At 70.3% G+C, this 57671-nt stretch carries 45 protein-coding genes, 9 tRNA genes, 1 pseudogene and 1 riboswitch (1 of these 56 only partly in view); of the genes and pseudogenes, 27 read left to right on the top strand and 28 right to left on the bottom strand.

Going from position 1 to position 57671, the window contains the following annotated elements; genetic code table 11:
* On the top strand, window positions 1–580 hold the end of the coding sequence (locus tag FE633_RS35520; RefSeq protein ID WP_138049286.1) for a sigma-70 family RNA polymerase sigma factor. The gene continues 1259 nt to the left of window position 1, outside the view; only the last 580 of its 1839 coding nucleotides appear in the window; the start codon falls outside the window, past its left edge; it ends in the stop codon at window positions 578–580.
* A 40-nt stretch (window positions 581–620) separates the two neighbouring features.
* On the opposite strand, the gene FE633_RS35515 is transcribed toward FE633_RS35520, so the two are convergent.
* On the bottom strand, window positions 621–2717 hold the full coding sequence (locus FE633_RS35515) for an asparagine synthase-related protein (RefSeq protein ID WP_138049285.1): 2097 nt from the start codon (window positions 2715–2717) through the stop codon (window positions 621–623).
* 661 nt (window positions 2718–3378) lie between these two features.
* Between FE633_RS35515 and FE633_RS35510 the strand changes: the two genes are divergently transcribed.
* From FE633_RS35510 to FE633_RS35495, 4 genes are all read left to right on the top strand, one after another.
* On the top strand, window positions 3379–4803 hold the full coding sequence (locus tag FE633_RS35510) for an NsdA family TPR-like regulatory protein (RefSeq protein WP_138049284.1): 1425 nt from the start codon (window positions 3379–3381) through the stop codon (window positions 4801–4803).
* A gap of 149 nt (window positions 4804–4952) precedes the next feature.
* The gene (lhgO, locus tag FE633_RS35505) at window positions 4953–6164 is read left to right on the top strand and encodes an L-2-hydroxyglutarate oxidase (protein WP_138049283.1); all 1212 of its coding nucleotides are present in this window, start codon (window positions 4953–4955) and stop codon (window positions 6162–6164) included.
* 206 nt (window positions 6165–6370) lie between these two features.
* Window positions 6371–7150, top strand: a complete 780-nt coding sequence (gene trmB, locus FE633_RS35500; RefSeq protein WP_138049282.1) for a tRNA (guanosine(46)-N7)-methyltransferase TrmB — start codon at window positions 6371–6373, stop codon at window positions 7148–7150.
* 128 nt (window positions 7151–7278) lie between these two features.
* Window positions 7279–8775 (top strand): PrsW family intramembrane metalloprotease, encoded by a 1497-nt coding sequence (locus tag FE633_RS35495; protein ID WP_138049281.1) that lies wholly within the window; start codon window positions 7279–7281, stop codon window positions 8773–8775.
* 7 nt (window positions 8776–8782) lie between these two features.
* Here the strand turns inward: FE633_RS35495 and FE633_RS35490 are convergent, their stop codons facing one another.
* The 4 genes from FE633_RS35490 to FE633_RS35475 form a co-directional block, all read right to left on the bottom strand.
* Entirely contained in the window at window positions 8783–9733 is a 951-nt protein-coding gene (locus FE633_RS35490) for an aldo/keto reductase (protein ID WP_138049280.1), read from the bottom strand.
* A gap of 135 nt (window positions 9734–9868) precedes the next feature.
* Entirely contained in the window at window positions 9869–10894 is a 1026-nt protein-coding gene (locus FE633_RS35485) for a M23 family metallopeptidase (RefSeq protein WP_138049279.1), read from the bottom strand.
* Window positions 10895–10905: 11 nt separating this feature from the next.
* A riboswitch (cyclic di-AMP (ydaO/yuaA leader) is annotated at window positions 10906–11063 on the bottom strand.
* Window positions 11064–11518: 455 nt separating this feature from the next.
* Window positions 11519–11592, bottom strand: a tRNA-Met gene (locus FE633_RS35480).
* Between the two features lie 47 nt (window positions 11593–11639).
* Window positions 11640–12812 (bottom strand): dihydrofolate reductase family protein, encoded by a 1173-nt coding sequence (locus tag FE633_RS35475; protein WP_138049278.1) that lies wholly within the window; start codon window positions 12810–12812, stop codon window positions 11640–11642.
* Window positions 12813–12911: 99 nt separating this feature from the next.
* On the opposite strand from FE633_RS35475, the gene FE633_RS35470 reads away from it, so the two are divergent.
* Together FE633_RS35470 and FE633_RS35465 are read left to right on the top strand one after the other, a co-directional pair.
* Window positions 12912–13427, top strand: a complete 516-nt coding sequence (locus FE633_RS35470; RefSeq protein WP_138049277.1) for a MarR family winged helix-turn-helix transcriptional regulator — start codon at window positions 12912–12914, stop codon at window positions 13425–13427.
* A 116-nt stretch (window positions 13428–13543) separates the two neighbouring features.
* Window positions 13544–14170 (top strand): GTP cyclohydrolase II, encoded by a 627-nt coding sequence (locus FE633_RS35465; RefSeq protein ID WP_138049276.1) that lies wholly within the window; start codon window positions 13544–13546, stop codon window positions 14168–14170.
* A gap of 95 nt (window positions 14171–14265) precedes the next feature.
* Here FE633_RS35465 and FE633_RS35460 read toward each other — a convergent pair whose 3' ends face one another.
* The gene (locus tag FE633_RS35460) at window positions 14266–14658 is read right to left on the bottom strand and encodes an STAS domain-containing protein (RefSeq protein WP_171060250.1); all 393 of its coding nucleotides are present in this window, start codon (window positions 14656–14658) and stop codon (window positions 14266–14268) included.
* Window positions 14659–14861: 203 nt separating this feature from the next.
* On the opposite strand from FE633_RS35460, the gene grpE reads away from it, so the two are divergent.
* A complete protein-coding gene (gene grpE / locus FE633_RS35455; protein WP_138049274.1) occupies window positions 14862–15341 on the top strand; it encodes a nucleotide exchange factor GrpE in 480 nt (159 codons plus the stop codon).
* A 135-nt stretch (window positions 15342–15476) separates the two neighbouring features.
* Here the strand turns inward: grpE and FE633_RS35450 are convergent.
* From FE633_RS35450 to FE633_RS35420, 7 genes are all read right to left on the bottom strand, one after another.
* A tRNA-Lys gene (locus FE633_RS35450) sits at window positions 15477–15549 on the bottom strand.
* 98 nt (window positions 15550–15647) lie between these two features.
* A complete protein-coding gene (locus FE633_RS35445; RefSeq protein WP_138049273.1) occupies window positions 15648–17207 on the bottom strand; it encodes an amino acid permease in 1560 nt (519 codons plus the stop codon).
* Between the two features lie 152 nt (window positions 17208–17359).
* Window positions 17360–19795 (bottom strand): FlgD immunoglobulin-like domain containing protein, encoded by a 2436-nt coding sequence (locus FE633_RS35440; RefSeq protein ID WP_138049272.1) that lies wholly within the window; start codon window positions 19793–19795, stop codon window positions 17360–17362.
* Window positions 19796–20014: 219 nt separating this feature from the next.
* Entirely contained in the window at window positions 20015–22306 is a 2292-nt protein-coding gene (locus FE633_RS35435) for a DEAD/DEAH box helicase (protein ID WP_138049271.1), read from the bottom strand.
* Window positions 22307–22514: 208 nt separating this feature from the next.
* Window positions 22515–22697 carry a hypothetical protein gene (locus FE633_RS35430; protein ID WP_138049270.1) on the bottom strand — a complete coding sequence of 61 codons (183 nt, stop codon included), beginning with the start codon at window positions 22695–22697 and terminating at the stop codon, window positions 22515–22517.
* Between the two features lie 305 nt (window positions 22698–23002).
* Window positions 23003–23506, bottom strand: a complete 504-nt coding sequence (locus FE633_RS35425; protein ID WP_342791240.1) for a hypothetical protein — start codon at window positions 23504–23506, stop codon at window positions 23003–23005.
* A gap of 133 nt (window positions 23507–23639) precedes the next feature.
* Window positions 23640–23990, bottom strand: coding sequence for a metallopeptidase family protein (locus tag FE633_RS35420; RefSeq protein WP_212747320.1), 351 nt, complete (start codon window positions 23988–23990; stop codon window positions 23640–23642).
* A gap of 105 nt (window positions 23991–24095) precedes the next feature.
* On the opposite strand from FE633_RS35420, the gene FE633_RS35415 reads away from it, so the two are divergent.
* The 4 genes from FE633_RS35415 to FE633_RS35400 all read left to right on the top strand — a co-directional run bounded on the left by FE633_RS35415 (window position 24096) and on the right by FE633_RS35400 (window position 28453).
* Window positions 24096–25721 (top strand): metallophosphoesterase family protein, encoded by a 1626-nt coding sequence (locus FE633_RS35415; protein ID WP_171060249.1) that lies wholly within the window; start codon window positions 24096–24098, stop codon window positions 25719–25721.
* 80 nt (window positions 25722–25801) lie between these two features.
* Window positions 25802–25874 (top strand) — tRNA-Glu (locus FE633_RS35410).
* Window positions 25875–25979: 105 nt separating this feature from the next.
* The gene (locus FE633_RS35405; RefSeq protein ID WP_138049268.1) at window positions 25980–27335 is read left to right on the top strand and encodes an ATP-binding protein; all 1356 of its coding nucleotides are present in this window, start codon (window positions 25980–25982) and stop codon (window positions 27333–27335) included.
* Entirely contained in the window at window positions 27332–28453 is a 1122-nt protein-coding gene (locus tag FE633_RS35400) for a tetratricopeptide repeat protein (RefSeq protein ID WP_246113978.1), read from the top strand. Before FE633_RS35405 ends, FE633_RS35400 begins: the two co-directional genes overlap by 4 nt.
* A gap of 50 nt (window positions 28454–28503) precedes the next feature.
* On the opposite strand, the gene FE633_RS35395 is transcribed toward FE633_RS35400, so the two are convergent.
* A complete protein-coding gene (locus FE633_RS35395) occupies window positions 28504–28872 on the bottom strand; it encodes a hypothetical protein (protein ID WP_138049266.1) in 369 nt (122 codons plus the stop codon).
* Between the two features lie 330 nt (window positions 28873–29202).
* Here FE633_RS35395 and FE633_RS35390 point away from each other — a divergent pair.
* The 5 genes from FE633_RS35390 to FE633_RS35370 all read left to right on the top strand — a co-directional run bounded on the left by FE633_RS35390 (window position 29203) and on the right by FE633_RS35370 (window position 33986).
* A tRNA-Asp gene (locus FE633_RS35390) sits at window positions 29203–29277 on the top strand.
* A 24-nt stretch (window positions 29278–29301) separates the two neighbouring features.
* Window positions 29302–29375: transfer RNA gene (locus tag FE633_RS35385), tRNA-Phe, on the top strand.
* Window positions 29376–29482: 107 nt separating this feature from the next.
* Window positions 29483–33448 carry an ATP-dependent RNA helicase HrpA gene (gene hrpA, locus FE633_RS35380; RefSeq protein ID WP_138049265.1) on the top strand — a complete coding sequence of 1322 codons (3966 nt, stop codon included), beginning with the start codon at window positions 29483–29485 and terminating at the stop codon, window positions 33446–33448.
* Between the two features lie 94 nt (window positions 33449–33542).
* Window positions 33543–33617: transfer RNA gene (locus FE633_RS35375), tRNA-Asp, on the top strand.
* A gap of 177 nt (window positions 33618–33794) precedes the next feature.
* Entirely contained in the window at window positions 33795–33986 is a 192-nt protein-coding gene (locus tag FE633_RS35370; RefSeq protein ID WP_138049264.1) for a DUF6274 family protein, read from the top strand.
* 587 nt (window positions 33987–34573) lie between these two features.
* On the opposite strand, the gene bldC is transcribed toward FE633_RS35370, so the two are convergent.
* Both bldC and FE633_RS35360 read right to left on the bottom strand, forming a co-directional pair.
* Complete coding sequence (gene bldC / locus FE633_RS35365; RefSeq protein ID WP_119101261.1) at window positions 34574–34780, bottom strand: developmental transcriptional regulator BldC; 207 nt, start codon at window positions 34778–34780, stop codon at window positions 34574–34576.
* 468 nt (window positions 34781–35248) lie between these two features.
* Window positions 35249–36091 (bottom strand): DUF8083 family protein, encoded by an 843-nt coding sequence (locus FE633_RS35360; RefSeq protein ID WP_138049263.1) that lies wholly within the window; start codon window positions 36089–36091, stop codon window positions 35249–35251.
* Between the two features lie 232 nt (window positions 36092–36323).
* On the opposite strand from FE633_RS35360, the gene FE633_RS35355 reads away from it, so the two are divergent.
* A complete protein-coding gene (locus FE633_RS35355; protein ID WP_138049262.1) occupies window positions 36324–37409 on the top strand; it encodes a Leu/Phe/Val dehydrogenase in 1086 nt (361 codons plus the stop codon).
* 287 nt (window positions 37410–37696) lie between these two features.
* Window positions 37697–37957 carry a DUF3073 domain-containing protein gene (locus FE633_RS35350; protein WP_138049261.1) on the top strand — a complete coding sequence of 87 codons (261 nt, stop codon included), beginning with the start codon at window positions 37697–37699 and terminating at the stop codon, window positions 37955–37957.
* Window positions 37958–38085: 128 nt separating this feature from the next.
* Here the strand turns inward: FE633_RS35350 and purM are convergent, their stop codons facing one another.
* The 7 genes from purM to purS all read right to left on the bottom strand — a co-directional run bounded on the left by purM (window position 38086) and on the right by purS (window position 45843).
* A complete protein-coding gene (gene purM, locus FE633_RS35345; protein ID WP_138049260.1) occupies window positions 38086–39153 on the bottom strand; it encodes a phosphoribosylformylglycinamidine cyclo-ligase in 1068 nt (355 codons plus the stop codon).
* Between the two features lie 64 nt (window positions 39154–39217).
* Window positions 39218–40744 (bottom strand): amidophosphoribosyltransferase, encoded by a 1527-nt coding sequence (purF, locus tag FE633_RS35340; protein WP_138049259.1) that lies wholly within the window; start codon window positions 40742–40744, stop codon window positions 39218–39220.
* A 72-nt stretch (window positions 40745–40816) separates the two neighbouring features.
* A complete protein-coding gene (locus tag FE633_RS35335) occupies window positions 40817–41635 on the bottom strand; it encodes an META domain-containing protein (protein WP_138049258.1) in 819 nt (272 codons plus the stop codon).
* Between the two features lie 79 nt (window positions 41636–41714).
* On the bottom strand, window positions 41715–42512 hold the full coding sequence (locus tag FE633_RS35330; RefSeq protein WP_138049257.1) for a maleylpyruvate isomerase family mycothiol-dependent enzyme: 798 nt from the start codon (window positions 42510–42512) through the stop codon (window positions 41715–41717).
* 132 nt (window positions 42513–42644) lie between these two features.
* Complete coding sequence (purL, locus tag FE633_RS35325) at window positions 42645–44903, bottom strand: phosphoribosylformylglycinamidine synthase subunit PurL (RefSeq protein ID WP_138049256.1); 2259 nt, start codon at window positions 44901–44903, stop codon at window positions 42645–42647.
* The gene (gene purQ / locus FE633_RS35320; RefSeq protein WP_138049255.1) at window positions 44900–45580 is read right to left on the bottom strand and encodes a phosphoribosylformylglycinamidine synthase subunit PurQ; all 681 of its coding nucleotides are present in this window, start codon (window positions 45578–45580) and stop codon (window positions 44900–44902) included. Before purQ ends, purL begins: the two co-directional genes overlap by 4 nt.
* Window positions 45577–45843 carry a phosphoribosylformylglycinamidine synthase subunit PurS gene (gene purS / locus FE633_RS35315; RefSeq protein WP_033321423.1) on the bottom strand — a complete coding sequence of 89 codons (267 nt, stop codon included), beginning with the start codon at window positions 45841–45843 and terminating at the stop codon, window positions 45577–45579. Before purS ends, purQ begins: the two co-directional genes overlap by 4 nt.
* Window positions 45844–46191: 348 nt before the next feature.
* On the opposite strand from purS, the gene FE633_RS35310 reads away from it, so the two are divergent.
* The 8 genes from FE633_RS35310 (at window position 46192) to FE633_RS35275 (ending at window position 50884) form a co-directional block, all read left to right on the top strand.
* Entirely contained in the window at window positions 46192–46509 is a 318-nt protein-coding gene (locus tag FE633_RS35310; RefSeq protein WP_119101271.1) for a histone-like nucleoid-structuring protein Lsr2, read from the top strand.
* A 134-nt stretch (window positions 46510–46643) separates the two neighbouring features.
* Window positions 46644–46715 (top strand) — tRNA-Gly (locus tag FE633_RS35305).
* Between the two features lie 79 nt (window positions 46716–46794).
* Window positions 46795–46870 (top strand) — tRNA-Gly (locus FE633_RS35300).
* Window positions 46871–47044: 174 nt separating this feature from the next.
* Window positions 47045–48022, top strand: coding sequence for an ABC transporter ATP-binding protein (locus tag FE633_RS35295; RefSeq protein WP_138049254.1), 978 nt, complete (start codon window positions 47045–47047; stop codon window positions 48020–48022).
* The gene (locus tag FE633_RS35290; RefSeq protein ID WP_138049253.1) at window positions 48019–48837 is read left to right on the top strand and encodes an ABC transporter permease; all 819 of its coding nucleotides are present in this window, start codon (window positions 48019–48021) and stop codon (window positions 48835–48837) included. Before FE633_RS35295 ends, FE633_RS35290 begins: the two co-directional genes overlap by 4 nt.
* Window positions 48838–48863: 26 nt before the next feature.
* Window positions 48864–50171 carry a sensor histidine kinase gene (locus FE633_RS35285; RefSeq protein ID WP_138049252.1) on the top strand — a complete coding sequence of 436 codons (1308 nt, stop codon included), beginning with the start codon at window positions 48864–48866 and terminating at the stop codon, window positions 50169–50171.
* A complete protein-coding gene (locus FE633_RS35280; protein ID WP_138049251.1) occupies window positions 50168–50788 on the top strand; it encodes a response regulator transcription factor in 621 nt (206 codons plus the stop codon). Before FE633_RS35285 ends, FE633_RS35280 begins: the two co-directional genes overlap by 4 nt.
* 23 nt (window positions 50789–50811) lie before the next feature.
* Window positions 50812–50884 (top strand) — tRNA-Gly (locus FE633_RS35275).
* Window positions 50885–50929: 45 nt separating this feature from the next.
* On the opposite strand, the gene FE633_RS35270 is transcribed toward FE633_RS35275, so the two are convergent.
* From FE633_RS35270 to FE633_RS48840, 5 genes and pseudogenes are all read right to left on the bottom strand, one after another.
* A complete protein-coding gene (locus tag FE633_RS35270) occupies window positions 50930–51829 on the bottom strand; it encodes a phosphoribosylaminoimidazolesuccinocarboxamide synthase (protein WP_138049250.1) in 900 nt (299 codons plus the stop codon).
* 207 nt (window positions 51830–52036) lie between these two features.
* Window positions 52037–53590 carry a N,N-dimethylformamidase beta subunit family domain-containing protein gene (locus tag FE633_RS35265; protein WP_138049249.1) on the bottom strand — a complete coding sequence of 518 codons (1554 nt, stop codon included), beginning with the start codon at window positions 53588–53590 and terminating at the stop codon, window positions 52037–52039.
* 225 nt (window positions 53591–53815) lie between these two features.
* Window positions 53816–55831, bottom strand: a complete 2016-nt coding sequence (locus tag FE633_RS35260; protein ID WP_425473269.1) for a hypothetical protein — start codon at window positions 55829–55831, stop codon at window positions 53816–53818.
* 273 nt (window positions 55832–56104) lie between these two features.
* Window positions 56105–57358 (bottom strand): phosphoribosylamine--glycine ligase, encoded by a 1254-nt coding sequence (gene purD / locus FE633_RS35255; protein WP_138049247.1) that lies wholly within the window; start codon window positions 57356–57358, stop codon window positions 56105–56107.
* Between the two features lie 139 nt (window positions 57359–57497).
* Window positions 57498–57671, bottom strand: a pseudogene (locus tag FE633_RS48840) (DNA polymerase III subunit gamma/tau); the annotation flags it as partial.

The raw sequence follows: 57671 nt of genomic DNA, 5'->3' as shown, positions 1-57671 counted from the left end.
CGGACCGGACCTCGAACCGGACAACGGACCGAGCGCGCAGTCGTCGTCCCCGAAGTCGCAGAGGTCGCAGAAGTCGCAGAAGTCGCAGAAGTCGCCGAACCCGCAGAAGCAGGCGTCGGAACCGAAGCACAAGTCGCAGCCGAAGCAGGCGTCGGAGCCGAAGCCGCCGGGTCCGGCGGCCGCCCCTTCACCGACGCAGCGGCAGACGCCGGCACCGACACCGACGCGCACACCGACACCGGAGCCGAATCCGACACCGAGCCCCACCAGCCCCACCCCGAAAGCCGCACCCTCACCGGCTTCTACAGCGACACCGGCTCCCACGCCGGAGCCCAACCGCGCACCGGACCCGACGCCGACGCCGACTCCCACACCGCCCGCGACCCCGGCGGACCAGCAGTCGAGCGAGTGGGAGTGCGGCGTCACCGTGTACGGCGAGGCCACGTTCACCATCGATCTCCGCCGCGCGTGCGCCGCGTACGAGGGGCTGGTCGGGGCCCAGAGAGGCGAGTCGGCGGTTCCCCCGCACCTGACCCTGACCGGGAAGGACACGGTCGGCCTGGTCGTCGAGTTGCGCTGAGGCCTGAGGTCTGAGGTCTGAGATCTGAGGTCCTGCCCCTCTACCCCTGCCGAGCCGCCCCCGCCCCCAAGGCACCCCGCTGCGGCACGATCCCGCCAGGTACCGCCCGCTGGCGCGCGGGCGTGCCCGTCCAGCACGTTCCCCGGCGGTCCAGCAAGCGGCCGAGCCACAGTTCGAGGGAGACAAGGTCGGCGAGGCCCTCCAGGGGGAGGGGTTCGCCGTCGGCCGCTGCCCGGAGGGCCTTGCGGACGACGCGGGCCTCGACCAGGCCCGCCTGGGCGAGGAGGGGCGTGTCGAAGAGGTCGACCAGGTCGTCGACGGCGGCGCGCAGGCCCGTGCGGGCGGCGGCCGCGGAGGAGGCGTGGGAGGGTGCGCCCCAGCCGGGCGGGAGGTCGGCGACGCCGGCGCCCTCCAGGACCGTACGGAGGATCGCGGCACGCGCGCCCGGCTGGACGCGCAGGGCCTCGGGCAGGGCGCGGCAGGCGCGGACGACCTGGTTGTCGAGGAAGGGCGCGTGCAGCCGCTGGAAGCGGACCTCGGCGGCCTGCTCCAGGATGCGCAGGTCGGCGGCGTGCCGGGCGAGCGCCGCACGCGCGCGGTGGTCGCCGGGCCGCTGGCCGGGGCCGACACCGGCGCGGCTCGTCGCACCCGTCAGGCGAACCGATACTTCAGCGAGTGCCTCACCCGTCAGCCAGCGCGCCGCGGGCCCGGGTCTGGCCCAGGTGAGCGCGGCGAGCGACGCCCCCACAGCACCTCCCGGCTCCTCGAACCGCCTGTGCAGCAGCCGGTCGGCGAGTCCCTGGACGCCGACGAGGTAGGGCGTACGGGCGAGCTTGCGCGCCGCGCTGTACACGCGCGCGGGGACCATGACGGAGCCGTCGGCCCTGGCCAACGCCGCCACGGGGCGCACCAGGTGACGTCGTTTGCGGTCCATCAGCAGGTCGGCGAGGCGCGCCGGGTGTGCGTCCAGGACCTGCCGGGCACCGTACCCGGTGAAGTGGTCGGCGCTGCCCGAGGCGAGCCTCGCGCGGTGGCGGGCCGCCGTGACGAGCGAAGGGCTCGGTTCGTCGGTGAGCGGGCCGTCCAACTCGGCGTACGGAAGCACCTCTTCGCCGCCCGCGACCACCACGTGGTGCAGCCGGGGGTTGGCGGCCAGCGTCCCGGCGCGCTCCAGTTCGGCCTCGCGGCCCCGCACGGCCAGGTCGTTGAACGTGACCGCGAGGAGACGCTCACCAGCGCCGGTGCCGTGCCCCAGGACGGTGCCCGGCATGCCGGGGAGGCCGGCGGCCAGGAGGGCGAGCGTTCCCGAGGCGGGTCCTCCGGAGAGGTCGGCCCCGATGCCGGGCACGGGCATGCCGCGCGCCGCGCGCCGTTCGGCGGGTCCCATCCCGGGGACGGGACCGGGGTCCACATCGGCGCCGGGGACATGCCGGGGGGCCGCCAGACGTGCGCGTACGGCCTCGACCAGGGCGTCGCGTACGGCGTCCACGGCGCTGTCCGGGTCGGCGGAGGGTGCCGCGACCGCGAGGGAGGCCACCGGTTCGTAACCGGCGATCTCGCGTGCGCCCGCGCGCAGGATCAGCGCGTGCCCCGGGGGAATGCGCTGCACGCCCAGGTAGGGCGTGGAGTCGTGCAGGGCCGCGGGGACGTCGGGCGCGGCGAGCAGCGCCGCGAGGTGCCCGAAGTCGAGGTTGGCCTCGATGAGGTCGGCGAGGGGCAGTGCTGCCGTGGCGTACGCCGTGCCGCCCGCCCAGGGGGTGTAGAACACCGGCCGTGCGCCGGCCAGATCGCCGCTCACGGTCACCCGGCGACCGACCTGGACGATGGCCGTGTAGCTGCCGGACCAGGCCGTCAGATGGCGAAGTGCCCCGCCGCGCGCGGCGAACAGGCCCACGCGCAGCTCTTCGTCGGAGGCGCCGCAGGTGCCGAGCACCGCGATCCGGGTCTGTGCGTCGGCCTTCACGACGCGCACCTCGTCGGGGCGCCAGTCGCCGACGGCCCAGAGCGGATCGGGGTCGCCCCACAGGAGTTGGGACCCCACGGGGTGCACCGTCTCGCCGTTGTTGCCGGTAGCGCCCGCCGAGCCGATCTCGGAGACACCAGCGGTGGTACTGCTCCACCCCACCAACCACCGCATCGCCGCCTCCACAGGCTGTGGACAACCAGTGCACCGCACGAACTGGGCACCATGCTGCCACGAAGAAAGCGCGACGGAGGCTCCCCGCCCCCGCTTGCACTCCCCGGAGTGCGCCCCTGAGGAGATGCCCGCGATGAGGCGAACGCACGCACGAGACAAGGAGGTGACGACGTGAATGCGCCCCCGGTACGCTCCCCAAAAACGCCTAACGCGCCCTCAAGTCCCATGGTGGGAGGGGGTATTCCGCACCCGCAAGCGTGGTCGATTTTCAGCCAAATCGGCGATGGGCAGCCAGGCTTGCACACGCTCTGTGCATGCTCAGCGCAACGCACAGTCCGGGAGGCGGGGTTCGCCTCCCGGACCGGTCCGCCGCCCGCGGGGATGAAGGCGGCGGTGTCCCCCAGCCCGCTGGATCCAGTACAGCGGGCCGACCCACGCAGGTTCCATGGAAACGCTTCCGCGATGGCCGGAGAAGAGCGCACGGCCGGGCGCACAGCCACACAGCGGGAGCACACCGCGACGCTGCGTACTTGCGTGCGGACCACAATCCCGCCATCCGGAATTATGCCTCTTAACGCTTGGGATGCGGCGAACTACGCTGGGTTTACGAATGCCGCGTGGTTATGCCAGCGCGGCAGCCGTCTGTGTCGAGGGGTGGCGCATGTCCAGGGAGCAACGCGGGCCGAACGAAAAACTCGGCGCCGTTCTCGCCCTCGCGGGAATCAGCAACGCAGGACTCGCACGACGCGTCAACGACCTTGGCGCCCAACGCGGGTTGACTCTTCGCTACGACAAGACGTCGGTGGCGCGCTGGGTGTCGAAGGGGATGGTGCCGCAGGGTGCGGCGCCGCACCTCATCGCCGCGGCCATCGGCCAGAAGCTCGGCCGCCCCGTCCCGCTCCACGAGATCGGTCTGGCGGACGCGGATCCCGCACCGGAAGTGGGCCTCGCCTTCCCCCGTGACATAGGACAGGCGGTGAAGTCGGCGACCGAGCTGTACCGGCTCGACCTCGCCGGACGCCGGGCCGGCTCCGGCGGCATCTGGCAGTCGCTCGCCGGATCGTTCGCGGTGAGCGCGTACGCGACTCCCGCATCGCGGTGGCTGATAACCCCGGCCGACAGTTCGGTGGCGCGCGACGCGAGCCCGGTGGAAGGCTCCGGGGCACCGATGAAAGTCGGCCACAGCGACGTACTGAAGCTGCGGGAGGCCGCCGAGGACGCCAGGCGCTGGGACTCCAAGTACGGAGGCGGCGACTGGCGTTCGTCGATGGTGCCGGAGTGCCTGAGGGTGGAGGCGGCGCCGCTGCTGCTCGGCGCGTACTCGGACGAGGTGGGCCGCGCCCTGTTCGGAGCCAGCGCGGAACTCACCCGCCTCGCCGGCTGGATGGCCTTCGACACCGGTCAGCAGGAGGCCGCCCAGCGCTACTACATCCAGGCGCTGCGCCTCGCGCGCGCGGCCGCGGACGTACCGCTCGGCGGCTATGTCCTGGCATCGATGTCGCTGCAGGCCACCTACCGTGGCTTCGGCGACGAGGGCGTCGACCTCGCGCAGGCGGCGCTGGAGCGGAACCGGGGCCTGGCCACGGCCCGCACGATGAGCTTCTTCCGCCTGGTCGAGGCACGCGCCCACGCGCGCGCCGGTGACGCCCAGGCGGCCGGCGGGGCCCTGCGGGCCGCCGAGGGCTGGCTGGAGCGGGCCCGCGACGGCGACCAGGACCCGTCCTGGCTGGGCTTCTACTCGTACGACCGTTTCGCCGCCGACGCCGCCGAGTGCTACCGCGACCTCAAGGCACCCCGCCAGGTCCGCCGCTTCACGGAGCAGGCACTGTCGAAACCGACGGAGGAGTTCGTACGCTCCCACGGCCTGCGCCTCGTGGTGTCCGCGGTCGCCGAGCTGGAGTCGGGCAACCTGGACGCGGCATGCGAGCAGGGCGTGCGAGCGGTGGAGGTCGCGGGGCGCATCTCCTCGGCCCGCACCACCGAGTATGTGAAGGACCTGCTCCACCGGCTGGAGCCGTACGGCGACGAGCCGCGCGTGGTGGAGTTGCGGGAGCGGGCGCGGCCGCTGTTGGTTGCACCGGCCTGACCCGGTTCCGAAGCGTCTGCCTGCTTTGTGCGATCTTGGGGCTACCGGTTGTGTGTGGCTGGTCGCGCAGTTCCCCGCGCCCCTTCGGGGCGCGGGTTTGAGCACGTTGTCAGTGGCGCAGGGCACTATCTAGGTGGGAGGTGGGATAGGTGCGTCGGGAGATCCCCTACGACTGTGACGTGCTCGTGATCGGCGGTGGGATCGTCGGGCTGTCGACGGCGTACGCGATCACGCGTGCCGCGCCGGGCACGCGGGTGATCGTGCTGGAGAAGGAGCCCGGCCCGGCCCGCCACCAGACGGGGCGCAACAGCGGTGTCATCCACAGCGGCATCTACTACCGCCCCGGCTCCCTCAAGGCGCGGTACGCGGTGCGGGGCGCCGCCGAGATGGTCAAGTTCTGCGCCGAGTACGGCATCGCGCACGCCGTCACCGGCAAGCTGATCGTCGCCACGGACCGCGACGAGCTGCCCCGGCTGCACGCACTGGTGCAGCGCGGCAGGGAGAACGGCATTCCGGTCCGCGAGCTCGGTCCGACCCAGATCGCCGAGTACGAACCGGAGGTCCGGGGCCTCGCCGCGATCCACGTCGCCACGACGGGCGTGTGCGACTTCGTGGGCGTCGCACGGCAGCTCGCGGAGGCCTCCGGGGCGGAGATCCGGTACGGGACGAAGGTCACGTACATCGATCGCCGACCCGACCTCGGGGTCGCGGTCCGTACGGGAGAGGGCACGATCGTACGCGCGCGGGTGATGGTCAACTGCGCGGGCCTCCACTGCGACGAGATCGCCCGCCTCGCCGGGGACGAGCCCGGGATGCGGATCGTGCCCTTCCGGGGCGAGTACTACTCGCTGGTGCGGCCCTCGCTGGTCAAGGGCCTCGTGTATCCGGTCCCGGACCCCGCGTTCCCCTTCCTCGGAGTGCACCTCACCCGGGGCATCGACGGAGGCGTCCACATCGGCCCGAACGCCGTGCCGGCCCTGGCCCGCGAGGGCTACGGCTGGACGACGGTCCGGATGCGTGAGCTGGGCGCCACGCTCGCCTGGCCCGGCTCCTGGCGGATAGCGCGGCGGCACTGGCGGTACGGCGGCGGTGAGCTGCGGCGCTCGGTGTCCAAGGCGGCGTTCACGGATGCGGTGCGGCGTCTGCTGCCCGCCGTGACTCCGGACGACCTGGTCCCGTCGGCCGCGGGCGTCCGCGCCCAGGCCGTGCTGCGTGACGGCACCCTGGTGGACGACTTCCTGATCCGCGAGGGGGCCCGCACGGTGCATGTCCTCAACGCCCCCTCCCCCGCGGCCACGGCTTCACTGCCGATCGGGCGCGAGGTGGGCCGACGGGTCCTGGGGGCCCTGGGCCGGGCGTGAGCGGGTGCGGGGGCCTGGGGGCGGGGCCCTCTGGGTGCGGGTGCGTGGGTGCGGGTGCGTGGGGCCGGGTGCATGGGTGCCGGTGCGTGGGTGCGGGTGCGTGGGGCCGGGTGCATGGGTGCCGGTGCGTGGGTGCGGCTGCGTGGGTGGGAGGCTTGGAGCAGGGCCGCTGCGCCCACCTCCCGCCTTCGTAGAATCAAAGCACTGTGTCTGAGTCCCGAAACACTTCCGAAGAGCCCCGCCACCGCGTCAAGGGCGAACCCCGCTTTCCCGACGGGCCCCGGGCCGACCCTGCCGGGTCCCACTTCGAGCGGCGGATCCGTAGCTTCCAACCGCGCCGGAGCCGGGTCACGCATGGGCAGGCGGACGCGTTGCAGCGGTTGTGGCCCAAGTGGGGGCTGGACATCGACGGCCGGCGGAAGCTCGACCTCGCGGAGCTGTTCGGGAACGACCGGCCCGCCGTGCTGGAGATCGGGTTCGGTATGGGCGAGGCCACCGCGCGGATGGCCGCGGCCGACCCCGACACCAACGTCCTCGCCGTCGACGTGCACACCCCCGGACAGGGCAACCTCCTCAACCTCGCGGACCGAAGCGGCCTGTCCAACGTCAGGGTCGGCAACGGCGACGCGATCATCCTGCTCCGCGAGATGCTGCCCCCGGACTCGCTGGACGGCCTGCGGGTCTATTTCCCGGACCCCTGGCCGAAGAAGCGCCACCACAAACGCCGCCTGATCCAGCCGGAGTTCCTCACCCTCGCCGCGTCCCGCCTCAAGCCGGGCGCGCTGGTGCACTGCGCGACGGACTGGGAGCCGTACGCCGAGGTGATGCTCGAAGTGCTCACCGCGCACCCGGACTTCGAGAACACCCAGCCGAACGGCGGTTACGCGCCCCGTCCCGACTTCCGGCCACTCACCCGTTTCGAGAGCCAGGGCCTGGACAAGGGACATGTGGTGCACGATCTGCTGTTCCGCCGCTGCGCCCCGTAAGAGGCGCGGGGAGCTGCGCGAGCAACCCACCACAATCCGCACGTCACACGCCCGCACGTCGTCCAGAGCCCGGCGGGGCGCAAAGTCACTGTCGCGAGCCCAGCCCGTCCCTCGTTAGGGTCATTGCTATGGCCGCCAGCCCCCAACCCCCCACGTTCCCCGGCATCCCCGCCGGAGGCGCACGGCGGCATGCGCACTGGTGGCAGCGCAGGTGGGTGCGCTACGGCGCGCTGAGCACCCTGCTCGCCCTCTCCGGCCTCGTGATCCTGGCCATGGTCCGCGAACAGACCGGCACGGAAGGCTTCTTGGTGGGCCTGGGCCTGGCCGTGCTGCCCGTCCCGCTGCTCATAGCCGCCTTCCGCTGGCTGGACCGGGTCGAGCCCGGGCCCTGGCGGAACCTGACGTTCGCCTTCGCCTGGGGCGCCTGTGCGGCGGCGCTGATAGCGATCGTCGCCAACAGCTTCGCGACCCAGTGGATAGCGACGGCCACCGCGGACCCGTCGAGCGCCGACACACTCGGTGCGACGGTCATAGCGCCGATCGTCGAGGAGTCGGCGAAGGCGGCGGCGGTGTTATTGGTCTTCCTGTTCCGCAGACGGGACTTCACCGGGATCGTCGACGGCGTGGTCATAGCCGGAGTCACCGCGACCGGCTTCGCGTTCACCGAGAACGTCCTCTACCTCGGCACCGCCTTCGGCACCGACCAGCTGAACGGCCACGGCGGCCTCGCCTCCGTCACCGCCGCCACCTTCTTCGTACGCGTGATCATGTCGCCCTTCGCGCACCCGCTGTTCACCGTGCTCACCGGCATCGGCTTCGGCATCGCCGCGCTGTCGGCGGACCGCCACCAGGTGCGACGCGTGCTGCTCCCGCTCATCGGCCTGCTGCTCGCGATGGGCATGCACGCCGTGTGGAACGGATCGTCGGCGTTCGGCGCGTACGGCTTCTTCGCGGTGTACGCGGCGTTCATGGTGCCCGCGTTCGGGCTGCTCACCTGGCTGGTCATCTGGACCCGCCAGCGCGAACTCGGCACGGTGCGCACCGAACTCCCCGCGTACGCGATGGCGGGCTGGCTCACCGTGCCCGAGCCGTTCGCGCTCGGCTCCATGCGGGCGCGGCGCATGGCGCGGGAGTACGCCGCCCACCACGGCGGGCGCACGGCGGGGCGGGCCGTCGCGGAGTACGAGGCGTACGCGACGTCTCTCGCGTTCCTGCGCCACCGGGGGCGCCGCGGCCGCGCGAGCGCCGACTTCGTCGTACGCGAACGGGAACTGCTGTGGGAGCTGTGGGCCCGGCGCGACGTCGCCAGGCCCGCGCTGGCGTACGCGGCCAGGGCGATGGCTCCGGCTCCTGTTCCGGTTTCTGTTCCTGCTTCGGTCCCGCCACCGTGGCCGGGGCCGGGGCCGGGGCCGGGGTCAGAGCCAGGTCCAGGGCCGTGGTCGGGGCCGGGTCCAGGGCCGTGGTCGGGTGCGGGGCCTGGGCCGGGCTACGGGTACCCGCAGGGGCAGCAGGCGCCCTACCCGGCGTACGGGTATCTGCACGGTCAGCCGGCGCCCTACTCGGCGTACGGGTATCCGCACGGGCAGCCGGCGCCCTACCCGGCGTACAACCCCTATCGCACGTGAGACGCCATCAGGCCGAAGCCCGCGTCAGCCGTGCCAGCTCGTCGTCCGTCAGCTCCAGGTCCGCCACCCTCAGCAGCGCCGGAAGCTGCTCCACCGTCCGGGCCGAGGCTATCGGTGCCGCGACGGTCGGGCGGGAGGCGAGCCAGGCCAGCGCCACCGTGGCGACCTCCGCGCCCCGTGCCCGCGCGACCTCGTCCAGCGCGGCCAGCACACGAGGCCCCCGCTCCGACTCCAGATGCGCGCCTGCCGCCCCGGCCCGCGCGCTGTCGACCTCGACGCCCGGCCGGTACTTGCCGGTGAGGAAGCCGGAGGCGAGGGCCCAGTAGGGCACGGCGGCCAGCCCGCTGCGGGACGCCACGTCCTGGAGCGGGCCCTCGTATGTGTCACGGGAGACGAGGTTGTAGTGGGGCTGCAGCGCGACGTACCGCGCGAGGCCCTCGCGGTCGGAGAAGTCGAGGGACTCCTGAAGTCGCGCTGCGGAGATGTTGGACGCGGCGATCGCGCGCACCTTGCCGGACCGCACCAGTTCGTCCAGCGCCGTGATGATCTCCTCGACCGGCACCGACGGGTCGTCGCGGTGCGTGTAGTAGAGGTCGATGTGGTCGGTCCGCAGTCGTCGCAGCGAAGCCTCGGCCGCGGCCTTGATGTTGGCCGCGGACAGTCCTGGGTACTGGGGATGGGAGCCGACCTTGGTCGCGACGACGACGTCGGCACGGTTGCCGCGCGCGGCCAGCCAGTCGCCGACGACCGTCTCCGACTCACCGCCCTCGTTGCCCGGAGCCCATGACGAGTAAGTGTCGGCCGTGTCCACGAAGTTGCCGCCCGCGGCGGCGTACGCGTCGAGTACGGCGAAGGACTGCGCGCGGTCGGCGGTCCAGCCGAAGACGTTGCCACCGAGAGCGAGCGGAAAGACCTCGAAGCCTGACGCGCCCAGCGTGCGAAGAGTGAGAGAAGGCATGGGGACGTCAACGGCCGTACCGGACGGCCGTATTCCATGCACGCCGCACGCCTGCACACCGCACGTACGCCCACCCTTTCGGACGTACGTGCTCAAAGTCCCCTGGCTGCTTGCGGGTTGCCGCTTACGGTCCGCTTACGGGTTGATGCCCTTGCTCCGCAGCCACGCCATCGGGTCGATCCCTTCCCCGCCGGCCGTGTGGACCTCCAGGTGGAGGTGCGCCCCGGTGACGTTGCCGGTCGCGCCCACGCGGCCGATGACGTCGCCCGTGTTGACCTTCTGCCCGACGCTGACGCTGATGGACGACTGGTGGGCGTACCAGAGCTCCGTGCCGTCGTCGAGGGTGATCACCGTGCGGTAGCCGTACGAACCGTTCCACCCGGCCTCGGTGATGGTGCCGCTGTGGATCGCCTTGAGCGGCGTACCCGTGGGAGCGGCGAAGTCCAGACCGGTGTGGTAGCCGGAGGACCACAGCGAGCCGGCCTGCCCGAAGGTCGAGGAGATGGTGTACGAGGAGGTGGGCAGCGAGTAGCTCTTCGCGAGTTCCGCGAGACGCTCCGCCTCGGCCTTGCGCTTGGCCTCCTCCTCCGCCTTCTTCTTGGCGGCGGCGGCCTTGGCCTCGGCCTCTTCCCTCTCCTTGGCGGCCGCCTCGGCGGCCTTCTTCGCGGCGGCGGTCTCCGCGGCCTCCTGGGCCTCGCGGTCCACCTGGTCCTGCTGCCGCTCGGCCTGCAGCATGATGCGGGCGCGCAGGGCCTCGCCCGCGTCCGAGTTGCCCTGTTCCGCGTCGGCGGTGGTCAGACCCACGCTGCTGAGCGACGTCGTGTCATCGGCTTCCGCGGAGTCGTCCGCGAACATCGAGCCCACGGACGGCAGATCGGGCATCGAGATGGAGACGGGCGGCTTGCCGGTCTGCGCGCTGGCCATGCCACCCGCGCTGACGGCCGCGATGACGCCGACGCCCAGAACCGTGGAGCTGCGGGCGAGACCTCCGCCACGCTGCTTACTGACGCGGTGCCGGCCCCGAACGGGTCGGAGGGAATCCTCGGTGGGGTTCCACTCCTCCCAGGTCTCCTCGTCCTTACGGATGCCGTAGCCGAAAGTGTCGGGATTGAACTCACTCGGCGCGGACGAGGTTTGCGGGGCAGGCCGGTTGGACGCCACGTAGGCGCACTCCTTTCCTTCCTTCTCGCCTACCGGGTTAGCTGACGGGTTCGGAGCAGGAAGGTCTCCTACGCGCGTCAATCATGGTGTCGCACACCATGAACAACGCCCGATTCACCCCAAGTTGGTGGTTCCCCGGTTCCCTTTCGAGATTCGGCACGTGCGCACGGAGCCGCCTCTTGTGACGGCTGGGACGACCGCGCTGCGTTATCGAACGTTAATAGAGGCAGGCACTGGATTCCAAGCTGTTCTGGATGATCGTTAACGTTTTTGGCCTGGACTTACGGGTCAAGAGGGGAGTAAATCGGGCGAGTTGATTGACTCTCGACCCAGTGGCCTTTGATGACGAAGTGTCAGATGTTACGCGGAGTGGGGTCGTTCGACTACCGAGGGTCACGTGAGGGGCTCGGCTTCACCGATGCCACAGGGAAGACGACGAAGAACTCCACGAGGCTTTGGAGAACTCCACGAGGTGCCAAAGAACTACAAGAACGCACCGAAGAAGTCCAAAAAGCGCTGAAGACGTACAGAAAGCACCGGACAGGACCGAAGACACCCGGAAACACTCAGGGCCGGAAAACACTCAGGGCCGGAATCCATAGGATTCCGGCCCTGAGCCTTCAGTAGCGGGGACAGGATTTGAACCTGCGACCTCTGGGTTATGAGCCCAGCGAGCTACCGAGCTGCTCCACCCCGCGTCGTTAAGATCAGTGTACGCCATCGGCGGGGCCCTCAGCACACGGCTTTACGTCCCCTGCCCGTCCTGCCCGCCGGCCGCCCGGAGGAGGTGGCGGTTGGGCTCGGCGGCCCGCTCCTCGAATTCCGGGAGCACGACGACGTCGGCGCCCTCCGCGGCCAGCAGCCCGCCCCCGTCAGCGGACGCCACGAACGTGTCGGGCTCGCGCCAGGCGGTGACCACGCGGCGCACTCCCGCGTCGATGATCAGCCGCGCGCAGGGGGTCGGCCGGGAGGCGCGGCGGGCACAGGGTTCCAGGCTGCTGTAGACGGTGGCGGTGGCAAGGCGCGGGTCGGCCGGGTCGAGTTTGGCGAGCGCGGCCTCCTCGGCGTGCGACACCGCGTCGGACTCACGGGAGTACCCGCGGGCCAGCTCCGTGCCGTCGGCCGCGACGACGACCGCGCCGACGCTGAAGGCGGTTCGCGAGGGCGGACACTGGGCGGCGAGGTCACACGCGGTCTCCAGCCAGTGCCGGTCTGCGGCGGAGGCGAGCTCTCCGACGCCGGGCGCCGTGGGCACGTACCGCATGAGCACCACATCGCCCACCGGCCGCGTCTCCACCAGCCGCATCCGGTTGCGCACCCCGCCCGGGTAGCCGCCCGGCCCGAACAGCCGCGGCGCGTCCGGCTCCCCGACGACGAGCGGCGCGAGGGCGAGCTGCAACTCGTCCGCGAGCCCCTGCTGGAGCAGCTGGGTGTGCACCAGCCCGCCCCCTTCGACCATGAGCCGCCGCACGCCCCGTACGTCATGAAGGTGCTCGAGTACGGCCTGCCAGTCGAGCGCGGGCCCGACGGGAACGACATCGACGCCCAGCCCGCGCAGGGCCGCTGTGGCCTTCGCCACACCCAGGTCCGTCGTGTAGACGACCTTCTCCCCGCCCGTGGACCAGAAGTTGAGAGCCGGGTCGAGGTCCCCGCTGCCGCTGACGGTGACCTTCAGCGGATACTCCGGGCGGCCGGTGGCGGCTCGGGCCGCCCGGCGCTCGGCGGAGTTGACCAGGAGACGGGGGTTGTCCGCGCGCAGCGTTCCCGCGCCGACCAGGATCGCGTCGGACGCCGCCCGCACCTCGTCGACCCGGTCGAAGTCGGCAGGTCCGGAGAGGACGAGCCGTTCGGGGCCGGTGTCGTCCAGGCAGCCGTCGAGGGAGACGGCTGCGGACAGCAGGACGTAGGGGCGGGGCATCGGCGCACTCCCTCTCGGAGACCTGGCACTCATCAGGGCATCAGGGCGTCAGGATCTCGCAGGTTGATTCAACTTTTAAACAGTACCTACACTGGCGGCATGACGACCCGCTGGCTCACCCCCGAGGAGCAGCGCGCCTGGCGCGCGTACATCGCGGCCTCCCAGCTTCTGGAGGACGCGATCGACCGGCAGCTCCAGCAGGAGGCCGGCATGCCACACCTCTACTACTCCATCCTGGCCGCCCTTTCCGAGGCACCCCACCACTGTCTGCGCATGACCGACCTCGCCGAGCGGCTGAAGATCACCCGCAGCCGGCTGACCTACGCCGTGACGCGCCTGGAGAAGGACGGCTCGGTACGCCGCGAAGGATGCCGCATGGACAAGCGGGGCAGTCTGGCGTTCCTGACCGACGAGGGGATGGCCCTCCTGGAACGTACGGCGCCCGGCCATGTCGAGACGGTCCGCGCCTCCCTCTTCGAGCACCTCACCGAGCAGCAGGTGGGGCAGCTGGAGGAGATCTGTACGGAGGTCGCGCGGGCTCTCCAGGGAGACGGGGCGCAGTCGGCGCCCGACGACCTGCCCTGGCGGCGCCGCTCCTCCACCCCTTGCACGTGAGCTGAGCCACCACCTGCCTCCGCACCGTTGCTTAAACTTTAAAGCATGAGCTAGGGTCTCGATCCGAGGAACTGCTTCAAATCTGAAGCAGACCACGATTGGACCGGAGAACCCGCATGCCCGACTTCCCCGCCGCCACCCCGCGCGCACGCGTCCGGGTACCGCTGCGCTTTGACGACGGCTACAGCGTCGACGCCGAACTGGTCACGTTCCACGGGCTGAGCGACGGCCAGGAACACGTGGCGATCGTCCTCGGACCCCCTTCGGCGACCCCTCTGGTCCGCCTCCACTCCGAGTGCCTGACGGGCGACGTCTTCGGCTCGGCCCGCTGCGACTGCGGCCCCCAGCTCCGCGAGGCCGTCGAACAGATCGCCACGCGTGGCGGCGTACTCCTCTACCTCCGCCAGGAGGGACGGGGCATCGGCCTCTACAACAAGCTCGACGCGTACGCCCTCCAGGACCAGGGCCTCGACACGTACGCCGCGAACACGGCCCTCGGCCTGCCGGAGGACGCCCGCGACTACACGGCGGCGGCCCAGATGCTGGCGGCGCTCGGCGTCACGGAACTGGATCTGCTCTCCAACAACCCCGACAAGGCGGAGCAGCTCCGCGCCCTGGACATCGATGTGCAGCGGCGCGTCCCGACGGGCGTCTTCACGACGGACCACAACGTCCGGTACCTGCGGGCGAAGGTCCTGCAGACCCAGCACACGCTGCCGCTGGCGGAGCTGACGGCGAGCTGACGCCCGGCGCCTCCCTGTCCAGTGGCCGACCTGATCAGGGGCCGACCTGTTCAGTGGCGGACCTGATCAGTGGCCGACCGGCGGTGGTCCGGTGATCACCGCACGGCGCCTCGTGTCCGGTCGGCACCGGCCGTGCGTGTCACGGCGAGGGCGGCGCCAAGAGTGGGGTAGACGGGCACGGCGTGGGCCAGGCGGCTGATCTGCAGGATGCGCAGGACCCGTCCCTCGGGGCAGACGAGGCGCAGTTCGCCCTTCCCCTCGCGCAGCAGGGTGCGGACGGCCATGAGGGTGCTCAGCCCGTCCACGTCGGTGTAGGACAGCTCGGACAGGTCCACGATCAGACGCAGCGGGTGCCGGCCCTCCTTGATCACGGATGCCACGCTGTCGCGCAGCTCCGGGGCCGTGCCGGTGTCGAGGATCCCCCTGACCTCCATCACGGCCCAGCCGTTCTTCTCCCAGTGCGACGCCAGGAACAGGGTCATGGCCATGGCGGCCTCCTGTGCTTCTGGTTCCTTGATTCGCCTGAGTGCGATGCCCGTCCGGGCTCCGGAGCCCGGATTGCCTTCGAACCGCCTTCGACTGTTCCTGTACCCCGTTCCGCTCATCTCATCTTGACCGGACAGCGCTCAAGTTTTATCCAGGTGAGTGGGGAGGTTGGACCCACACCCGCAGCCCGGAGGGTCGGCTGACAATGAACGGGACCCGGCCGCGGAACACCCGGTCGCAGCGCCTGCTGGAGGAACGCACCGCCGATCTCCAGCGGGTGAAGGCCGAGTACGACAACTACCGCAAGCGGGTGCGCCGCGACCGTATGGCGGTCCGCGAGATCGCGGTGGCCAACGTGCTGCGCGCTCTGCTGCCGGTGCTGGACGCCGTCGACCGTGCGGGCGAACACGAGCCCATGACGCGAGGCCTGAAGGACATCGCCGACACCCTGGAGACCCAGCTCGGCTCGCTGGGCCTGCAGGCGTTCGGTGAGGAGGGCGAACCCTTCGACCCCACCCGCCACGACGCCGTCACGCACCACATTTCCCCGGACGCCGACCGCCTGACCTGCACGGAGATCCTGCGCCCCGGCTACCGGCTCGGAGACCACCTGCTGCGTCCGGCCCACGTGGAGGTCACCGGTCCACCCCCGCACGACGGAAACCCGGACCGGACGCGGCCTTGAGTCCCACGACAGCCTTGAGTCCCGGTCCGCCGCCTCCACGCATCGCCCCCGAAAACGAGACAGCGCCCAAGCCGACCGAAGCCGACCTGGACGCTGCGTAGCAGGTCAGAGGCAATATCCCCCGCCCGCCACCGGTAGGCCCTGTGGGACTCGAACCCACAACCAATGGATTAAAAGTCCACTGCTCTGCCAATTGAGCTAAGGGCCCTGGCGATGTTGCTCCCCCGAGCATAGCCGGACGTGGCCGGGTCGCCGATCGGGTATCGGTGAGCCGGCCACGATGAGCGGTCGGAACCGGGCGGAACGTCAGGGATCGACCGGATCCGGAGCGCCCGTGCGGGCCGCCTGACGGGCGAGGGTGCGTTTGTGGTCCGGGTTGAGGAACCAGTGGCGGGCGGAGGCCAGCCACCAGGCGGCGGCGAAGCCGAGGACGACCAGGACCGCGATGGGGGCGTAGTTGAAGGTCTCCCAGGTGACCGGGGACACCTGGGGCAGCATGAAGAGGATCGTGATGACGGCCACCCAGGCCACGGAGATCACCCCTACGACGCGCGACCAGCGCCCCAGATGCCAAGGACCGCGTTCGAAGGAGTCGCCCTTGCGGAGGCGGAGCAACGTCGGGATGACGTACGCGATGTAGAGGCCGATCACGGCGATCGACGTCACCGCCGCGTACGCGGTCACATTGATCAGGTACGGGAGGCCGAGCACCAACGCCCCCAGCGCCGCCAGCCACACCGCCGCGACAGGTGTGCGCGTGCGGGGGCTCACCGTGTGCCACAGGTGTGAGAAAGGCAACGCCCCGTCGCGCGAAAAAGCATAGATCATGCGGGAGTTGGCGGTCACGGACGCCATGCCGCAGAACAGCTGGGCGCCGATCACCACCAGCAGAAGCAGTTTGCCCGCCGTCGCGCCCAGCGCGTCGAGGAGGATCTGGGCGGGTGGCACCCCGGTGGCGGACCCGAGAGCGCCGTCGTACGACTGGATCGCGAAGGTGAAGCCCAGCAGCAGGACGAAACCCGCGATCCACGACGTCCAGATGGAGCGGACGATGCCCTGCGGGCCAGCCGTGGACGCGTCGTGCGTCTCCTCGGTCATGTGCGCGGACGCGTCGTACCCGGTGAAGGTGTACTGCGCCATCAGCAGGCCGAGGAGGACGACGTACAGGCCGCTGCCCCACCCCGTGTTGTTCACGAACTCCGTGAACACGAACGACGCCGACTGGTGCCGGTCCGGTACGAAGGCCAGCGCGCCCACGATCACCGCGACACCCAGCACGTGCCACCACACGCTGATGCTGTTGAGGAGGCCGACGATGCGTACGCCGAAGGTGTTGAGGAGTCCGTGGAGCAGGAGGATCCCGGCGAAGAGCAGGATCGTACGGCCGGGGGTGACCTCGAAGCCGAACTCGAGGTTCAGATACGCCCCCAGGAACGACGCCGCCCCGAAGTCGATGCCCGCCGTCACCGCCACCTGGCCGAGGACGTTGAACCACCCCGTGAACCATGCCCAGGCGGCCGCGCTCCTGGCCGGTGCCAGTCGATGGGCCCAGAAGTACAACCCGGCGGACGTCGGATAGGCCGAACAGATCTCGGCCATCGCGAGCCCGACGATCAGCGTCATCAGACCGACCGCGACCCAGCCCCAGGTGATCACGGCGGGGCCGCCGGTGTTCATGCCGAACAGGTACAGCGTCAGACAGCCTGACAGGACCGAGATGATCGTGAAGGAGACCGCGTAATTGGAGAACGCCGACATGCGGCGGGCGAGAACCTGCGTGTAGCCCAGCTGGGCCAGCCGTTCCTCGTCCGAGACGGCCTGCGCCGAGGCGGTGGCCGAGGAGTCGCGCGCGGAGGGAGTTGTCATGCCCCCAGCGATTCCCTCACTGGGGGCATGACATGCGCCAACTGGCAGCCTATTTGGCTAAAAAACGCCCTTGCGTGTGCTCCGGTCCGTGGCGATCTTCGTGCGCGCCCGGCGCGTCACGTGGCGTCAGGGGCGTCAGAGGCCCGGCGCCCTCAGCGCGTGCCCTGGCCGCCCGTGAACGCGACCGTGCCCGTCGCCTTCAGGGCGTCGCCGCTGCCGTCCGCGGGCGTGCCGGTGAGCTCCCAGGTGTACGTGCCGTCGATGACGTACCGGCCGTCGCCCGTCCGGCCGTTCCACGAGAACGAGACAGCGGCGGCGTACTCCTCGGCCGCCCCCGTGAACACCGTGCGCCCGGCCTTGTTCCGGACCGTCACCCGGGCGTCGGTGACGGGCTTGGACAGCTGCCAGTCGGCGTCCCACACGCTGTCGGTCGCGGACTTGAGGTCCACGGACTTGTCGACCCGCGACTCGATCTCGGCCACCGGGGACGTGGGCACACCCGAGTCGACCACCTTGATCTCGGCGCTCTTCTCCTTCGCGTACGCGACCGCGCCGCCAAAGCGGTCGGCCTCCACGATCGGATACGCGTACTGGAAGGTGAAGGCCTCGATGGTGCGCGTCGCGTCCCCGATCGGGGTCAGGTCGAGCCGGCCGCGGTCCCCGTCGTACGCCACCACATAGCCGTCGCCGAGGGTGCCGCGCGGGGCGTACGACCACTGCTGGGTCTGTGTGTTGTAGACGCCGTGGCCGTCGCTGATCGACCCCGAGGGATAGCAGTCCCAGTACACCCAGGGCCCGACGGCCTGCAGTTGCTGCGGCAGGCAGCCGTTGTAGGTGATCGGGTCCGTGGCCGTCGTCTCGCCGGACTTGAGGTCGACGGCCTGGAGCGTGCCCTCCGTGTCGCCCGGCATCCACAGCTTGGTGCCCCAGACCGCGAGCCCGCCCTGGCCCTGGCGGACCCGGAGCACCTTCGCCCCGCCGGACGCGTCCAGGTCGACGACGTACTGCCGGTCATCCAGGCCGCGCCCGCTGTCCCCGAACACCACATAGCGTCCGGAGGCCGAGCGCACCTCCGAGTAGTGGTCGCTGCCCGTCGGCATCTTCTCGCCGGTCTGCGGATCCACGGCCGGTACGACGGTCTTCGTGCCGTCCGCCGCCAGCACGACCAGGACCTGGTCGCCGTTCGCGTCGGTGGAGGCGACGACCGTGCGGCCGTCCCCCGTGCCGACCGGCCGCCGGTGGTCGTACAGGCGCTGCGCCGTCTCACCGGTCGTCTGCGCGTCCGGCCGCGCGAGCAACGACCGCTCGCCCGCCGACGGCGCGGCGCCGAGGGTGATCTGCCGCTGGAAGAGCGCCGGCAGGTACGTGGTGTCGGACTCGGCCGTGACCAGGTGCCCGGCCGTGAGAGACAGCCGCGAAAGGTTCCCCTCCTTGGGCGCCACCTCGCGCACCGTACGCAGCGCGGGAGCCCCGTCGTCGCCCACGGAGACCCGGCGCACCGCCCAGTCCTGGGCCGAGGCGCCGCCGGTGACGGCCACGCCGCCGCCCGGGACCTGCGCCATACGCCAGCCGGCGTGCTCCAGCAGGGTCTTGGGCTCGCCGCCGGCGATCGGCAGGGCGGTGAGCGGGGCGCCCTGGCGGACCAGGAAGTCGTTCTCGCTCTGCTCGTACTGGCGCGTGGTCAGCAGCCAGTCGCCGATGAGCCCGAGGCGCGGGGTGCCCTCGCCGCCGGAGCCGAGTTCGACCTTGGTGTCGGCCGCCTCCGGGGTGGCGCGACGCAGTACGCGGGCCGTGGTGTTGCCGCCCTCGGGCGAGTACCAGGCCAGGTACCCGTCGGAGAACACGACCTGGGCGTTCTCGCCGGTGGCGCCCGGAAGCACCGGGGTGACCTCGGCCGTCGCCAGGTCCAGCAGGCCGACGCCGTGCGTGCCGTCGGGGTGCGCGTACCAGATCGCCACCGAACGGTCGTCGCCGCCGAGCGTCATGCCGTCCTCGGCCACCCAGCCGTTCAGCCCGGTGACGAGGGTGTCGGTGAGTTGTCCGTCGGCCATGCGCAGCACGTGCAGGACGTCCGCGTTGCCGTCCGCGTCCCGGGTGGCGGTGAGCACGTACGAGCCGAAAACGCCGCGGTAGAAGTGGCCGTCGGGGAGCGTGTACTTGGTGGTGGTGCCGGACTTCATGTCCTTCAGCACCAGCCCGGTCGGGCGGTCGTAGATCGCCACGACGTCCCCGCTGGTGACGGAGACGTGGCTCCCTCCCCCTCCGTCGATCGAGTTGATGTCGTCGTACGGGGACGAGGCGGGCAGGTCGACCGGGGTACCGCCGTCCGGGGTCCAGCGGTAGTAGCCGAGCGCGCTCGCGTCCTTGACCTCCGTGCGCTCCACGACGCCGCCGGGCCCGGCGCCGTACACGGGGTTGGCGACCGGCTTGAAGCGGTCCGGGGCCGGGATCGTCAGCGAGGGAGTGTCGGCATGGGCGTTCGACAGGAGGAAGGGCAGGGTTCCGCCGGCTGCCGCGAGGGCCACGGCGGCGGCGAGTCCGCCGCGTACGAGCGATCGTCTTCGGTTCGGCTTGTGGCGTCCGGCCACGGAGTACCTCCAAGAGGCATGGGAGAGGAGGCGGTTCGACACGGACACACGAGGGTCGACGCGGAACCGTCCTCCGGAAGGCGCCGCAAAGTAACACAGAGGCCGGACCCGATTCGAACGGGTACGCGAATCCCATATGACCAGCCAAAACGGGCGCATGTGAGACGCGAAAAGGGCCCGGACGACGAGTCGTCCGGGCCCTGATGGAGCTGTCAGATATCAGCCGTTGCGCTTCCAGCGCGGCTTGTCGTCGCGGCGGCCGAAGGAACCGGTTCCGGTACCGGTACCGGAACCGGCGCCACGGTGGTCGTCACGACGGCCGTACGGACGGTCGTGGCCACCGGAGCGGAAGCCGCCGGAGGGACGGTCGCCCTGCCGGTCACGGTTGAACGGGCGGTCGCTGCCCCGGTGGCCGGACGGACGGTCGTCGCGGCGGAAGCCGCCACGCTCGCCGTCCCGGCGGTCGTCACGGCGGAACCCGCCCGACGGACGGTCGTCACGGCGGAAGCCGCCCGACGGACGGTCGTTGCGGCGGTCGTCGCGACGGAAGCCACCGCGCTCGCCGTCCCGGCGGTCGGACGAACGGCCCCCACGGTCGCCGCCGTCCCGACGGAAGCCACCGCGGTCGTCATCGCGGCGGTCGTCACGGCGGAAGCCGCCACGGTCACCGTCACGGCGGTCGTCACGGTTGAAGCCGCCCCGGTCGTTGTCACGACGGTCACGGAAGCCGCCCGAGGGACGGTCGTCGCGGCGGAAGCCGCCACGGTCGCCGTCACGGCGGTCGTCACGGCGGTCGTCACGGCGGAACCCGCCACGGTCGCCGTCACGACGCTCGTAGGAACGGCCACCGCGGTCGCCGTCACGCCGCTCCCGGCGGTCGTAGCTGCCGCGGTCGTCACGACGCTGACGCGACTGCTCGTAGGACGGACGCTCCTCGCGCGCCGGCGCGGTGGCGTCCTGCGCACCCGGCTGCTCCGGCACGAACGCCAGGGCGCCGGTCTCCTCCGCCGCGGCCTCCACGACGGCGGCGGCCTCGGCCAGCGCGGCCTCCGGGTCGTCGCCCCGCTCGCGCGCGGCACGGGCGATCAGCCGGTCCGCCTCCTCGCGCAGCTCGGTCGCACGACGCTGCGCGCGCTCCAGCTGCTTGGTGAGATGCGAGACCTCGCGCTCGGCCTGCTGCGCGGCGTTGCCCGCCGACTCGGCCTGCACCTCGGTCATCGACCGGGCGCCGGTGATCTCCGCGACCTCCGGGTCGAAGGCGGCACCGCCCTGGATGATGTGGCGCGAGGCGTCGACGCCCGCGTCCTCCATGAGGCGGAAGATCTGGCGCCGCTGGTGCGGCAGCGACAGCGACACGACCGTGCCGGAGCGGCCGGCGCGGGCCGTACGGCCGGAGCGGTGCAGGTAGTCCTTGTGGTCACCGGCCGGGTCCACGTTCAGGACCAGGTCGATGCCGTCGACGTGGATACCGCGGGCGGCGACGTCCGTGGCGACGAGCGCGTTGACGTACCCGTCCTTGAAGTCGGCCAGCGTCCGCGTCCGCGCGCCCTGCGTCATACCGCCGTGCAGCGCGTCGGCCTTCACACCCGCGTCACGCAGCTGCTCGGCGATCCGGTCGGCACCCAGCTGCGTACGGACGAAGATGATCGTGCGGCCCTTGCGGGAGGCGATCGCGGCGGTGACCGGCGCCTTGTCCTTGGGCTTCACGATGAGGATGTGGTGCGACATGGTCGTCACCGCGCCCTGGGCGGCGTCGACCTCGTGCGTGACCGGGTTGCTCAGGTAGCGCTTGACCAGCGTGGAGATCTCGTTCTCCATCGTGGCGGAGAAGAGCATGCGCTGGCCGCCGGCCGGGACCTGGTCGAGCAGTTCGGTGACCTCGGGCAGGAAGCCCAGGTCGGACATCTGGTCGGCCTCGTCGATCACGGCGACCTGGACGTTCTCAAGGGAGCAGGCGCCACGGTTGATGACGTCGCGGAGCCGGCCGGGCGTGGCGACCAGGATGTCGACGCCGCGCTCGAGGGCGTAGATCTGGTTGCCCATCGACGTACCGCCGCAGACGACCTTCATCTTCAGGCCGAGCACATCGCCGTACGGCTGGAGGGCGTCCGCGACCTGCATCGCGAGCTCACGGGTCGGGGTGAGGATGACGCCGCGGGGCTTCTTCTTCTCGGTGTGGCCGCCGGCGAGCTGCGCGAGCAGCGGCAGGCCGAAGGAGAGGGTCTTGCCGGAGCCGGTGCGGCCACGGCCGAGGATGTCCTTGCCGGCCAGGGCGTCCGGGATGGTCGCGGCCTGGATCGGGAAGGGAACCGTCACGCCGTTCTGCGCGAGCTTGCGCACGACGCCCTCGGGCAGCCCCAGGGAGCCGAAGGTGACCTCGGGGGCTTCGGGAGCCTCGGTGGACTCCGAAGCCTCGACGGCCTCGGGAGCCTGGGGCTCGACGGCCGGCCCGTCGTTGTCTGCGGCCCCGTCCTCGGGCACAACGACGTGGTCAGTACTGGAAATGGACATGCGAATGCGAAACCTTCCGGAGTCTCGTCGGCACGCGCCCGTCAACTCCGTGTTCGCAATTCGAACCGCCTCAATGCGGTCAGCCACGGCAAGGGAGAGAACGCGCCACGCGGCGCGCTCTGTGTTGGCGCCGGGCAAATGGGATCAAACGATCTACCACCATACGCACCCCCTACCCCTCAAGGCAAACTGAGCCGATAGGCCCAGGTCAGAGCAGGTAGGCGCCGGCCGGGGCGAGTTCAGACCGCTCGCCTCGGCCGCGGACGGCCAGGGCACGACGGTGCCGACGCTGCCGACGGCGCCTGGTACGACCGAGCGCGCCGCGCTCCAGTTCAGCGTACGGGGGGGGCACGCCGTCGAGCATGCGCTCCTCGGCGTGCTGCGGCAGCATTCGCGCGCCGCTGGCGTGCCCTCCGGCTGCCCGTCAAGCACCCCGAGCACAGGCTGGGGCGCCCAGCCACCGGCTGACGTACGCACGTCGCGTGCCGACCCATCGCTCCCGACGGCCCCCTGACCGAATCCGGGTCGGCGAGCGCCCGCCCCCGGCAGGCCACCGGGCAGGCACGGCGAGCAGGCCGGGCGACCAAAAGGCCCGGCCGCGACCAGCAACGCCCACGCCCGGCCTCGGCACGCCCGCGCGTGCGCCGCTCCGGCGATCGCAGCGGCCGGGGCACCCGCTCGGCCTCACCCGGAGCATCAAGCGCCGAGTCCGGCATGCGGGGCCGGCTCCCGCTCGGCGAGCTGCGGCGTCGGCTCCGGGTGCGCCGAGGACGACGGCTCGGCGGTGGTCGGGTCCGGCGACGGCGCGGGCGGCTCCTTCGTCTGCGTCGGCGCCGGCCCGGGAGTCGTACGCGTCGGAGTCGGCTGACCCGTCGTCGGCGAGGGCTCACCCGGCTTCGGCTTCTTCTTTCCCGACTTGGACGGCGACTCGGACGTGCGCCTCTCGGCCGAGCGCGACGCCGACTTCGCCCCGGACGCGGACTCGCCCGGCTTCGCCCCACGCCGCTCGGCACCGTGCGGCCCGCCCCCCGAGCCGCCGCCGGACACCGCCGAGCCACCGTCGGGCACCTCGCCGCCCCGCTGCCCCGCCGAGTGCGACGGCCTGCCCCTGCTGTCCGCATCGTCGTCACCGACGCTCATGCAGCCGGCGCTCACCGCGACGACCAGGGCCACGGCGACCAGACGGACGGGTACGTACATGGCGCGCACGGCAGCCACCTCCGAGGCGGGGACGAGGAGTCCCCCTGCCCAACTCCCGCCGCCCACAAGAAGACACGCGCCCCGGAGCACGCACGCCTCACAGACCTGAGCGCGCACGCCTCACAGAAAAGACTCAGCCATATCCGAGCGCGTGCAGCCGCGCGTCGTCGATCCCGAAGTGGTGGGCGATCTCGTGCACCACCGTCACCTCGGTTTCGGCGACGACGTCCTCCCGCGACTCGCACATCCGCAGCGTCGGCCCGCGATAGATCGTGATCCGGTCCGGCAGGACACCGGCGTACCACTCCCCACGATCCGTCAGCGGAGTCCCCTCGTACAGCCCGAGCAGCTCAGGATCGTCGCTCGGCGGTTCGTCCTCGACGAACACCGCCACGTTGTCCATCAGCCGCGTCAGCTCCGGCGGGATCCGGTCCAGGGCCTCGGCGACCAGTTCCTCGAACACCTCGCGCGTCATCTCCAGCACAAATCCATTGTCCGGCACCGACGTCACGTACGAGAGCCCCAAGACAGCCGTACGAGAGCCGGATGGCGGGGCATACCCGACCCAGGACTTGGGCATACGGGACCAATGGTCCGCGTCCCCGTCGCCGCCGCCCTGCACCGCGTACGAAAAGCGCCACACGCCCTGGCCCGCCACTATCGAGCCCGCCGCGCACAGCCGGTGGTCGAACTCGTCCACCAGCCGCACCCGTACGCCCGCGCACTGAGCCTCGTCACCGTCGTCCTGTTCGGCGCGTGGCTCGGCCTGCTGATCGTCGGGAACGTACGCGCACCGGTCGGCCCCATGGACACCACCATGACCCTGCGCCCCTCCCTCACCGGCGGCACGAAGATCAACGTGTCTCCGCTGGGCGCCCTCGAACTGCGCAGCCACATCGCGCCGATCCGCCTCGACGTCGACGTGGACCAGCTCGACCCCGTCCGTTCCCAGGCACTCGTCGACCACCCCGAACGACTCTCCGGCCTCCAGGACGAGGTCACCCGCGACGTCGGCCACGGCACGCTCGACCTGGCCGTACGCTCCGGCGTCGCCGTCGTCTCCGGGGCGACCGCCCTCGGCCTCGCGGTCTACCGCCGCCCGCGCCGCGCCCTCGCGGCAGGCGGCCTGGCCCTGACACTCCTGGCCGCGTCGGGAGCAACGGCCTTCGCGACCTGGAACCCGAAGTCGGTCCTGGAGCCGAAGTTCTCCGGCCTGCTGTCCTCCGCCCCTTCGGTCGTCGGCAACGCCCGCAGCATCGTCAGCGAATTCGACGTCTACCAGAAGGAGTTGGCACGCCTGGTGACGAACGTGACGAAGCTGTACGACGTCACGTCCACACTCCCCGCGTACGCACCCGACCCCTCCACCATCCGCGTCCTGCACGTCTCCGACATCCACCTCAACCCCGCGAGCTGGAAGATCATCGCCTCGCTCGTGAAGCAGTACAAGATCGATGCGATCGTCGACTCCGGCGACACGATGGACCACGGCACAGCGGCGGAGAACGGCTTCCTGGACCCCGCCGCCGACCTGGGCGCTCCCTACGTGTGGGTGCGCGGCAACCACGACTCGCAGGTCACGCAGAACTACCTCGAACGCATGGACAACGTGCACGTACTGGACGAAGGGCGGGCCGTCTCGGTCGCGGGCCTGCGGTTCGCGGGCATCGGCGACCCGCAGTACACCCCCGACCGCTCGGTCCAGCAGGCCGGCGACCCCGCGGAGGAACTGGCGGGCGCACGTCTGTCCTCGTTCCTCAACGACCAGAAGGCGGCGGGCACCCCCGTCGACATCGCCATCGCGCACAACCCCGTGGCCGCACGCGAGACGGACGGCGAGGTCCCGCTCGCCCTGGCGGGCCACCTCCACCACTCGGAGATGGAGGTCATGAAGTACGGCACGCGCCTGCGCATCGAGGGCTCGACCGGCGGCAGCGGCCTGCGCGCGGTCGAGGGCAAGCACCCCGACCCCATCGAGACGTCGATCCTCTACCTGGACCGCGACACTCGTCGCCTCCAGGCCTGGGACGAGATCAAACTGGGCGGCCTGGGCCTGACAACGGCCGAGGTCAGCCGCCATCTCCCGAGGGAGAACCAGCCCGGCGCGTCCCTCACGCCCGGCACCCCTTCACCCTCCACTCCCGGCTCCCCTTCGTCCCCCACTCCCGGCACTCCCTCGCCCACCACACCCAGGAGCCCCTCGCCCTCCCCGTAAACCGTTTTGGCGTTACCTCCCGCCATCCCATATGCTTCTCACGTCCCCGACGCGCTGCGAAGCGCCCAGGCGGGCCGATAGCCCTCATCGTCTAGCGGCCTAGGACGCCGCCCTTTCAAGGCGGTAGCACGGGTTCGAATCCCGTTGGGGGCACTTGATCGTCTTGCGTTGTCGCAGGTGAGGACCTCTTCGTGAGGTCCTTTTCGCGTTTCGGGAATGGCCGACGGCTCTGCTTGTCATGTACGTAGGGTGTAGGCCATGCCGGAAGACTCCCCGTTGATTCAGAGCCTGCGAACGGCAGTTGCGGCAGCCCCCACGGACGTACCCCTGCGGCTGCACTTGGCGGAACTCCTCCTGAACGGCGGACAGCCCGAAGCGGCGGTCGCCGAAGTGGCCGTGGCTCTGCAGCACGCGCCGAGCGACGCACAGGCCCGGGGACTCATGGCGCGCGCCATGGGCATGCCGCCGACGGGCCCGCAGCCCGAGCAGGACCAGGTGCCCGCGAGGCCGGGCGCGCCCACAGGGCGAGAGGCACCCGTAGGGCGGGAGGCACCCACCGGGCACGGGACACCCGCGGACCGGAATGCGCCCGCAGGCCGGGAGGCAACCGCAGGCCGCGAGGGATTCGACTGGCGAGCCGCTGAGGAGCAGGTCGGCGACGTCGTACCGCCGCGGTTCGTCGAGGCGCCCCTCGCCGCCGACGGCCAGGACGACCCCGGCGACACCTCCGCCTGGGACGTGGACGCGCCCGGCACCGTGCGCCTCGCCGACGTCGGCGGCATGCAGGACGTCAAGGACCGCCTGGAGGCCGCCTTCCTCGCCCCCATGCGCAACCCCGAACTGCGCCGGCTCTACGGCAAGAGCCTGCGCGGCGGTCTCCTGCTGTACGGACCGCCCGGCTGCGGCAAGACCTTCATCGCCCGCGCCATCGCCGGCGAACTCGGGGCGAGCTTCCTGTCCGTGTCGGTCAACGACGTCCTCGACATGTGGATGGGCAACTCCGAGCGGAACATGCACGAGCTCTTCCAGACCGCCCGGCGCCAGGCACCGTGCGTGGTCTTCCTCGACGAACTCGACGCGCTCGGCGCCAAACGCAGCCGCACCGCACACAGCGGCATGCGCAACACCGTCAACCAACTGCTCACCGAACTCGACGGCATCGACGCCGAAGCCAACGAAGGCGTCTTCGTACTCGCCGCCACCAACGTCCCCTGGGACGTGGACATCGCCCTGCGCCGGCCCGGCCGCCTGGACCGCACCCTCCTCGTCCTGCCGCCCGACACCGCCGCCCGCGAGGCGATCCTCCGCTACCACCTGCGCGAACGTCCCATCGAGAACGTCGACTTGAGCAAGTTGGCCAAAGCCACCGACGGCCTCTCCGGCGCCGACCTGGCCCACCTGTGCGAGGCCGCGGCCGAGCGGGCACTGCTCGACTCCGCACGCACCGGCACCGTACGCATGATCGGCACGAAGGACCTGCTGGCCGCCGCGAAGGACATCGCCCCGTCCACCGAGCCATGGTTCGCCTCGGCCCGCAACGTGGCCATGTTCGCGAACGAAGGCGGCATGTACGACGACCTGGTGGCCTACCTCAAGAAGAAGCGGAAACTGTGAGCACCCTGCATCCGGCCGTCGAACGGGCCGACGCACTCATCGAGCTCAAGCGGTACGACGACGCCGAAACCCTGCTGGGCGAACGGCTCACGGAAGACCCCGACGACATACGCGCCTGGGTCAAGCTCGCTCGCTGCCGGCTCGACGCACAGCAGCCGGAGAAGGCGCTCGACGCGAGCGACGAGGCGGTCAAACTCGACCCGGAGGACCTGGGCGCACTCGTCATGCGCTCGCAGGCACTGCGCCGCGTCGGCGGCCGGCTGGACGAGGCCGAAAGCACACTGCGGGAAGTGGTGCGCCTCGCTCCGGAGTACTGGTACGGGTACGCGCTGCTCGCCGATCTCGTATGGCGCGCCAACGCGGTACGCCAGGGCCAGGCGAACGGCGGCACGCTCGACCGACGCACGCTGGAGCGCTTCCTCGAGGAAGCCGGCGACCTGGCCATGGAAGCACTGCGCCTGGGCCCCGAGGAGGTCTACGCGCACGAGGTCGCCTGGCTGATCGCCGACATGGCGGGCAACAAGACGGTCGCGGACCAGCTGGACCACGCCATTCTCCAGCTCGACCCCCATCACCAGCAGGCCCTGGCCCGACAGACCGAGAAAGCGGCGAGCACCCCGGGGGTCAAGGCGGCAGAGGCGGCCACCCTGTACGCGGACGCGCTCGCCTCCGCCCCGGAGTCGGCGTCCATGCGGCGCGGTCTCGACGACGCCTCTTACCGCCTGCTGCGCGGTGTCCGATGGCTCGCCCTGCTCTGTCTGGCGCTGGCCGGCACCGGGATCGACCTCTTCGCCGTCGAGGGCGAGGTCCAGCGGGAGTTGCCCGTGCCGCTCGGCAACCGCCTGTGGACCCTCGTGCCCATGACCGTGATCTGGGCCGCGGGCGCCCTGCTGCGATACCGCCGCCTGCGCGCGGGCGTACGGATCAACATCCGCTCCGTCATCCGCAACGGCACGTGGCCCCGCGTCGTGCTGGCCCAGGCCGCCTGGGCCATGCTCTGCACGCTGCTCATCACCCAGGTGCCGTGGACGGAGCGCACGGTGCCCCAAGTGCTTTTCTGGGCCGGACTGTTGCCCATCGCGGCCACGATCTGGTTCGACCGGAAGAAGCGAGGCTGAGCGGGCAGGTCAACCCGGAGACGGGGTGGGGCGGGGAGGTATCACCCCCTTCACCGGGTCTCCAGGCGTACATGCAGATCGGCCTCCTGGTCCCCGGAGGCCGCACAGACCTCGTGCACGGAGAACAAGGAATCCAGAGTGGTACGGAACCGGTCGACTGCCCAGTAGCCGCCCTGCACGTCGGCCGTGACGGACGCCGCGAGCCGGGCCGAGCGGGCCCCCTCATGGGCGTCGGCGACATCGAAGGTGCCGAGCCACACCGTCGGGCGCGTCTCGGAGACCTCCTGCGGCACATCGTCGGCGCACCGGTCGGACGCGAAGCACGCACACAGGGCGTCGAACACGATCCGAGCGTCTTCCTTGCTGCATTCGCTGAGTTCCACCGAGACGGATTCCGGGTGCGGTCGCTCACTGCTCATCGGGATCGCTCCTCTCGTGACCGCTCTGCGGTACCGCGGGAAAGCGCCTGCGAAACCGCCCCACTCCCAGAAAAGCACCACCGGGGTCCGCAGGTCACGCGTGCGGGGCGAGGCCCGAGTTCTGATACGCTGATCCAGCGACGACGGGCCGCCACAGCGTGTCCACCCGGTCACTGAGAATCACCAGACCGGCGAGGACAGCGAGGCGATTCAACCGTCGCGGTGAGCGTCAGTTCACAGCGGGACGATCTTGGAGTTCGCACCAGAGCCGCAAGAATCCCGTTGGGGGCACGCAATCCCGTGTGCGACACTGTTCGCACGCGACAGCTTGGTCCTGTGGAGCAGTTTGGAGTGCTCGCCACCCTGTCAAGGTGGAGGCCGCGGGTTCAAATCCCGTCAGGACCGCTGAGGTTTCACGTGAAACCTCACGGCTGGGTAGCTCAGTTGGTACGAGCGATCGCCTGAAAAGCGATAGGTCGCCGGTTCGATCCCGGCCCCAGCCACACTCAAGGCCTCGATCTTCAGATCGGGGCCTTCTTGTTCGGGTACCTCGATGGTGCGGCAAATCCATTCGCCACCTCTTTTCGTGAGGTGAGATCCTGGACCCCGTATGTCTACGCATCCTGCCCCCGCCTTCGGCCCTCTTGCCTCCCGCCTGTCCGAGTTGTCCTTGCGCGATGCGCAGCGGCTCGGTCGCAGGCTTGAGGGTGCGCGCCGGATCCGTAAGCCCGAGGCCCGGGACGCCGTGCTGGCCGAGATCACGGCCGAGGTGGAGAAGGCCGAGGCGCGGATGGCCGAGCGGCGCGCACGCGTGCCGGCTGTCACGTATCCCGAGCAACTGCCCGTCAGCCAGAAGAAGGACGTGATCGCGGACGCCATCCGTGATCACCAGGTCGTGATCGTCGCGGGTGAGACCGGGTCCGGGAAGACGACGCAGATTCCCAAGATCTGTCTTGAGCTGGGGCGCGGGGTCCGGGGCATGATCGGGCACACCCAGCCCCGGCGCATCGCCGCTCGTACGGTCGCCGAGCGTGTCGCCGAGGAGATGAGTACCCCGCTCGGCGAGGCCGTCGGCTGGAAGGTCCGGTTCACCGACCAGGTGGGCGCGGACACGTTTGTGAAGCTCATGACCGACGGCATCCTGCTCGCCGAGATCCAGACGGACCGCGAACTGCGCGCGTACGACACGATCATCATCGACGAGGCCCACGAGCGGTCCCTGAACATCGACTTCCTGCTCGGTTATCTCGCTCAGCTGCTCCCCAAGCGGCCGGATCTGAAGGTCGTCATCACCTCGGCCACCATCGATCCGGAGCGGTTCTCCCGCCACTTCGGCGACGCTCCGATCGTGGAGGTCAGCGGCCGTACGTATCCCGTCGAGGTCCGTTATCGCCCGCTCCTCGAAGAGGACGGTGACGACGCCGACCGCGACCAGATCACCGCGATCACGGACGCGGTGGAGGAGCTTCAGAGGGAAGGCAAGGGCGATGTCCTCGTCTTCCTCTCCGGAGAGCGGGAGATCCGCGACACCGCGGACGCGCTGACGAAGAAGAACTACCGCTTCACCGAAGTCCTCCCCCTGTACGCCCGCCTGTCGCACGCCGAGCAGCACCGTGTCTTCCAGCCCCACACAGGTCGCAGGATCGTGCTGGCCACGAATGTCGCCGAGACGTCCCTGACCGTCCCGGGCATCAAGTACGTCATCGATCCGGGCACGGCCCGCATCTCCAGATACAGCCACCGTACGAAGGTTCAGCGCCTCCCCATCGAGGCGATCTCCCAGGCCAGCGCCAACCAGCGCAAGGGCCGCTGCGGGCGGACCAGCGACGGCATCTGCATCCGTCTCTACAGCGAAGACGACTTCGACGCCCGGCCCGAGTTCACCGACGCCGAGATTCTCCGTACGAACCTGGCCTCCGTCATCCTTCAGATGACCGCCGCCGGGCTCGGGGACATCGAGAAGTTCCCGTTCATCGATCCGCCGGACCACCGCAACATCCGTGACGGCGTCCAGCTTCTGCAGGAACTGGGCGCGCTGGACCCGGCGCAGAAGGACGCGCGGAAGCGGCTCACGCAGACGGGGCGCCGACTGGCCCAGTTGCCCGTCGACCCGCGGCTGGCCCGCATGGTCCTGGAGGCCGACAAGAACGGCTGTGTACGCGAGGTCATGGTGATCGCGGCCGCGCTCTCCATCCAGGACCCTCGTGAACGTCCGGCGGACAAGCAGACGCAGGCGGACCAGCAGCACGCCCGCTTCAAGGACGAGACGAGCGATTTCCTCGCGTTCCTCAACCTCTGGCGGTACATCCGCGAGCAGCAGAAGGAGCGGGGTTCGTCCTCCTTCCGCCGTATGTGCAAGCAGGAGTACCTGAACTATCTGCGGATCCGCGAGTGGCAGGACATCTACTCCCAGCTGCGCACCGTGGCCAAGCAGATGGGCATCCATCTGAATGAGGACGACGCCGCCGACCAGCAGGTCCATGTCTCCCTCCTGGCCGGCCTTCTGTCCCATGTCGGCATGAAGGACGTGAAGGAGGGCACGAGGAACGAGTATCTGGGCGCCCGGAACGCCAAGTTCGCGATCTTCCCTGGCTCCGCCCTCTTCAAGAAGCCCCCGCGCTTCGTGATGTCCGCCGAGCTCGTCGAGACGTCCCGCCTCTGGGCGCGCGTCAACGCGAAGATCGAGCCCGAGTGGGTCGAGCCCCTGGCCGGGCATCTGCTCAAGCGCACGTACAGCGAACCGCACTGGGAAAAGGACCAGGCCGCGGTGATGGCGTACGAGAAGGTCACGCTGTACGGCGTACCGATCATCGCCCAGCGCAAGGTCAACTACGGGCGGATCGACCCGGAGACGTCCCGCGAGCTTTTCATTCGCAACGCCCTCGTCGAGGGCGACTGGCGCACGCACCACAAGTTCTTCGCCGACAACCGCAGACTCCTCACCGAGGTCGAGGAGTTGGAGCACCGGGCGCGGCGCCGCGACATCCTCGTGGACGACGAGACGCTGTTCGACTTCTACGACCAGCGGGTGCCGGAACATGTCGTGTCGGGCGCCCACTTCGACTCCTGGTGGAAGCACAAGCGGCGCGAGGAGCCCGAGCTGCTCGACTTCGAGCGGTCGATGCTCATCAATGAGAAGGCGGGTGCCGTCACCAAGGACGACTACCCGGACTCGTGGCGTCAGGGGCGGCTCAAGTTCCGTGTGACCTATCAGTTCGAGCCAGGTGCGGACGCGGACGGTGTGACCGTCCATGTGCCGCTTCAGGTGCTCAACCAGGTCACGGACGAGGGCTTCGACTGGCAGATCCCGGGGCTCCGGGAGGATGTCGTCACGGAGCTGATCCGCTCGCTCCCGAAGCCGATCCGGCGCCATTACGTGCCCGCGCCGAACTACGCGCAGGCGTTCATGGAGCGGGCGGCACCATCGGGCTCCGGACTCCCCATGGCACAGCAGGAGCCGTTGACGGTGGCCATGGCGCGCGAGCTCAAGCGCATGGTCGGCGTGCCGCTGACGGCCGACGACTTCGACTGGTCGAAGGTCCCCGACCATCTGAAGATCACTTTCCGGATCGTCGACGAGCGGCGGCGGAAGCTGGCCGAGGACAAGGACCTGGAGGCGCTGAGGCTCCGGCTGAAGCCGAAGGCGCGCCAGGCCATCTCCCAGGCCGCCGCGGCGACGGCGGAGCGGCGGGGCGGGGAGTCCCTGGAGCGTGCGGGCCTGGCGGACTGGTCGATCGGCTCGCTGACGCGCGTCTTCGAGACTCGGCGGGCGGGTCAGCCGGTGAAGGCCTATCCGGCGCTCGTGGACGACGGCGACACCGTCTCCGTACGCCTCTTCGACACCGAGGCCGAGCAGCAGCAGGCGATGTGGAAGGGCACGCGCCGGCTGATTCTGCGCAACATCCCGGTGAACCCGGCCAAGTTCGCGTCCGAGAAGCTGACGAACCCGCAGAAGCTCGCCCTGTCGGCGAACCCGCACGGCTCCATCCAGGCGCTGTTCGACGACTGCGCGATGGCTGCCGCCGACAAGCTGATCGCGGACTTCGGCGGGCCGGCCTGGGACGAGGAGTCGTACCGGAAGCTGTACGAGAAGGTGCGCGCGGAGATCGTGGACACGACGGTCCGTACGGTCGGCCAGGTGCAGCAGGTGCTGGCCGCCTGGCAGTCCTGTGAACGCCGTCTGAAGGGCGTACGGAGCCCGGCGCTGCTCGCGAACCTCACGGACGTACGTGCGCAGCTGGACGCCCTCGTGAAGCCCGGCTTCGTCACGGAGGCGGGCCTGCGCCGCCTGCCGGACCTGATGCGCTATCTGGTGGCCGCGGACCGCCGGCTCCAGCAGATGCCGACGAACGTCCAACGGGACACGACCCGGATGGAGAAGGTCCAGGAGATGCGGGACGAGTACGCCTGGCTGCTGGAGCAGATGCCGGCGGGGCGGCCCGTCCCGCAGCAGGTGCTGGACATCCGCTGGATGATCGAGGAACTGCGGGTCAGCTATTTCGCCCATGCGCTGGGCACGGCTTACCCGGTCTCCGACAAGCGCATCGTGAAGGCGATCGACGCGGCTGTCCCGTAACGACTCCTGCACGTTGGGTGAGTTCGACCCCGGGGCTCACCCTCCTGTAGAGTCTCTTCTCGCAGCGCAACGCACCAATCGCACTGCGAAACCAGGTCCTGTGGAGCAGTTTGGAGTGCTCGCCACCCTGTCAAGGTGGAGGCCGCGGGTTCAAATCCCGTCAGGACCGCATCACATGTGAGAGGCCCGCACCCAGCAATGGTGCGGGCCTTTCGCTTGAAGGGCCCGTACCCGGCGAGGTGCGGGCCCTCTGTCATGCGCCCCCCCGTGTCTTGACGGCGTCACTTTCCCCCGGTACCTAGACAACAGGGGCCCGCAGGGGACTCGTAGTCGCTGGAGGTGTCGTATGACGGTGTCCGCCAGGCATGAGACACGGGCCTTACTTCGGGCCCACCTGTCGGCCGCCTCCGGGTATCGCCATCTGACGCGACACTGCCCGATCTGCCACCGGCTGCTGAGACTGGCCATGGAGCACGCTCCGGACGGCCTGGAGGGCCAGGAGTGCGCCGTCGAGGACGAAAGCCCGTCCACGGCGTGAAGAACGGCGTGAGAGCGGCGTACAGGCGGCGTGAGGGACGGCGAGGGCGGCGCCGGGGCGCGCCGGACGCGCGGAGCGCCAAGTGTCGCTCGCTCGGCCCGAGATGCACACGATCTCCACTAGCGCAGGTGCACAGCGGGCAACAAGCGCTCCAGCATGTGACGGGTGTCACCGCATAAGTTTTCAAACTCGCGGTACTTACACCTCGCCTACAACAGGTCAATTTAATATGTGCAATTGCACCGCGCCTCCGAGGCGACCCACAGGAGACGCGACAGGCCCGCCCAGACTCCGACAAGGCCGCGCACAGACACGCCCCTCAACCCAAGATCGACCAGGGTCACCCACGACGGCCCGGACCGCCCGCCAGGGCCCACGATCGTTCACGATCCACCCATGACCGGCACACAAAAAAGATCGCGCTGGACCCGGCGGAGTCCAGCGCGATCGACGACGCACCCTTGTTGCTTGCGGTACTGACTCGGGCGTGGGCTCTGTTGGGGCAGAACCCGCGTCGCTTGGAGCTTTGGTTCGGGCAGTCCGGCACGTTGGGGGAACCTGCCGAAATGCCCTGTTTATGCAGTTGTTCAGGCCTCGCTGCGCTGCTGCGGGATGCCCGCGAGCAGAGCGCGGACCTCAGCCTCGCGGTAACGGCGGTGCCCGCCGAGCGTGCGAATCGATGTCAGCTTGCCGGCCTTCGCCCACCGCGTGACCGTCTTCGGGTCAACGCGGAACATCGTGGCGACCTCAGCCGGGGTCAGCAGCGCTTCGGCATCAGGGGTGCGAGCGGTCATGAGCGGCCTCCTCGGGAGAACCGAACCTTCTCGGTTCTTTCCTCTAAATTCTGCACCTTGACCCGCGTTGCCCGAAATGGCGGACGCGAGTCGAGTCGGTTATAGGACGAACGGCTTGTCCTCGGCACTACAACTACACCATCTGTCCAGCCGCGTCGGCCAAACCGATGGAATTGCCCTCCCAGGTGTTCATCAGCGACGGAAGCCGATGGACCATGCCATAGCGGACAGTTACGCCACTGTGACGATCAGTCACAGGACGATCAGGAGTCACCAGACCCCCCATAGCGTGCAATGCTGAGATTCCACCCATAAGTAGGCAGAAGGAGCCTCCCCCGGACTCCTTGTCCTATTTTGACATGAGGGGGGGCGTTAGGTGCAAGGTCCTCGTTAGTGCCGTCCGTCACGCTTACCCACAAAGTCCAGGATCGGGACTTACGTCCCGTCAGATCGCCTGGGCCCCACGCGTCAGTTCGCCGACCGGCGGTCCCGTACCGACCGCCACCGCTCCACGAGCCGGCCGTACGCCTCCCCGGCCCCGGCCCCGTCGCCGGTGCGCAGCGCCTCGATCCCCTCGGCCACATCGGCCGCCGAGTGATCCCCGTCGAGCTGCTCCTCGGGCAGGACGTGCACGAGGCCGCCGTAGTCCAGCTCCACCAGGGAGCGCGGATGGAACTCTTCCAGCCACCGCCCGACGTCCACCAGGCCGTCGATGAGGGGCCCCTCCTCGATGGAGTCCTTGAGCGCCTTCAGGGCCCGCGCCACCCGGCGTCGCGCCTGCACCATGGGCGTCCGGTAGCGGAGTACGGGCGCCTCCTCGCCCGACCCCTTGGCGTACTCGCGCTCCTCGTCGGAGACGAGCACGAACCAGTTCAGCGGCACCTGCCAGGTCGATGTGCGGATCCAGGGCCGGGCGTCGGGGTTACGGCTCAGCCACCGCTCGTAGTCCTGGGCGGCCTGGCGGCGGACGACCGGGGGCAGCACCGCGTCCAGCACCGGCGCCGGCAGATCCTCGGGCAGCTCGCCCAGGGCCTGCCAGCCGCGTAGCCGGGTGCGCCAGGGGCAGACGCACAGCACGCCGTCCACCTCCGTGACGAACGCCTCGCTGCTCTCGTGCACGGGCACGGGGATCGGCGGCGTGGGCAGCAGATCGGCCAGGGAGCGGCGCAGCTCGTCCTGGTACGAGGGGCGGTGGGGGCGGTGCGCGTAACGGGCCCAGTGGCTCCGCTCCGGTTCCGGGAAGGCGGCCAGCGGTTCGTAGACACGCAGATAGGACGCGTACGGGACGATCACCGAGGACACCTTGGGCACGCTTGCTCCCTCCCCCGCCGATCTGATGGAAAACCCACGAAAACCGCGCACCAGCGCGCGGGAAACCACTGCAAATCGTCCGATGGCACACCGTGACCGTACTCCGAGAGAGGATGATCCTGACCACTGCGCGGATGGCGGGCAGTCGGAGGCTCTAATCTCATGCCACGGAACCCGCCACCCTTACGGGGTCCGCTCCCCAACCGCCGCTACTTACCCGGGAGTCACCACCGTGACCGACGTAACCGACGGCGTCCTGCACACCCTGTTCCACTCGGAGCAGGGGGGCCATGAGCAAGTCGTCCTCTGCCAGGACCGAGCCAGTGGCCTCAAGGCCGTCATCGCCATCCACTCGACCGCCCTGGGCCCCGCCCTCGGCGGCACGCGCTTCTATCCGTACGCGACCGAGGAAGAGGCTGTCGCCGACGCGCTGAACCTCGCGCGCGGGATGTCGTACAAGAACGCCATGGCCGGGCTCGACCACGGCGGCGGCAAGGCCGTGATCATCGGCGATCCCGAGCGGATCAAGACCGAGGAGCTGCTGCTGGCCTACGGCCGGTTCGTGGCCTCGCTCGGCGGTCGGTACGTCACGGCCTGCGACGTCGGTACCTACGTGGCCGACATGGACGTGGTCGCCCGCGCATGCCGCTGGACCACCGGCCGCTCGCCCGAACAAGGGGGCGCCGGCGACTCCTCCGTACTGACCGCGTTCGGCGTCTTCCAGGGCATGCGGGCCTCCGCCCATCATCTGTGGGGCGACCCGTCGCTGCGCGGCCGCCGGGTAGGCATCGCGGGAGTGGGCAAGGTCGGGCGCCACCTCGTGGACCATCTGCGGGACGACGGTGCCGAGGTCGTGATCACGGATGTGCGGGAGGACTCCGTACGGCGGATTCAGGCCAAGCACGCCTCGGGCGTCACGGCCGTGGCGGACACCGAGGCCCTGATCCGTGTCGAGGGTCTGGACATCTACGCCCCCTGCGCGCTGGGCGGGGCGCTGAACGACGACTCCGTACCGGCGCTCACCGCGAAGATCGTGTGCGGCGCCGCCAACAACCAGCTCGCGCACCCGGGGGTCGAGAAGGACCTCGCCGATCGCGGGATCCTCTACGCGCCCGACTACGTCGTGAACGCCGGCGGCGTCATCCAGGTCGCCGACGAGCTCCACGGGTTCGACTTCGAGCGGTGCAAGGCGAAGGCGGCGAAGATCTACGACACCACGCTGGCCATATTCGCACGTGCGAAGGAGGACGGGATTCCGCCGGCCGCCGCGGCCGACCGGATCGCCGAGCAGCGCATGGCGGAAGCCCGTCGGCGCTAGGGTCCACAGTCCGCGGGGTACCCGTCGGCGGGTGTTGGAGACAACTCTCACGTTCGTCGGCGGGTCGTACGCCGAGAACAGGTTAAAATCGCGGTTGACCAGCGGGGACGGGGCTCCTCGCAGGTCCTGGGCGAAGGCACGTCCTGCGGGCGACGTACCGTATGGGCGCGGGCTCAGGTACCGTGGAAGCCCTACGGACCGGTCTCTCCGAGGAGAGCCCGTTCCAGATCATGAACGCGTGTCAAGACTCTGGGGCCGTCGAGCCCCGTCACCGAGGGGGTCGAGCCATGGGGCGCGGCCGGGCCAAGGCCAAGCAGACGAAGGTCGCCCGCCAGCTGAAGTACAACAGCGGCGGGACTGACCTGTCGCGTCTGGCCAACGAGCTGGGCGCTTCGACTTCGAGCCAACCGCCGAACGGCGAGCCGTTCGAGGACGACGAAGACGACGACGACCCGTACGCCCAGTACGCGGATCTGTACAACGACGACGATGAGGACGAGGACGACGAGTCCAGTCCGTCGTCGCAACAGCAGCGTCGCGGCGCTTGACTGTCTTAGCTGCGCTTCACCCGGTCCGGAGCGGTTAACGCGCCGGGCCGGGTTTTGCGCTGTCCTCGCGTCAGGCTCCCGCGCCGGGCTCCTTCCGGGGATCCCGGGAGGAGCCCGCTGAACGCTGTCTAGCCGGCGTAGTCCCCGGTGAGCGCGGCGCCCGTCTCGTGATCCCCGCGGTCCGTGATCTCGCCCGCGACCCAGGCGTCCACGCCACGGTCGGCGAGTGTGGCGAGTGCCACATCCACGGAGTCCTGGGGGGCGATCGCGATCATCCCGACGCCCATGTTCAGGGTCTTCTCCAGCTCCAGTCGCTCGACCCGGCCGGTCGTGCCGACCAGATCGAAGACCGGGGCCGGCGTCCACGTGGCCCGGTCGACGGTCGCGTGCAGGCCGTCGGGGATCACCCGGGCGAGGTTGGCCGCGAGGCCTCCTCCCGTGATGTGCGAGAAGGCGTGCATCTCGGTCGTGCGGGTCAGCGCCAGGCAGTCCAGCGAGTAGATCTTGGTGGGCTCCAGGAGCTCCTCGCCGAGGGTGCGGCCGAACTCCTCGACATGCTGGTCGAGGCTCAGCCGAGCACGGTCGAAGAGGACGTGCCGGACGAGCGAGTACCCGTTCGAGTGAAGGCCGGAGGCCGCCATGGCGATCACGGCGTCACCCTTACGGATACGATCCGCGCCAAGCAGCCGGTCCGCCTCGACCACGCCCGTGCCCGCGCCGGCGACGTCGAAGTCGTCCGGACCGAGAAGCCCGGGATGCTCGGCCGTCTCGCCGCCCACGAGGGCGCAGCCCGCCAGCACACAGCCCTCGGCGATGCCCTTCACGATGGCGGCCACCCGCTCGGGGTGGACCTTGCCGACGCAGATGTAGTCGGTCATGAAGAGCGGCTCGGCGCCGCACACCACGATGTCGTCCATCACCATCGCGACCAGGTCGTGGCCGATGGTGTCGTACACGCCGAGCTGCCGGGCCAGGTCGACCTTCGTGCCGACGCCGTCCGTCGCGGAGGCCAGCAGCGGGCGCTCGTAGCGCTTGAGGGCGGAGGCGTCGAAGAGGCCCGCGAAGCCGCCGAGGCCGCCGAGGACCTCGGGGCGCTGCGCCTTCTTCACCCACTCCTTCATGAGCTCCACGGCGCGGTCGCCCGCTTCGATGTCGACGCCGGCAGCCGCGTAGCTGGCAGCTGAGGTCTCAGTCATGACTGTGAGAGCTTTCGTGTCGTACAGCTGGGGGTGCCAGCTGGATGTGCTGCGGTCGCGTTGCTCACGGGCGGCGGATCGCGTCGGCCGCGGCGGTCGCCGCCGGGCCCGCGGCCAGCTCGGTCTCCAGGAGCTGCTTGCCGAGGAGCTCGGGGTCGGGGAGATCCATCGGGTACTCGCCGTCGAAGCAGGCACGGCAGAGGTTCGGCTTGGCGATGGTGGTCGCCTCGATCATGCCGTCGATGGAGATGTACGAGAGGGAGTCGGCGCCCAGGGACTTGCCGATCTCCTCGACCGTCATGCCGTTGGCGATCAGCTCGGCGCGGGTGGCGAAGTCGATACCGAAGAAGCAGGGCCACTTCACGGGGGGCGAGGAGATCCGGATGTGGACCTCGGCCGCGCCCGCCTCGCGCAGCATCCGCACGAGTGCGCGCTGGGTGTTGCCGCGCACGATCGAGTCGTCCACGACGATCAGGCGCTTGCCCTTGATGACTTCCTTGAGGGGATTCAGCTTCAGACGGATGCCGAGCTGGCGGATGGTCTGTGAAGGCTGGATGAAGGTCCGGCCCACGTACGCGTTCTTCACCAGGCCGGCGCCGAACGGAATGCCGGATGCCTCCGCGTAACCGATCGCGGCGGGCGTGCCGGACTCCGGTGTCGCTATGACGAGATCGGCGTCGACGGGTGCTTCCTTGGCGAGGCGGCGGCCCATCTCGACGCGCGAGAGGTAGACGTTCCGGCCGGCGATGTCGGTGTCGGGGCGGGCCAGATATACGTACTCGAAGACGCAGCCCTTGGGCTTCGCTTCCGCGAATCGCGACGAGCGCAGACCGTTTTCGTCGATGGCGACGAACTCGCCCGGCTCGATCTCGCGGACGAAGCTGGCACCGCAGATGTCGAGCGCGGCGGACTCGGAGGCGACCACCCAGCCGCGCTCCAGGCGGCCGAGGACCAGCGGGCGGATGCCCTGCGGATCACGGGCCGCGTACAGCGTGTGCTCGTCCATGAAGGTGAGGCTGAAGGCGCCCTTGACCTGCGGGAGGATCAGCGCGGCGGCCTCTTCGATGGTCAGCGGCTTGTCGAACTCGTCGACCTGGCCGGCGAGCAGCGCCGTGATCAGGTCGGTGTCGTTGGTCGCGGCGACCTGTGTGGACCGGCCGTTCTGCTGCGGCAGATCGGCGACCATCTCGGCAAGCTGCGCCGTGTTGACCAGGTTGCCGTTGTGGCCGAGGGCGATGGTTCCGTGCGCCGTCGCACGGAAGGTGGGCTGGGCGTTCTCCCAGACGGAGGCACCAGTGGTCGAGTAGCGGGCGTGACCGACCGCGATATGACCCTGGAGGGAACCGAGGGAGGTCTCGTCGAAGACCTGGGACACGAGGCCCATGTCCTTGAAGACGAGGATCTGGGAGCCGTTGCTGACCGCGATTCCCGCGGATTCCTGGCCCCGATGCTGGAGGGCGTAGAGCCCGAAGTAAGTGAGCTTCGCGACCTCTTCCCCCGGGGCCCAGACACCGAAGACGCCGCAGGCGTCTTGGGGGCCCTTCTCACCGGGGAACAGGTCGTGGTTGAGTCGTCCGTCACCACGTGGCACGCCACCGAGTGTAGGCGAGATCGGCCGCTGGTCCGAAGTGGGGAATGGCTGCGGATGCGGCGCCCCTGTGGATCACTTGGCGGCGACGGCTTCGATGCCGGTGCCGTTTTCGCTGGTCAGCGTGAGGGATCGGTGCTTCAACTCATAGGTGACCGTCCCGTCGAAGAGCTTGAGCAGCTCCCTTTCGGTGTCCATGAGTGAGGCGGAGCACATCATGCGGGTGGTGGACGGGGACCCGAGAGTGATGCGTCCGTCGCTGACCGTCGCCTTCGCCGACATCCTGTTGCAGCCGAGCTGCCCGCGGACGGTGCCCTTGCCGTCGAAGGTGAGGTGGACCTTGCCCTTGGCCTCGGAGGCCAGCGGGCTCGTCGAATCGCCCTTCAGGCGACTCGTGACGTTCCACTTCGTGCCCTGGAGCTCGGCCGGTTCCTCCTCGACGAGCCGCACGGTGCTTCCGTCCTGGGTGGTGAGCGTCAGCTTGCCGTCGTTGACCTCGGCCTTGATGGTGCTGTCGGAGAGCACACCGGAGAGCTTGGACTCGAACTCCATCGGCTTGTCCCCGCAGGCCATCTCGGTCTTGTGGAGGTCGGAGCCGACCGTGATCGTGTCGCCCTCGACCTCGGTACTCGCCCCGAAGTGGTTGCAGCCGTAGTTGCCGCCGACCTTGCCGTCCTTGCCGAACTCGATGTGGGCGCCGGCCGGGGCGTCATGTCGGGTGCCGTCGACGGTCACGCTCTCCACGTTCCAGTGCTTGCCGGTGATCTCGGACTGCGGGCGGGCACCGACGGAGTCGGATCCGGTCCCGTCGCCGGCGCTCTCCGTGCCACAGGCCGCGGTGGCGAGCAGTCCGGTGACCGCCAGGATGCTGAAGGTTAGACGCTGCGTGTGCATGCCGCTTGGACGGGGCGGGTGGGGTGGTTGGTTCCCCGTGTCTGGTTGGTTCCCCCTGTCATCCTCCTGCCCGGCCTTCTCAGCGCATCAGGGGGAGCAGCCCGCCCAGGTCGGCCCGCTCGCCGCCGGCGCTGACCTTGGCGTCGGCCACGGCGGATGCCCACTCCGTACGCCCGGTCGCGAGCCGGATCCAGGTCAGCGGGTCGGTCTCGACGACGTTCGGCGGGGTGCCCCGGGTGTGGCGGGGCCCCTCGATGCACTGCACGACCGCGAACGGCGGGACGCGGACCTCCGTGGAGGCGCCGGGCGCCTTCGCGGCGAGCGCGTCGGCGAGCAGGCGGGTGCAGGCGGCGAGGGCCTGGCGGTCGTACGGGATGTCGAGGCCGGGCGTCGCGCTGTTCAGGTCGTCGGTGTGGACGACGAGTTCGACCGTGCGGGTGACGAGGTAGTCGGCCAGGGTCATGGTTCCCGTGCGGGTGGCGAGCAGCCGCTCGCCGTGTGCCGTGGCCAGGTGCTCGGTGATGCGCCGCTCGGTGCGGGCGTACAGGGCGTCGAGGTCGGGGTTGCGCTCGGCGAGTTCCCGCGTGCCCTCGTCGATGTCACCGGCCCGCGCGGCTGTCGCGCCCGGCCAGTCGAGCAGCGCGAGCTCCGCCTTCGGCGGCTCCTCGCGTTCGAGGTTCCGGCTGACGGTCTCGACGGCCATGGTCACATGCGCGGCCAGCTCCCGTACGGTCCAGTCCCCCAACCTCGTGGGGCGCGCGAGCTGCTCGGGGGCCAGCGTGCGAACGCCTTCCCGTACGTTCCCGAACTGAGCGAGCACCGCCGCGCGGATCTTCGCAGGGTCGTAGGCACGCATGCGTTTTCTGGCCGGGGGCATGGTGCGGAGCCTAGTCGGGGAGGCATCGCCTTCGACGTGGAGGTGGCCGGCCGGAGCTCGGCGCCGCCCCACCGCACGCGTGCCGAAGGCCTCGCCCGGAGCCGGGCGAGGCCTTCAGTGACCTACGGGATCTCAGGCCAGCAGCGCCGGGATCGTCGCCTCGTGTGCCTCGCGCAGCGTGTCCAGGGAGAGCGTGAACTCGCCCTGGACCTCCACGGTGTCGCCGTCCACCACACCGACGCGGGCGAGGGGCAGGCCCCGCGCGCCGCACATGTCGTTGAAGCGGAGCTCTTCGGAGCGGGGGACGGCCACGAGCGCGCGGCCCGCCGACTCCGAGAAGAGGAACGTGAAGGCGTCCAGGCCCTCGGGGACGACCAGGCGGGCGCCCTTGCCGCCGAGCAGGGCCGACTCGACCACGGCCTGGACGAGGCCGCCGTCGGACAGGTCGTGCGCGGAGTCGATCATGCCGTCGCGGGAGGCCGAGATGAGGATCTCGGCCAGCAGACGCTCGCGCTCCAGGTCCACCTGGGGCGGCAGACCGCCGAGGTGGTCGTGGATCACCTGCGACCAGGCCGAACCGCCGAACTCCTCACGCGTGTCACCGAGGAGGTAGAGCAGCTGGCCCTCCTCCTGGAAGGCCACCGGCGTACGGCGGGCCACGTCGTCGATCACGCCGAGCACGGCCACGACCGGGGTCGGGTGAATCGCCGCCTCGCCCGTCTGGTTGTAGAGCGACACGTTGCCGCCGGTCACCGGGGTGCCCAGCTGCTGGCAGGCATCGGCCAGTCCGCGGATGGCCTCCGCGAACTGCCACATCACCGCCGGGTCCTCGGGCGAGCCGAAGTTCAGGCAGTCGGAGACGGCGAGCGGCTTGGCGCCGGTCGTCGCCACGTTCCGGTACGCCTCGGCGAGGGCGAGCTGGGCGCCCGCGTACGGGTCGAGCTTCGCGTACCGGCCGTTGCCGTCCGTCGCGATGGCGACGCCGAGACCGCTCGACTCGTCGATGCGGATCATGCCCGAGTCCTCGGGCTGCGCCAGCACCGTGTTGCCCTGCACGAAGTGGTCGTACTGGGAGGTGATCCAGGACTTGGAGGCCTGGTTGGGGGACGAGACGAGCTTGAGGACCTGGTCCTTCAGCTCGTCCCCGGTGCCGGGGCGCGGGAGCTTGTTCGCATCGTCCGCCTGCAGTTCGTCCTGCCAGGACGGACGGGCGTACGGGCGCTCGTAGACCGGGCCGTCGTGCGCGACCGTGCGCGGGTCGACGTCGACGATCTTGCCGCCGTGCCAGTAGATCTCCAGGCGGTCGCCGTCGGTCACCTCACCGATCACGGTGGCGATGACGTCCCACTTGTCGCAGATCTCGAGGAACCGGTCGACCTTCTCCGGCTCCACGACCGCGCACATGCGCTCCTGCGACTCGCTCATGAGGATTTCCTCGGGCGAGAGGGTCGAGTCCCGCAGGGGTACGTCGTCCAGGGTCACGCGCATGCCGCCGGAGCCGTTGGAGGCCAGCTCGGACGTGGCGCAGGAAAGGCCCGCCGCGCCCAGATCCTGGATGCCGACGACCAGCTTCTCCTGGAAGGCCTCCAGGGTGCACTCGATGAGGAGCTTCTCCTGGAAGGGGTCGCCGACCTGGACGGCCGGGCGCTTCGACGGCTTGGCGTCGTCGAAGGTCTCGGAGGCGAGGATCGACGCGCCGCCGATGCCGTCACCGCCGGTCCGGGCCCCGTACAGGATGACCTTGTTGCCCGCGCCGGACGCCTTCGCGAGGTGGATGTCCTCGTGCTTCATGACGCCGATGGCACCGGCGTTGACCAGCGGATTTCCCTGGTAACAGGCGTCGAAGACGACCTCGCCGCCGATGTTGGGCAGGCCCAGGCAGTTGCCGTAGCCGCCGATGCCGGCGACGACGCCGGGCAGGACGCGCTTGGTGTCGGGGTGGTCGGCCGCGCCGAACCGCAGCGGGTCCACGACCGCCACCGGCCGCGCGCCCATCGCGATGATGTCGCGCACGATGCCGCCGACGCCGGTGGCCGCGCCCTGGTAGGGCTCCACGTACGACGGGTGGTTGTGCGACTCGACCTTGAAGGTCACCGCGTAGCCGTGGCCGACGTCCACGACGCCGGCGTTCTCGCCGATGCCGACGAGGAGGGCATCGCTCTGCGGGGCCTTCTCGCCGAACTGGCGGAGGTGGACCTTCGAGGACTTGTACGAGCAGTGCTCGGACCACATGACCGAGTACATGGCGAGCTCGGCGCCGGTCGGGCGGCGGCCGAGGATCTCCACGACCCGCTCGTACTCGTCCTTCTTCAGGCCGAGTTCGGCCCAGGGCAGCTCTACGTCCGGGGTCGCGGCCGCGTGCTCGACCGTGTCCAGGGGAGTGCGGCTCATGCGTTGACCAGCTTCTTGAGGATCGAGGTGAAGAAGGGGAGGCCATCGGTGCGGCCGGTCCCGATGAGGGGTTCGACGGCGTGCTCCGGGTGCGGCATGAGGCCGACGATGTTGCCCGCCTCGTTCGTGATGCCGGCGATGTCGCGCAGCGAACCGTTCGGGTTGAAGTCCAGATAGCGGAAGGCGACCCGGCCCTCCGCCTCCAGCATGTCGAGCGTGCGCTCGTCGGCGACGTACCGCCCGTCCATGTTCTTCAGCGGGATGTGGATCTCCTGGCCGGCTGCGTAGTTGGTGGTCCAGGCGGTGTCCGCGTTCTCCACCCGCAGCTTCTGGTCACGGCAGATGAAGTGCAGATGGTCGTTGCCGAGCATCCCGCCGGGCAGCAGATGTGCCTCGGTGAGGATCTGGAAGCCGTTGCAGATGCCGAGCACCGGCATTCCCGACTTCGCCTGCTCAATCACGGTTTCCATCACCGGCGAGAAGCGCGCGATGGCACCGGCGCGCAGATAGTCGCCGTAGGAGAAACCGCCGCACAGCACCACGGCGTCGACCTGCTTGAGGTCCTTGTCCTTGTGCCATAGAGCGACGGGCTCGGCACCAGCGAGGCGGATCGCACGCTGCGTGTCGCGGTCGTCGAGGCTGCCCGGAAAGGTGACGACGCCAATACGAGCGGTCACTTTCCTGCCTCCGCCTTCACTTCCTCCACCTTGACGGTGAAGTCCTCGATCACGGTGTTGGCGAGGAAGGATTCCGCCAGTTCGTGGATGCGGGCGAGCGCGGTGTCGTCGACCGGCCCGTCCACCTCGAGCTCGAAGCGCTTTCCTTGACGTACGTCGGAGATGCCCTGGAAACCGAGGCGCGGCAGTGCACGCTGCACCGCCTGGCCCTGGGGGTCGAGGATCTCCGGCTTGAGCATGACGTCGACTACGACGCGTGCCACTGGCACTCCCGGTGTGTGGTGCTGAGCAGGTTCCTTCAGACTACCCGCACCGAATTTCTACGCGAGTAGATTCGTAGGAATCTACGTGACGGCCATCACGATTCCGCATCGACGGGCTACCTTCACGGAAAATCCTGGGAAAGATCCGGATCGACACCCGGAACCCTATTGCGGCGGGACACGCGGAGAGATTAAGTCGGGCCCACATTGCATTGCCAAGCACTGTACAAATGAATTGGCAATAGCCGATACTTTGCCCAATCGCTCTATAAAGCAGCCAAACAGTCGGTATCTCGGCACGTCACCAGGACGTTGCCACAGAGGTGCCGCACGAAGGGACCGATATTCGTGGCGCAGCGTGTCGTAGTCACTCTCTTCGACGACATCGACGGCTCGGAAGCGGCGGAAACGATCGCCTTCGGTCTGGACGGCAAGTCGTACGAGATCGACCTCAATCAAGCCAATGCCAAGAAACTGCGTAAGGCACTCGCGCCGTACGTGGAGGCCGGCCGCAAGCGCTCGCGGTCCGGCAAGACCTACAAGCAGACGTCGGTGGCCCCGGACCCGGCGGCGGTCCGCGCCTGGGCGCAGTCGAACAAGATGGAGGTGCCCGCTCGCGGGCGCATCCCGAAGAAGGTCTACGAGGCGTTCACCGCAGCCCAGTGAGGCTCGGTCCGGCTGATGCCCAGGGTCCGTCAGCGGGCCCTGGGGACAACCGACTTGCGCTGCACCCCGTCTGATCAGCTAGAGTCTGGAGCACGCCGAGGGGCGAGGCCGAAAAAGCCCACCTCACGAGCCATGCGGGTGTAGTTCAGTAGTAGAACATCCCCCTTCCAGGGGGAAGGCGCAGTGTGCAATTCCTGTCACCCGCTCTGCATCTCTTACCGGGCATCCTTGTGGATCAGGTAAGGTGGTGCTCGCGCCGATCGGTGAGAGCCGGTCGGAGGCAATGCGGACGTAGCTCAGTTGGTAGAGCGCAACCTTGCCAAGGTTGAGGTCGCGAGTTCGAGCCTCGTCGTCCGCTCCAGAGATCCAGAGGAAAGGCCTCGGTCATCATGACCGGGGTCTTTTTCGTGTGCCCTTGCGTGCTTCCCTCTTGCGGCCTCTTCAGAGCGTGTGATCCAGGGTGTCTGACATTTGTCATGTGCAGTGATGACAGCGCGCACTGCTCCCGCCCGGCGGCAGCGGGCAGGCTGGTCTCATGAACACGAACGAGCACGTGATTGAGGTCACCGATCTACGACGCGTGTACGGGGGAGAGTTCGAGGCGGTCCGGGGGGTGACCTTCACCGTCGGCCGAGGTGAACTGTTCGCACTGCTCGGGACGAACGGCGCGGGCAAGACCTCCACCGTCGAACTGCTCGAGGGCCTCGCGCCGCCGGCCGGCGGACAGGTGCGAATCCTCGGCCACGACCCGTACACGGAACGCGACGCGGTGCGCCCGCGCATCGGCGTCATGCTCCAGGAGGGCGGCTTCTCGGCCGAGCTGACCGTCGCGGAGACCGTACGGATGTGGGCGGGCTGCACCAGCGGGGCGAGGCCGGCGGCGGAGGCACTGGAGATGGTCGGGCTGGCCCGGCGGTCCGATGTACGGGTGAAGCAGCTGTCCGGCGGCGAGAAGCGGCGCCTGGACCTGGCGCTCGCGCTCCTCGGACGGCCCGAGGTCCTCTTCCTCGACGAGCCGACGACCGGCCTCGACGCCGAAGGACGCCAGGAGACCTGGGAGTTGGTGCGCGAGCTGCGCGAGGCGGGTACGACGGTGCTGCTGACCACTCACTACCTGGAGGAGGCGGAGGGGCTCGCCGACCGGCTGGCGATCCTGCACGAGGGGCGCATCGCGGCCTCCGGGACGCCGGCCGAGGTGACCGCCTCCCAGCCGTCCCGGATCTCCTTCGAACTGCCCGACGGCTACTTCCTCGGCGACCTGCCGCCCCTCGCCGAACTCGGCGTCACCGGACACGAGGCCGAGGGGCGGACGATCCGGCTGCGCACGAACGAACTGCAACGGACCGCCACCCGGCTGCTCGTATGGGCCGAGCGGGCCGGGATCGAGCTACGAGGGCTCGATGTGCGGTCGGGGTCGCTGGAGGAGGCGTTCTTGCGCATCGCCCGCGAAGCGTCGGAGACAGGCAGGCAGACAGACAAGGGCCGGCAGACGGAGCAGGAGCGCGTGGCATGAGCACGGGAACCGCGGCCAAGGCCGCCACCGGGACCACGGCGGGGACCGCCCTGGTCACACGGGCGGGGCGGATGGGTTCCCTCGCACGGGCCGAGCTGACGTTGCTGGGGCGCAGCAAGGCCACGCTCTTCGCGGCGCTGTTCGTGCCGCTCCTGCTGCCGTTCAGTCTCCGGTCGACCGTGGACGACATGGACCTGAAGGACAGCGGCCTGTCGGTCGGCGCGGTCCTGCTGCCGTCCTCCATCGGCTTCTCGCTGATCTTCGCGGTCTACAGCTCGCTCGTGAGCGTGTACGCGGGCCGCCGCGAGGAGCTCGTGCTCAAGCGGCTGCGCACCGGGGAGCTGCGGGACGGGGAGATCCTCGCGGGCGCGGCCCTCCCGGCGGTCGGGATCGGCCTGGCGCAGTGCCTGGTCCTGACGACGGCCACCGCCGTGCTCCTGGACGTCGGGGCGCCCCAGGCGCCTCATCTCGCCCTTCTCGGGCTGGTGTTGGGGCTCGCGATGTGGCCGGCGCTGGCCGCCGTCACCGCGAGCTTCAGCAGGAGCGTGGAGGGCGCGCAGGTCGCGGCCCTGCCGCTGACGATGGTCTCCATGATCGGTTCGGGGACCTTCGTTCCGCTCGAAGTGATGCCCGACCGGATCGCCTCCTTCTGCGAACTGCTGCCGCTCACCCCGGTGATCACCCTGATACGCGGTGGCTGGACCGGCGACCTCTCGGCATACGACGCACTCGGTGCCGTCGCGACGGCCGTGGCCTGGACCGTGATCGCCGTGTTCGCTGTGCGACGGTGGTTCCGGTGGGAACCGCGAAGGTAACCGCGTACGTACATGGGGGTGGGGGCATGCGCAGGCCCGGGAGTTGGTGGCGGGGGAAGAGCACGCCGGCCAAGGTCGAGACGTATACGCGCTGGTCGTTCCACTTCTTCGGGCTGATCGAGATCGCCGCGATCGGGCTCACGCCCTTCGATCAGGTCCCGGTGCCGTTCGCGAGCCTGCTCTTCGTGTTGGTGTGCGCCCACGCCGTGTTGTGTGCGGTGACCGCGTCCCGGGCGCTCGACTGGGCGCGCGGCAGCCGCGAGCAGCCCATGCGCCTGCTGGGCGCTCTCGGTACGGTCACCGTGCTCATCGCCATCGGCGCGCTCGGCTTCGCGGAGCGCGGTCCCGGTGGCGACGGCGCCGCCATCGCCGGGAGTTCGCTCTTCGTGGGCGTGCTGTCCTTCGGGGCCGGCACGATGGCGCTCGGACTCCGCAACCGGCGGCGCATGCTGTCGATGGTGGGCGGCTTCGCTGCAGGCGCCGGAGTGGTCGCGTTCCCGCTGGGCATCCCGGGGCCCGCCGCGCTGGTCACGGCGTTCGTGGTGCTGCTCGGCGCCGGATTCCTCGCCTTCACCTCCGCGTTCTCCGTCTGGCTGCTCAACGCTGTCTATGAACTCGACGAGGCCCGCGAGACCCGGGCCCGGCTCGCCGTCGCGGAGGAGCGGCTCCGCTTCGGACGCGATCTGCACGACGTGATGGGCCGCAATCTCGCGGTGATCGCTCTGAAGAGCGAGCTCGCCGTACAACTCGCGCGGCGTGAACGGCCGGAGGCCCTGGAGCAGATGATCGAGGTGCAGCGCATCGCACAGGAGTCACAGAAGGAGGTGCGGGAAGTCGTACGGGGCTATCGCGAGGCCGACCTCGCCGCCGAACTCGCGGGTGCGCAGGGTGTGTTGACGGCGGCCGGGATCGACTGCACGGTCACCGGTTCCGTGGCGGGCCTGCCCACGGCGGTCCAGTCGGCGCTCGGCTGGGCCGTACGGGAGGCGACCACGAACGTCCTGCGGCACGGGGACGCCGAGCGCTGTGCCGTGTCGCTGCGCGCGGCCGACGGCCAGGTCGTGCTCACCGTGGAGAACGACGGGGCACCGCCGAACTCGCGTACCGGATCCGGGGCCGGGTCCCGGGCCGGGTCCGGGCTGGCAGGGCTGCGGGAGCGGCTGTCGGCGGTGGACGGGACGCTGGAGGCGGGGCCCGCCGAGGGTGGGATGTTCCGGGTGGTGGCGACGGTCCCCTTGCCGTCCGCCTCCTCGTCCGCCTCTTCGTCCGCCTCCTCGTCCTCGTCCTCGTCGTCTACGGCCCCTCGGCCGGTCGGTGAGAGGGCCGCCTCATGACCCCCGTACCGCGCGTCCGGCTGCTGCTCGCCGATGACGAGCACCTCATCAGGGGGGCGCTGGCCGCGCTGCTCGCGCTGGAGGACGATCTGCTCGTGGTGGCCGAGGCGGCGACCGGCCCGGAGGCGCTGGCGATGGCACGGGCCCACGAACCCGACGTGGCCGTGCTGGATCTTCAGATGCCGGGGGCGGACGGTGTGAGGGTGGCCACATCGCTACGGACCGAACTGCCCGGCTGCAGGGTGCTGATCGTGACGAGTCACGGGCGGCCCGGGCATCTGAAGCGGGCCCTTGAGGCAGGTGTGCGCGGGTTCGTCCCGAAGACCGTCAGCGCGCAGCGGCTCGCGGAGATCATCCGTACGGTGCATGCCGGGAACCGTTACGTCGACCCGGAGTTGGCCGCCGACGCGATCTCCGCCGGGGAGTCGCCGCTGACCGCGCGCGAGGCCGAGGTGCTGGAGCTGGCGGCCGACGGGGCGCCCGTCGCGGAGATCGCCGACCGGGCCGCGCTGTCGCAGGGCACCGTGCGCAACTATCTCTCCTCGGCCGTGTCCAAACTGGGGGCCGAGAACCGTCACGCGGCGGTGCGGGTCGCGCGGGAGCGAGGTTGGGTATAGTGGCTGTCGCGCCACGGCGCAGTGCGGACGTAGCTCAGTTGGTAGAGCGCAACCTTGCCAAGGTTGAGGTCGCGAGTTCGAACCTCGTCGTCCGCTCAGAAGAAGGAAGCCCCCGGTGTTCGCCGGGGGCTTCCTTTGTGTCTACGACCAGCTCGTGCCGGTCAGGCGCTCGTACGCCTCGACGTACCTGGCGCGGGTCGCCGACACGACCTGCTCGGGCAGGGCCGGCGGGGGCTGCTCGCTCCCGCGGTCCCAGCCGGAGTCGGGGGAGGTCAGCCAGTCGCGCACGAACTGCTTGTCGTACGACGGCTGCGCGCGCCCCGGCTCCCACTGGTCGGCGGGCCAGAAGCGGGAGGAGTCCGGAGTCAGCACCTCGTCGCCGATGACCAGCGTCTCGCCGTCGAAGCCGAACTCGAACTTCGTGTCCGCGAGGATGATCCCGCGGTCGCGTGCGATGTCGCGGCCCCGGCCGTACACGGCGAGCGTCGCCTGGCGCAGCTGCGCCGCGGTCTCCGCCCCGACCTGGCGCGCGACCTCCTCGTACGGGACGTTCTCATCGTGCTCGCCGACCGCGGCCTTCGTGGCGGGCGTGAAGATCGGCGCGGGCAGCTCGGAGCCGTCGGTCAGGCCCTCGGGGAGGGCCAGGCCGCAGACGGTGCGGGTCTCGTTGTACTCGGCGAGGCCGGAGCCGGTGAGATAGCCACGGGCGACGCACTCGACCGGGAGCATCCGCAGGGACTTGCAGACCAGGGCACGGCCCTGCCAGTCGGCGGGGGCGCCCTCGGGGAGGTCGGTGCTCAGGACGTGGTTCGGGACGACGTCGGCGAGCTGCTCGAACCACCAGAGCGAGAGCTGAGTGAGGACGCGGCCCTTGTCGGGGATCTCCGTGGGGAGCACCCAGTCGTACGCGGAGATGCGGTCGCTGGCCACCATCACGAGGTCGCCCGCCTCGTTCTGGTACAGGTCGCGCACCTTGCCGGTGTGCAGATGCACCAGGCCCGGGACCTCGATCGGCTCGGGCTTGTCGACGAATCCGGACACGGTTCCTCCGCGTGGTTGAAGAAAAACAGGCGCCCGCAGGGCCCGGGTAGGGCGGTGGTGGGTGACGGGTGGGCCCAGTGGCTCGATTCTCGCGTATGGGGACGCCTGCGCGTGCTCAGGGGGTGTGGCGTGTGGTGTGCGTGGTGCGTGGTGCGTGCTGGGCGATGTGGTGCGCGGTGTGCGGTGAGTTCTGAGGTCCCGTAGGCCTCAGTCGCGTTTGCAGATGCGGTCCAGGAGGTTGGCCGTGGCCCGCTGGATGCGTTCGTCCACGTGGCCCGGGCGGTCCAGGGCCGGGGACCAGGCGAAGGTGCCGGCCGCGAAGACGAGGGCTCCGGAGGGGGCGCGGTACAGCGACGTCTCCTGGTGCCGGATCGCGCCCTCGGTGTCCCGGTACGGGGAGTGGGCCAGGAGGATACGGCCCTGGTGTTCGGGGAGCGGGGTGCGCGGGAAGTAGCGGTCGGCCTCGCCCGCGACCATGCCCTCCAGCTCGTCGCCCTCGTGCGCGCCGGTCGCCTCCCACAGCCAGTGGTCGGCGTTGCGGACGACCAGCGGGTGCGCGTCGGGTACCCGCCCCGCGTACTGGATACCCAGGAGCTCCTGTTCCGGGCGGTCGACTTCACGCCACAGGACGGCTTTGCCGGGACCGCGACGCTTTCGGCAGGTGAGGAGACGGTCGGGGACCCCGGACGGGGAGGGGGCCAACTCGGCCTGCCAGTACATCGTGTTGGCGGAGAGGAAGACGAGCGAGGTGCCGCGATCGCGGGCGCGTTCCGCGGTGCGGCGCATCGGGGTCGACCAGTACTCGTCGTGGCCGGGGAAGACGAGGCCGCGGTAACGGGTGGGGTCGATTCGTCCGGCGTGCAGGTCGCGGGCGTCGGCGTACGCGAGGTCGTAGCCGTAGCGCTCGGCCCAGCGGATGAAGTCGTACGCGTGACCCACGTGGAGCGGCAGGCCCGCTCCCGCGTAGGGGCGGTCGAACGAGACCGTCATCGCGGCGTCCGCCTCGCCGAGCAGACGGCCGTTCTCGTCCCAGGCGTGGTACAGGCTCGCCCCTGTGCGGCCGTCCTCCGGGTACAGGTTGTACGCCTGCCAGGTGACGTCCGGGAGGAGGAGCAGGAGGTCGGCGGGGTGGTCGTCGCGGACCGTGAAGGGGACGTGGGAGCGGTAGCCGTCGACGGTGGTGAGGACGGCCACGTACGCGCCGACGCTCCAGTACGACGGGATCTGGAGCCGCCAGGAGAGCCACCAGTGGTGGCAGGAGACCGTGCGGTCGGCGGTGAGCGGGGGCGGCTGGACGATGCCGGAGAGGCGGGGGCTGGTGGTGATCTTGCTGGCGCCGTCGCCTCCGTAGTGGCCGATGCGGTAGATGTCCACGCTGAACTGCTGCGGGGGGTCGACCGTGATGTGGAAGTCGATGGCCTCGCCGGGGGCGGCCGCGCCGGTGGAGGAGAAGCCCTTGATCTGACGGCGGACGTCGTCGGCGGAGCGAGGCCCTGGGGAGTGGGGGTGGCTTCGGGGGGTGGAGTGGCTTCGGGGCGCGGGGATCCTGGCCGTTCCTGAGGTTCCGAGGCTTCCGGAGGTTTCGGGAGGTGCCGCGCCGGGCGAGAGGGGATGCTCGATGTACCACGGGACGACCTGGCCGGTGTCGCCGAAGTACTGCTCGCTGCCGCGCAGCCAGGGGACAGGGCCCTGACCGAAGGGGTCCGTCACGGCGTGCGCCATCGCTCCCGACTCCCACCGGCGAATCTGCTCCGAGCCCATCCGAATTCCCTCCCCGTGCCCCGCAAGCCGTCGTGCACCGCAAGCCCTTGCCATGGCCAAATGACGGGTCCCAGCACATCACATTAAGCATGCGAACGGTCACCGTTCGTCGCGATTGGCTCCGCGTGGGGCGGGGGGCGGATGGGGTGGACTGTCGGGGGAATGGGGCGGACGGTCCGGGGGTGGGGTGGACGGTCGGAGGGTGGGACGGTCACGGAAGGCCGGTCAGACCAAGCGGACCGGTTTCTCGGGGCGGATGCCGAGGTGGAGGAGCCAGTCCCGGAGGGGCGCGGGGTCGCCGTTCTCGACGAGCCTGAGGACTCGGGGAGTGAGGTCGGCGGAGCGTTCGCCGTTGATCAGGAGGGATGGGCCGTCCAGCCAGTCGAGTCCGGGGGACGCGCCGGCCGTGTCCGTCGCGGCGCAGCAGACCATGGCCGTGACGTGGTCGGTGAGGAGTTCGCGTCCGGTTCGCGGAGGTTGCAGAGGGAAGAGCGGCAGCATTCCGTCGTCCAGGAGAGCGGTGTCCGGGCCGCCCTGCCCGGTGGAGCCGGCGGGCGACGCCGCCCGGGCCGTCGGCGCGGCGGCCTCCTCACGGGCCAGCTCCGCGCTGAGCCCCGCCGCCAGCGCGGCGGACCGCTCGTTCGCGACCCCGCCTCCGTCGTCGTCCTCGCTCCCGTACATCGCGGCGTCGTCCACGACGCGATGGGCGTCGTGGGTGTCAGGGGTGTCGTGGACGTCGTGGACGTCGTGGACGTCGTGGACGTCGTGGGTGTCCAGGGCGTTCGGGGTGACGGGGGCGTCATGGGCGCCGGGGTCGTCATCCCTCCCCGCCCTCGCACCCGTGCCCGTGCCCGTGCCCGTGCCCGTCAAGTGCTCTATCACCCGGGACAACGTCGGGCCCTCGGGGCCGACGGCCGCCGGGCCGGAGGAGCGGTTCATGCCCAGGGCGTCCAGCACCCGGTGGAGCCGCGCGGCGTCCGTGCGCCACTTGCGGTCGACCACCTCGTCCGGATACTCGGACCAGTCCACGGGCGCCCAGTCGGAGCCGGCTTCGGCCGGGCCGCCGTGGAAGAGGCGGGCGGCGAGAAGGGACGCGGCCTCGTCGACGGCGCCGGGCTCCTCCAGGAGGTCACAGGCCGGGCGCTCGCCGAGGCGGGAGGCGAAGCCTTCGGCGAGGCGGTCCCGGCGGGAGAGCTCGGTGAGGGCCGCGACGACGCCCGCATCGAGTCGGGAGGGCCAGCGGCCCATCCGCCAGGCGGGCAACGCGACGCGGGTCAGCAGGCGGTCCCATCCCGCGTAAGCCAGCCCCACCTGCTCCTGCGCGACGATCCGCAGCCCGTAGTCCACAGCCTGTGCACGCTCGGCGGCCGCTGCCGCCACGCCCCGTTCCATCTCGCCCGCATGGCCGCGGCAGCTGCGCAGGAGCAGCCGTGCCACCCAGCCGACGCAGGCGAGAACCGTGCGGGCCACGGGTCCGCGCGTGGGCGCGGAGGTCACCGCCACGGCCGCGTCCAGGCCCCGTACGAAACGACGGGCCGCCGCTATGTCGGGGTGCGCCGACGGTCCCGTACCGGCGACGACCGGTGCGAGGACCGCGCGCAGCTCGCCGACCCGCATCCACCACAGGAAGGGCGAGCCTATGACGAGGACGGGCGCGCCGGGCGTACGCCGGTGGGGGGGCTGCCCGTATGGACCGGCTCCGGCCAGGGCTGGGGATCCAGCTCGGGCTCGGGCTCCGGCTCGACCGAAGCCGAGAGCTCGAGGAAGGTTCCGGAATCCGCGCCCGCCTGCCACGCCCGATGTCTCGTCCTGGGACTCCGACGGCCGGGGCGGGCCGTGGGCCCGGTGGGTGCGGTCCTCCAGCCAGCTGTCGCAGTCCGGGGTGAGCGCTATCGCGGAGGGGGCGGGGACGTCCAGGCGGTCGGCCAGATCCCGCACCATGCGGTACAGATCCGGCGCCGACTGCTCGGTGAGCCCGACCGTGGGACTCACGGCGGGCCGGGCGCGGGCGACGACCAGCCCGATGCCGGCGGCGGCGAGAAGGGCCAGGAGCGCCACGACGGTCACGATCCAGCGGGTGACATGCCAGCCCTCGCCGTTGAGGTGACCCGTCGCCCCGCCGACCAGCAGCACGACAGCGACTGCCGCGGGCAGCAGTGCGACGGCCAGCGCCCTGCTGCGGATACGCAGCACGGCGAGAGCCCGGGAGCGCGCGGCCTGCGCGCCCGCCTCCACACCCATACCGGACACGACGGATGTCACCCCTCACTGCCCGGCCGGCGCGTGCATACCCAGCCACCGTCGGCGGACGTCCATGGCGTTGCTCACTCCCCCACTGTGGCACCCAGGACTGACATCGCAATGCCGGTGGGCCAAGTGCCGGAACGCTTGCGCCGCACCATAGTTGGGGCCCCGGCCCTCGTCAGCTGGATGGGCGATCGGCCACTCGATGGAATGGCTTTGGGCAGAGGTGGGTGACGGAGAGGGGCCAGGAGGGACGGAAGCCGGCCCCCGTTACGCCCCGGCCGCCGCCTTGGCCGCGATGTCCGTGCGGTGCTGCGAGCCGTCGAGGCGGATGCGGTCGACGGCCGCGTACGCGCGTTCGCGGGCCCGGGCGAGGTCCGCACCGCGCGCCGTGACGGAGAGCACCCGGCCCCCGGCACTCACGATCGCGTCGCCGTCGCGCTTCGTCCCGGCGTGCAGGACATACGCGTCCGGGGCATCCTGTGCCGCCACCTCGTCCAGGCCCTCGATGGGGTCGCCGGTGCGCGGGGTGCCGGGGTAGTTGTGCGAGGCGATGACCACGGTGACGGCCGCGTCGTTGCTCCACCGCAGATCGGGGAAGTCGGCGAGGGTGCCCTGCGCGGCGGCGAGGAGTACGCCCGCGAGCGGGGTCTTCAGGCGGGCGAGTACGACCTGGGTCTCGGGGTCGCCGAAGCGGGCGTTGAACTCGATGACCCGTACACCGCGGCTGGTGATCGCCAGGCCCGCGTAGAGGAGGCCGGAGAACGGCGTGCCGCGGCGCCGCAGCTCGTCGACGGTCGGCTGGAGGACGGTGTCCAGGACCTCCTCGACGAGCTTCGGCTCTGCCCAGGGCAGCGGGGAGTACGCACCCATGCCGCCGGTGTTCGGGCCCTCGTCGCCGTCCAGGGCTCGTTTGAAGTCCTGGGCGGGCTGCAGCGGGAGGACGGTCTCGCCGTCGGTGATCGCGAAGAGGGAGACCTCGGGTCCGTCGAGGAACTCCTCGATGACCACGCGGTCGCAGGCGTTGGCGTGTGTCTTCGCCTGCTCGAGGTCGTCGGTCACGACGACGCCCTTGCCGGCGGCCAGCCCGTCGTCCTTCACGACGTACGGAGCGCCGAAGGCGTCGAGCGCCTCGTCGACCTCGTCCGGGGTCGTGCAGACGTACGAACGCGCGGTGGGTACGGCCGCCGCCGCCATCACCTCTTTGGCGAAGGCCTTGGAACCCTCCAGCTGCGCGGCTTCCCGGGAGGGGCCGAACGCCGGGATGCCCGCCTCGCGCACGGCGTCGGCGACCCCCGCGACGAGCGGGGCCTCCGGGCCCACGACCACCAGCTCGGCGCCCAGCTCCGTGGCCAGCGCGGCGACGGCCTTGCCGTCGAGGGCGTCCACCTGGTGCAGCTCGGCCACCTCTGCGATGCCCGCGTTGCCGGGGGCGCAGTGCAGGGTGGTGACGTCGGGGTCGAGGGACAGGGAGCGGCACAGGGCGTGTTCGCGGGCGCCGCTACCGATGACGAGGACCTTCACGGGGTCAGCCTAACGGTCGGCTCCACCAGGCGGTCCGCCGGGAGCCGGGCGCGTTCGGTTGTCGTGCGGTCGCGGCACCTCGACGGCGTCCGGGGCCGATCGGGGCTGTCGGCGCTGATCGGGGCTGCCCTTGGATGGGTTACTCGTTCGAGAACTCCTCCACGACCGTTGCCCCCAACTCCCGCACGATCAGCTCGTGCCCCGACAGAGCCGACTCGTCGAGGTCGGGATCGTCGTCCGCCGGCATGTCGTCCTCCGGCGAAATGGGCGGCGGTTCCGGGGCCGAGGGCCGGGGTGGTGGCGGAGGTGTCGG

It is taken from the genome of Streptomyces montanus, assembly GCF_005786655.1.
GTDB lineage: Bacteria > Actinomycetota > Actinomycetes > Streptomycetales > Streptomycetaceae > Streptomyces > Streptomyces sporangiiformans.
The sequence above is the reverse complement of the archived record's forward strand: the minus strand, read 5'-3'. Positions and strand labels throughout refer to the sequence as shown.

Coding starts and splice junctions, on each gene's coding strand:
- FE633_RS35490 (WP_138049280.1), bottom strand. CDS start 9,733: ATGCCTTCTCTCACTCTTCGCACGCTGGGCGCGTCAGGCTTCGAGGTC.
- FE633_RS35425 (WP_342791240.1), bottom strand. CDS start 23,506: ATGTACGTACCCGTCCGTCTGGTCGCCGTGGCCCTGGTCGTCGCGGTG.
- bldC (WP_119101261.1), bottom strand. CDS start 34,780: ATGACCGCTCGCACCCCTGATGCCGAAGCGCTGCTGACCCCGGCTGAG.
- FE633_RS35515 (WP_138049285.1), bottom strand. CDS start 2,717: ATGCGGTGGTTGGTGGGGTGGAGCAGTACCACCGCTGGTGTCTCCGAG.
- FE633_RS35465 (WP_138049276.1), top strand. CDS start 13,544: ATGCCCGACTTCCCCGCCGCCACCCCGCGCGCACGCGTCCGGGTACCG.
- FE633_RS35510 (WP_138049284.1), top strand. CDS start 3,379: ATGTCCAGGGAGCAACGCGGGCCGAACGAAAAACTCGGCGCCGTTCTC.
- FE633_RS35350 (WP_138049261.1), top strand. CDS start 37,697: ATGGGGCGCGGCCGGGCCAAGGCCAAGCAGACGAAGGTCGCCCGCCAG.
- hrpA (WP_138049265.1), top strand. CDS start 29,483: ATGTCTACGCATCCTGCCCCCGCCTTCGGCCCTCTTGCCTCCCGCCTG.
- FE633_RS35445 (WP_138049273.1), bottom strand. CDS start 17,207: ATGACAACTCCCTCCGCGCGCGACTCCTCGGCCACCGCCTCGGCGCAG.
- FE633_RS35295 (WP_138049254.1), top strand. CDS start 47,045: ATGAACACGAACGAGCACGTGATTGAGGTCACCGATCTACGACGCGTG.
- purL (WP_138049256.1), bottom strand. CDS start 44,903: ATGAGCCGCACTCCCCTGGACACGGTCGAGCACGCGGCCGCGACCCCG.
- FE633_RS35475 (WP_138049278.1), bottom strand. CDS start 12,812: ATGCCCCGCCCCTACGTCCTGCTGTCCGCAGCCGTCTCCCTCGACGGC.
- FE633_RS35405 (WP_138049268.1), top strand. CDS start 25,980: ATGCCGGAAGACTCCCCGTTGATTCAGAGCCTGCGAACGGCAGTTGCG.
- FE633_RS35370 (WP_138049264.1), top strand. CDS start 33,795: ATGACGGTGTCCGCCAGGCATGAGACACGGGCCTTACTTCGGGCCCAC.
- FE633_RS35460 (WP_171060250.1), bottom strand. CDS start 14,658: ATGGCCATGACCCTGTTCCTGGCGTCGCACTGGGAGAAGAACGGCTGG.
- FE633_RS35495 (WP_138049281.1), top strand. CDS start 7,279: ATGGCCGCCAGCCCCCAACCCCCCACGTTCCCCGGCATCCCCGCCGGA.
- FE633_RS35285 (WP_138049252.1), top strand. CDS start 48,864: ATGCGCAGGCCCGGGAGTTGGTGGCGGGGGAAGAGCACGCCGGCCAAG.
- grpE (WP_138049274.1), top strand. CDS start 14,862: ATGAACGGGACCCGGCCGCGGAACACCCGGTCGCAGCGCCTGCTGGAG.
- purM (WP_138049260.1), bottom strand. CDS start 39,153: ATGACTGAGACCTCAGCTGCCAGCTACGCGGCTGCCGGCGTCGACATC.
- FE633_RS35335 (WP_138049258.1), bottom strand. CDS start 41,635: ATGCACACGCAGCGTCTAACCTTCAGCATCCTGGCGGTCACCGGACTG.
- FE633_RS35415 (WP_171060249.1), top strand. CDS start 24,096: ATGGTCCGCGTCCCCGTCGCCGCCGCCCTGCACCGCGTACGAAAAGCG.
- FE633_RS35435 (WP_138049271.1), bottom strand. CDS start 22,306: ATGTCCATTTCCAGTACTGACCACGTCGTTGTGCCCGAGGACGGGGCC.
- FE633_RS35430 (WP_138049270.1), bottom strand. CDS start 22,697: ATGCTGCCGCAGCACGCCGAGGAGCGCATGCTCGACGGCGTGCCCCCC.
- FE633_RS35395 (WP_138049266.1), bottom strand. CDS start 28,872: ATGAGCAGTGAGCGACCGCACCCGGAATCCGTCTCGGTGGAACTCAGC.
- FE633_RS35290 (WP_138049253.1), top strand. CDS start 48,019: ATGAGCACGGGAACCGCGGCCAAGGCCGCCACCGGGACCACGGCGGGG.
- FE633_RS35330 (WP_138049257.1), bottom strand. CDS start 42,512: ATGCCCCCGGCCAGAAAACGCATGCGTGCCTACGACCCTGCGAAGATC.
- FE633_RS35280 (WP_138049251.1), top strand. CDS start 50,168: ATGACCCCCGTACCGCGCGTCCGGCTGCTGCTCGCCGATGACGAGCAC.
- FE633_RS35260 (WP_425473269.1), bottom strand. CDS start 55,831: ATGGGTGTGGAGGCGGGCGCGCAGGCCGCGCGCTCCCGGGCTCTCGCC.
- FE633_RS35470 (WP_138049277.1), top strand. CDS start 12,912: ATGACGACCCGCTGGCTCACCCCCGAGGAGCAGCGCGCCTGGCGCGCG.
- FE633_RS35265 (WP_138049249.1), bottom strand. CDS start 53,590: ATGGGCTCGGAGCAGATTCGCCGGTGGGAGTCGGGAGCGATGGCGCAC.